Here is a 55,530-nt window from a genome sequence, read left to right on the forward strand (position 1 = left end):
GGCGTTGTCGGTCGGATCCTGCGGCCGCCGGATGAGCTGCTCGGCGTCGGCCGCCGTGTCGTACAACGACCCGGAGTCGGGGTCCACGAACCGGATCAGCACGTGGTCGAGCAGGAACCCGGCGAACTCCAGCCAGACGCCCTCCCCGGTGACGGAGGCCAGGGCGAGGAACCCTTCGGCGACGTCGGCGTAGTCCTCCAGGACGCCCGCGTTGGCCCCCGCCTGCCCGTCCTTGCTGGTGCGGAAGAGCCGGGCCTGCTCGTCGAGGTGCAGCCGGACCAGGAGATCGGCGGCGCCGACCGCGGCCTCGACGAGATCGGGACGGTCGAAGTAGGCGCCGGTCTCCGCGAGCGCGGCGACGGCCAGCCCGTTCCACGCGGCGACCACCTTGTCGTCCCGGCCGGGAGCCGGACGCTCACCGCGCCGGCTCAGCAGCCGCTCCTTGATGCCGGCGACCTTCTCGGCGTCGAAGAAGGCGTCCTGCTGCGGGAGCTGGAGGACCGAGGAGCCGTGCTCGAACGTGCCCTCCTCGGTGACGCCGAAATAGCGGGCGGCGAGCTCGGCGTCGTCGTCGCCCAGGACGTCCCTGAGCTGCTCGGGCGTCCACACGTAGTAGGCGCCCTCGACGTGCTTCCCGCTCCCGTCGTCGCTGTCGGCGTCCAGCGCGGAGGCGAACCCGCCCTCGGCCGTGCGCAGTTCCCGCACCATGAAGTCGGCGGTCTCCAGCGCGACCCGGCGGGCGAGCTCCGAGCCCGTGGCCCGCCAGAGATGGGCGTAGACGCGGCAGAGCAGCGCATTGTCGTACAGCATCTTCTCAAAATGCGGCACGACCCAGTCACGGTCGACGGAGTACCGGGCGAACCCGCCGCCGAGCTGGTCGTAGATCCCGCCCCGGGCCATCCGTTCACACGTGTCCTGGGCCATCTGCAGGGCTCCCTCGGCCCCCGTCCGCGCATGATGCCGCAGCAGGAACTCGACGACCATCGACGGCGGGAACTTCGGCGCCCCGCCGAACCCGCCCCGCTGCGCGTCGTACTCCCGGGTCAGCCCGAGCAGCGCCTGCGACAGCTCCTGCTCGCCGGGGGCCTGGCTGTCCCCGTAGGAGATCTCCCGCCCCGCCAGATCCCGGACGATCTTCCCGGCGACCTCGGCCACCTCGTCTCGCCGGTCCGTCCAGGCCTGCCGCACCCCCTCCAGCACCTGCCGGAAGGAGGGCATGCCGTGCCGGGGCGCGGGCGGGAAGTACGTACCGAAATAGAACGGCTCGGCGTCCGGCGTGAGAAACACGGTCATGGGCCACCCGCCCTGCCCGGTGGCCGCCTGCACGGCTTCCATGTAAACAGCATCGACATCGGGCCGCTCTTCGCGGTCCACCTTGATGGTGACGAAGTGCGCGTTGAGCTCGTCGGCGGTCTCCCGGTCCTCGAAGGACTCGTGAGCCATGACATGGCACCAGTGGCAGCTGCTGTATCCCACGCTCAGCAGCACCGGCACGCCCCGCCTGCGCGCCTCCTCGAAGGCCTCCGCCGACCAGGGCCACCAGTCGACCGGATTGTCGGCGTGCTGGAGCAGGTACGGGGACGTCTCATGAGCCAGTCGGTTCGGCATGGGGTCCATCCTGCCGCAGTACGCCGCCGGTCGGACGGCAGGCATGTCCCGGACGGTGACGTCGATGCCCGCCCAGCCCCGTCAGCCGACAGAAGCGGTCACGTCTGCCGCCCGGGCCGGCGGGCACGCACCCGCCACCGAGGGACCCCTGCGGCGGGCCTCGCAACGCCTGCCGGCTCCTGTCGCCCTCTCGCGCCCTCTCGCGCCCTCTCGCGCCGGGGAGCCGCCCGCAGCACACTTGACCAAGCACAGCTGGGACCGCCGGAGGGGGACGGGACATGCGGGACGGGCATCGGGCGGAAGCCGAGCGGTTGTTGGCGCGAGCCGTGGAGGAAGAGGTGCGGCGGTCCGGAGGGCGCACCGACCGGCAGGCGCTGATGACGCGGGCGCGCGGCGCGCTGGACGCCATGGCGCAGACGGCCGCGCAGGAGTACGAGGAGTACGCCCGTGCCCTGGAGGAGACGGAGGCCCGGCAGATCAGCTTCGGGCAGCGCTATGCGCGAGAGGGCGGGCGAACTCCCCTGCTGGTGGCGGGCGTTGCCGCGCTGACGACGGCGGTCGCCGACCTGGCGCTCGGCACGGGTCCCGGGACGGCCCTCGGGGCCGGGGTGACCGTCGGGGTCGTCGGGGCGGCCGCGACGGTCGTGAAGGTGGCGGGGTCGCATCTGCCGGCCGCGCATCACCGGGCCGGCGAGGCGGGACAGCCGGGCGGCGCCGAGCAGTTGCGGCTGCAGTGGCTCACAGCGCTGGAGGTGCGAGGCATCCGGCCGTTCCTGGACCAGCAGCGGGTGCTGAGCGCGACGACCAGCCCGAAGAAGACGGCGGGACCGCAGCTCAGGGGCGCGGACAAGAGCGCGGCGGCGCGCGGGCGGACCGTGCTCGGCCAGTCGTTCGCCCAACTGCCCGAAGCCGCCGGGCCGTTCGCCGGGCGACGCGCGGAGCTGGCGCGGATCCGGCAGTGGGTGCAGGCGGCGCGAGCCAGTACGGAGACCCGGCCGACGGTCGTCGTACTGCACGGAACCCCCGGCAGCGGCCGCACCGCCCTCGCGGTGCGGGCCGCGCACGATCTGCGGGACCAGTTCCGCGGCGCCTGCGTGGTGGACCTGCGCGGCGACAGCGGCGGGGAGGCGCCCCTGCCCACCCGGGACGCCCTGCTGCACCTGCTGAACCGGCTCGGCGCACCCCGCGAGCAGCTCCTCTTCCGGGAACGCTCCTCCGCCGACCAGCAGGTCAAACGCCTCAGCGAGCTGTACCACCAGCATCTGACCGGCCTGCCGGTCACGGTGATCCTGGACGACGCCTCGGACCCCGAGCAGGTCCGCGCGCTCGTCCCGGAACGCTCCGACAGCCTCGTCCTGGTCACCGCCCGCACCCCGCTGAGCCTCCCGGCCGAGCTGTCCGCATGGGTGCACGAGCTGGCGGTGCGGCCCCTGGAGGCGGCGGGCGCGGAGGAGCTGCTGGGCGCGACGGCGCAGGACGCCTCGGGTCCGTACGACGCCGAGTCCGCAGACCGGATCACGGAGTTGTGCGGCGGACTGCCCCTGGCGCTGCGGGTCGTGGGCTCCTCCCTGGGCCCGCGCTCGCCGCGCGCGCTCGCCTCGGACCTGGGGGCGTACGGCCCGGTCGAGCCGGTCGAGCGCGCGCTGTGGCTGCGCTACACCGACCAACCGGACGTGACGCGTCGACTGCTGCGTCGGCTCGCGCTGGCCGGCCGGGCCTCCCTCGGCGCGGCCGCGGCCGCCGCGCTGCTGGCCACCGACCGGGCGGAGGCGACCCGCCATCTCACGGCCCTCGCCGACGCCGGTCTGGTCGACCACGTCCGCGGTGACCGTTACCGCCTGCACGACCTGGTCCGCGCCTTCGCGCAGGCCCGCCTCCTGGACGAGGAGGAGCAGACCGAGCGCGCGGCGGCCCAGGAACGTCTGCTCGTCAGCTACGCCGAGCTCGCCGACTCCGTGCTGCGGCTGGTCGACGGCAACATGTCGACCCGCTCGGACCGGTTCACCCCGCACGGCTTCACCTCCCTGGACGAGGCGCTGCGCTGGCTGGACGACGAGTCGAGCTTCATCACGGCGACGCTGCGACACGCGGAGGGCGTCGACCAGAACGCCGTGCTGAGCCTGCTGGGCGCGCTGTGCGACTACTGCCTGCTGCGCGGCGACCTCTACCGGCTCGGCGAGATCAGCGAGCTGGCGCAGTCGGTCGGCCAGGACCTCCTGGTGCGGTCCGTGCAGTGGCGTACCGGTATCGCGGCCCGTCAGCTGGGCGAGCTCGACAAGGCGCGGACGACGCTCAGCTCGGTCGTCGACCTCTACCTCCAGGCCCACCACGACGCGGGCGCGGCGCGCGCCCTGTGTTCGCTGGGCATCACCCTGCACCACCAGGGCCAGCTGACCGAGGCGGCGGCGAAACTGCGGGAGGCGATGGACCTGCAGGCCGCGCCCGAGCTGGCCACGGACCGCGCCTGGACGATGCACGCGCTCGCGGCGGTGGAACGGGACCGGGCGCACCTGGCCGAGGCCCTGGACCTGCTCACCCGCTCCCTGGTCCTGCACCGCGAGGGCGGCTCCGTGCACGGGGAGGCCTGGGCCCACTTCCAGCTGGGCCAGCTGAACCTGCGCCGCGGCGACGCCGACCAGGCCGAGGCAGACCTGCGCCGCGCCCTCGACCTGTACGGCCGCACCCGCGACGCCCGCGGCGAGGCGTGGGCCCTGACCCAGCTGGCCCGAGCCCGGCTCATCGCCGGCGACCCCGGACCGGCGGCGGAGGACCTGCGCCGGGCGGCGGCCCGGCACCGGGACAACGAGGACGCGCGCGGCGAGGCGTGGACGGTCTACTACCTGGGCCTGGCCCTGGAGGAGACGGGCGACCTGGACCATGCCGTCCGGGAGCTGGAACGCTCCCGCTCGCTCTTCTCCCGCCTGCGGGACGTCTACGGACTGGCGTGCGCCCGCCACCACTCGGCACGCGTGACCCGCGACCAACGTGCCGCTCAGACCGGGTCGCTGCGCAACTCCGGTTTCGCCCGCCAGCTCCTGGTCGACGCCCGCGCCGACTTCCAGCGCATCGGCGTCGCCCACGGCGAGGCCTGGACCTGCCTGGAACTCGCGATCGTCGACGCGGGCAACGCCCGTACGCAGGCCGCGCTGACCCTGTGCGAGGAGGCGACGGTCCTCTTCGCGTCGTACGGCGACCGCCGTGGCGAGGACTGGGCCCGCTTCCTGCGCTGCACGCTCCTGCCGTACGCGGCCCCGGGCGGCGTCGAGGTCGGCACGGCGGTGGCCCAGGAGGAACTGTCCCAACTCGCCCGCGCCGCCCATCCGTCCCGGGACGGCCAACTGCAGGAGTGCACGACGGCCTACGCACTCCTGCTGGAACGGGGCGTGAACCTGGACACAGGCTGGCAGGCCTGGCGGCTCGGCATGGTCCCCGGCCGCCATGCACGCGAAGTGATGGGAGTGACCCTGACACCAGGCCCCGGAGGCCGGACGGAGGCCACCTGACCGACCCCGCCCTGCGGGACCCGGCGCGAGGTGGTTCATCGCGTTCGGCGTGGGTCGGTCACCGAATCTCGGCCGGTGCGCCTGCCCGCCCGCCTGCCGGTGTCGACGGCCGGCCGTCGGACACGCGCGGTGGCGTGGCCGACGGCGGCTGCCGGTGCCGTTGCCGTTGCCGGTGCGGTCACGTCACCGCCGGTCCGTGGGGCGCCACGGCCGTAGGGGCCGCCCTCGGCGCCGACGTCGGTCGTTCAGCCCTTGGCGGGGGAGGCGGGGGAGGTCTTCTCCGTCGCGCCCTTGCCGGAGGCCTCCTCCGGGTTCGCGGGCTCCTTGAAGTCGACCTTGCCCATGTGCTTGCTCATGGACTTCATCAGGCCCCACACCGCCACCGCCATCGCCGCGAAGACGATGAAGCCGAGGACGCCGGGAGTGACCTTGTTCTCGTCGACCTCCTTGGCGAGGGGGACGAGGTGCGTCATTGCCAGACTCACGCTTGCGCTCATGTCAGGCATTGTCGCGGACGCCCGCAAAGAGGTCGTCCTCGGGGAGGGAGATGTCCACGCGGGACTTCGCGAGCTCGTACTCCTCCGTGGGCCAGACCTCCTTCTGGATCTCCATCGGCACCCGGAACCAGCCGCCGTCGGGGTCGATCTGCGTGGCGTGGGCGATCAGCGCCTTGTCACGGATCTCGTAGAAGTCGGCGCAGGGAATGTGCGTGGTGAGGGTGCGCTCCTTCACCCCGAACTCCTCCCAGCGCTTGAGCCACTCCCCGTAAGGGGACTCCAGGCCCCGGTCGAGCATCGCCTGGTGCAGCGCCTCGGTGCGGGGGCGGTTGAAGCCCTGGTTGTAGTACAGCTTCAGCGGTCGGTAGGCGGGCCCGTACTCGCCCTCGGGGTACTTCTCCGCGTCGTCCGCGCCCTCGAAGGCCACCATCGAGATCTTGTGGGTCATGATGTGGTCGGGGTGCGGGTAGCCGCCGTTCTCGTCGTAGGTGGTGATCACCTGAGGGCGGAAGGAGCGGATCTGCTTCACCAGCTCGCCGGCCGCCTTGTCGACGTCCTCCAGGGCGAAGCAGCCCTCGGGCAGCGGCGGCAGCGGGTCGCCCTCGGGCAGGCCGGAGTCGACGAAGCCGAGCCACTCCTGCCGGACGCCGAGGATCTCGCGGGCCTCGTCCATCTCCTTCTGGCGTACCTCGTGGATGTGCTCCTCGAGGTACTTGTCGCCCTGCAGCTTGGGATTGAGGATGGAGCCGCGCTCCCCGCCCGTGCAGGTCACGACCAGCACGTCCACCCCCTCGGACACGTACTTCGCCATGGTGGCCGCGCCCTTGCTCGACTCGTCGTCGGGGTGGGCGTGCACGGCCATCAGTCGCAGCTGGTCAGTCAAGACTCAATCCTCGGTAAGTCGGCGCCCGGCGTGAACCGGCGCGATCGCAGGCTTCTATAGTGACCGAATCGGGGGGCGATTAATTCCGCGCCGGGAGGACGATCATGAGTACGGCGAGCACGCGACTGCCCGAGGGCCGCTACGGCCGTTCCTCGGACGAGCGCGCCGACCACAAGCTCAAGATCGCCGGCGCCGTGCTGGGCGCGTTGCTGTTGGCGCTGGTGGGGTACTTCGCCTACCACTACGTCGGCCAGAACAAGATCAGCGCCGAGGTGATCACCTTCAAGGCCACCTCGGACGAAGCGGTCGAACTCCACCTGGAGGTCCGCAAGGACTCGGGTGCGAGCGGTTACTGCACGGTCCGCTCGCAGGCCGCCGACGGCACCGAGGTGGGCCGGGCGGACTTCCGCTTCTCCGGTGCGGACACCCGCATCGACAAGGTGGTCACGCTGCGGACGACGGCGAAGGGCACGACCGCGGAGCTGCTCGGCTGTCACGCCGCGTGACCTCGCGCGGCCCGGCCGCGGGGCATCTGCCGCAATACGTACGCACTGACCTGCGCTGACGTAATTCTGATGGCTTATGTCCTCCCCCTTCGGCCACTGAATTGTTAGGCTCGTGGTTTCGCCTATCCCCTGAGGAACATGCTTCTGGGTAGGGCGATGCTTTGTATTCCCAGTACCGACGAGGAGCACCTGTGACCCAGACCAGCGAGTCCGTCACCTGGCTGACCCAGGAGGCGTACAACAAGCTCAAGGTCGAGCTTGAGTACCTTACTGGTCCTGCGCGCACGGAGATCGCCGCCAAGATCGCCGCCGCGCGCGAGGAGGGGGACCTGCGCGAGAACGGCGGGTACCACGCGGCCAAGGAGGAGCAGGGCAAGCAGGAGCTCCGTGTGCGCCAGCTGACCCAGCTTCTCGAGAACGCCAAGGTCGGCGAGGCCCCCGCTTCCGCGGATGGCGCGGTGGCGCCCGGCATGGTCGTGACGATCGCCTTCGACGGTGACGAGGACGACACCATGACGTTCCTGCTCGCCTCGCGCGAGTACGCGAGCTCCGACATCGAGACCTACTCGCCGCAGTCCCCCCTGGGCACCGGCGTGATCGGTCACAAGGTCGGCGAGGACGCGGACTACGAGCTGCCGAACGGCAAGAAGGCCTCCGTGCGCATCCTCAAGGCCGAGCCCTACAGCGGCTGAGCCCCCTTTCCTGGACTTTCCTGAACGTCCTGTTCCTGGAGTTCCTGTTCCCGGATTTCCGGACGAGCCCCCGGCGCCCCCGAGCGCCGGGGGTTTCGTCATGCGGTCGCCGAGCGGTACTTGCGGACCGCTAGCGTCCGGAAGATCAGGACGATCAGGACCGAGTAGATCAGCGAGGCCCAGACCGGGTGCTGCATGGGCCAGGCCTCGGACGGCGACTGGCCGGGGTTGGCGAAGAGCACCCTGGAGGCCTGGACGGTGGCGCTGAAGGGGTTCCATTCGGCGATGTGGCGCAGCCAGGGCGTCATGTTGCTGGTGTCGACGAAGGCGTTGGATATGAACGTCACCGGGAAGAGCCAGATCAGTCCGCCGGAGGTGGCCGCCTCGGGGGTGCGGACGGTGAGGCCTATCAGGGCGCCGATCCAGGTGAAGGCGTAGCCCAGCAGGAGCAGCAGGCCGAAGGCGGCCAGCACCCGGCCGATGTCGGTTTCGCCGTCGGAGCCGACCCGCCAGCCGACGAGCAGGGCGACGACCGCGAGGACGAGCAGGGTGAGCGCCGTCTGCACGAGGTCGGCGAGGGTGCGGCCGGTGAGCACCGCGCCACGCGCCATCGGCAGGGAGCGGAAGCGGTCGATGAGGCCCTTGTGCATGTCGTCGGCTATACCGGCGCCGGCGCCTGCGGTGGCGAAGGTGACGGTCTGCGCGAAGATGCCGGCCATGAGGAAGTTCTTGTAGTCGGTGGCGCTCGTACTGCCGCCGATCCGCATGGAACCGCCGAACACGTAGGTGAAGAGCACCACGAACATGATGGGCTGGATGAGACCGAAAATGACCATTTCCGGAATCCGGCTCATGCGGATCAAGTTGCGCTTTGCAACGACCAGCGAGTCGCGGACGGACTGGCCGAGTGGGTGGGCGGGCGCGGGCGCCGCGCCGCGTACGGCGTCGGTGGCGGCACTCATTTGGCGGTCTCCCTCTCACTCTGTCCGGTGCGGCTGTTCTCGTCGTTCGCCTCGGTCTTCGTCTCGGCGACGTGTCCCGTCAGGGAGAGGAAGACGTCGTCGAGCGTGGGGCGGCGCAGGCCTATGTCGTCTATCTCTATGCCGCGGGTGTCGAGCTCGCGGATGACCTCGGCGAGGAGCTTGGCGCCACCGGAGACGGGCACGGTGAGCTTGCGGGTGTGCTGCTCGACGGCCGTCTCGCCCTTGCCGAAGCCGGCCAGAACCTCTTCGGCTGTGGTGATGTGTTCGCGGTTGTGCACCACGACCTCCACGCGCTCGCCGCCCGTACGGGCCTTGAGCTGGTCGGAGGTGCCGCGGGCGATGACGCGGCCGTGGTCGACGACCGCGATGTCGTGCGCGAGGTGGTCGGCCTCTTCGAGGTACTGGGTGGTCAGCAGCAGCGTCGTCCCGCCGGAGACGAGTCGCTTGATGACGTCCCACAGGAGTTGGCGGTTGCGCGGGTCGAGGCCGGTCGTCGGCTCGTCCATGAACATCACGGGCGGTGAGACCACCAGTGCCGCCGCCAGGTCGAGGCGGCGGCGCATGCCTCCGGAGTAGGTCTTGGCAGTGCGGTCGGCGGCGTCCGCGAGGTCGAACTGGTCGAGCAGTTCGGCGGCCCGGGCCTTCGCCGCGCCGGCCTTCATCTGGTAGAGCTGTCCGACCATCTGGAGGTTCTCGCGGCCGGTGAGGTATTCGTCGACCGCCGCGAACTGGCCGGACAGGCCGATCGAGCGGCGCACCTCGTTGGGGTGCTTGAGCACGTCGAGGCCGGCGACCACGGCCCGGCCGCGGTCGGGGCGCAGGAGGGTGGTCAGGCAGCGGACCGCGGTGGTCTTGCCCGCGCCGTTCGGCCCGAGCAGGCCGAGGACGGTGCCCTCCGGGACGTCGAGGTCGACGCCGTCCAGAGCCTTTACGTCACCGAAGGTTTTCACCAGGCCTTCGGCGTAGATGGCGCCTGGCATATGAGTCTCCACGTCGTTGAGGATTCTTCGGAAAGCCTAGGTTTGTACTTTTCGTCCCGCCCGATAGGGCCGGAAGTGCACGGCGTGAGCGGCATGAGACACACCATAACGCGATGTATCGCGTCTCACAACGGACTTACTCGAATGAGTGACAAAAGGGCTCTGACCTCAGTCGATGACGGTGTAACCGGCGTCGCGCAGAGCCCGGCCGACCTCGGCGCAGTGCGCCGGCCCCTTCGTCTCCAGGTGCAGTTCGACCTCCGCCTCGGTCAGCCCGAGCCGGGGGTCGGTCCGCACATGGCTCACGTCGAGAACGTTAGCGTCGACCACTGACAACACCCCGAGAAGCGTGGCGAGGGCGCCCGGCCGGTCCGTCAGCCGCAGCCGTACGGCCAGGTAGCGGCCCTGCGCCGCCATGCCGTGCCGCAGCACCCGCTGCATCAGCACCGGATCGACGTTGCCGCCGGACAGCACCGCGACGACCGGCCCCTCGAAGGCGCCGGGGTCGCTCAGCAGCGCGGCCACCGGGCTCGCCCCGGCCGGTTCGACGACCAGCTTGGCCCGCTCCAGGCACAGCAGCAGCGCGGTGGACAACTCGTCCTCCGTCACCGTGCGCACCTCGTCCACCAGCTCGCCGATGATGCCGAACGGCACGTCACCGGGCCGGCCGACCTTGATGCCGTCGGCCATCGTCGCCGGGTTCCTGATCGACACCGGCCGCCCGGCCGCCAGCGAGGGCGGGTACGCCGCGGCCCCCGCCGCCTGCACGCCGACGATCCGCACGTCCGGCCTCAGCGCCTTCGCCGCGACCGCGATGCCCGCCGCCAGCCCGCCGCCGCCGATCCCGACGACGATCGTGCGCACCTCCGGGCACTGCTCCAGGATCTCCAGGCCGACCGTGCCCTGCCCCGCGATGATGTCGGGGTGGTCGAAGGGATGGATGAACACCGCGCCCGTCTCCGCCGCGTACTCCTGCGCCGCGTGCAGCGTCTCGTCCACCACGGTGCCGTGCAGGCGCACCTCGGCGCCGTACTCCCGGGTGGCGCTGATCTTCGGCAGCGGGGCGCCCTTGGGCATGAACACCGTGGACCGCACGCCCAGCACCCTCGACGCCAGCGCCACGCCCTGCGCGTGGTTGCCCGCGCTCGCCGCGACGACCCCGACGGCCCGCTCCTCCGGCAGCAGCCCGGCGATCCGGACGTACGCGCCGCGCAGCTTGAACGATCCCGTCCGCTGGAGGTTCTCGCACTTGAAGTGGACCGGCGCGCCGACGAGCTGGGACAGATGCCTGCTGCCCTCCATCGCGGTCACCCGCGCCACGCCCGACAGCATCTTCTGGGCGCCGCGCACATCGTCGAGGGTGATGCGGCGCAAGGAGTCAGCCGTGCTGTAGCTCATGACTCCAGCATCGCAGTTCACAGGCGGGAACGACCGCTGTGACCAACCTCCGAGACCGGTTTCCGCAGCGCCGGTACGACCCGCCTTCCAGCCGCGTACTCTGTCCCCCATTCCAGCAGCCCCTTCATGAAGTGAGCCCCCGGCCATGCCCACAACACCTGAAATGTCGATGGACATGACGACCGTCGGTGACACCGGTCTCCTCGACACGCTGCAGCACGAGGTCGCGGTGTTCGCCCGCCGTGCCGAACAGACCCGGCTCGGCGGCGTCGGGCAGGTGCGCAACTCCATGGACCGTGCCGCGTACCTGCTGCTCAACCGCCTCGACAACGAAGGCCCGATGGGCGTCAAGGCGCTCGCCGCGAGCATGGGCATCGACTCGTCCACGGTCACCCGGCAGGTGGCCCCGCTCGTCGACACCGGCCTGGTCAAGCGGACCTCGCACCCCGAGGACGGGCGCGCGGTGGTGCTCCAGCTGTCCCCGCGCGGGCAGTCGCGTCTCGAGGAAGTACGGTCCTCCCGGCGTCAGTTGATGGCCGAGCTGACGGAGGACTGGGCGCCGGAGGAGCGCGAGTCGTTCTGTGCGCTCCTCACCCGCTTCAACACCGCGCTGTCCTCCCGGATGGCGGCGCAGGGCCTACCGGGCGCGGAGCCGTCGCCGGCCGCTTCCTGAGCGTCGGCCCGACCGCGCGGCGACGCACGCGCGCGTGGCGGCTGTGCGATGGCGGTTCTGCAGCGGCTCTCCCCTCGCTCTCCCGTGACCTTCCGACGACTTTCCGGCGGGCGTGCGCGGCTCTTGACCGAAAGCCCGCCCCTGGCCTCATATGAGACCGGGCCATATGGCCCTCCAGGGGGACGCCGTCAGGCGGGAGGCTCGGTGTGCGAGAGACGCGTACGGCCCAGGAAGCCCGCCGGGCCAGGGAGTTCGAGACGTTCGTCGCGGGCGCGGGCGGGCGGCTGCTGCACGCCGCCACCCTGCTCACCGCGGAGGCTCCGCACGACAACCCGCGCGCGCGTCGTCTGCTGACGCTCGCCCTTGCGCGCACGTACGCGTGCTGGGACCGGCTCCACGGCGAGGACCCGTACAACCGGGCCCGCGAGTATCTGGCCACCCGCTTCGCGCACGAGGCGTGGCACCAGTACGCGTGGCAGCTGTACGACGCTCTGCCCCTGGCCCGTGCCCGCCCGCACTCCGCCTCGGGCGCGCTGGCGCGGCTCACTCCGCAGGAGCGCCTGATCCTGGTCCTGAGGCTCTACGAGGGCGTCGCCGAGGAACAGGTGGCGGCGCTGCTCGGGCTGCCGACGGAACGGGTCCGCACCGCCTGCGACCGGGCGACGGCGACGCTGTTGCATCCGCCGCGGGGACCCGCGCGCGCGGTGCGCCGGGCGAAGGCGGCGGCCTCGTGAACCGGGCCGAGCGGGAGGCCGCGGTACGCCAGATCATGGAGCGGACGGCGCCGCACGTGCCGACGGACCTCCACGCGGACGTCGTACGCCGCGGCACCCGTATCCTGCGCCGCCACACGCTCGCGCTGCGACTGCTGTGGCTGCTGCTGTTCGCGGCGACCGTGGCGTTCGTCGTCTGGGCGGCGGTGGCCGAGCCCTGGGTGGAGCCGCCGTCACAGACGACCCCACCGCTCACCGACTGGTAGCCCCCGAGACCGCCGCCGGACAGGCTCTAGCCGAGGGCCTGCTGCAGGTCCTCGAGGAGGTCGTCGACGTTCTCGATGCCCACGGAGAGACGGACGAGGTCGCCGGGCACCTCCAGCGCCGAACCGGCCACGGACGCGTGCGTCATGCGCCCCGGGTGCTCGATGAGGGACTCGACGCCGCCCAGGGACTCACCGAGGGTGAAGACCTTGGCGCGGTTGCAGACCTCGACGGCCGCCTCCTCGCCCCCGGTGACCCGGAAGGAGACCATGCCGCCGAACGCCCGCATCTGCTTGGCGGCGACCTCGTGACCGGGGTGCTCCGGCAGGCCCGGGTAGAGCACGTTCGTCACGCGCGCGTGCCGGGTCAGCATGTCGGCGACCTTGGCGGCGTTCTGACTGTGCCGGTCCATGCGCACCGACAGCGTCTTCGCGCCGCGCAGCACCAGCCAGGAGTCGAAGGGCCCGGCGACCGCGCCCATCGCGTTCTGGTGGTACGCCAGTTCCTCGCCGAGGGCCTCGTCGGCGGTGACCAGCGCGCCGCCGACGACGTCGGAGTGGCCGCCCATGTACTTCGTCAGGGAGTGCACGACGACGTCCGCGCCGAGCGACAGCGGCTGCTGCAGGTACGGCGTGGCGAAGGTGTTGTCGACGACGAGGCGGGCCCCCGCGTCCCGGGCGACCTGGGCGACGGCGGCGATGTCGGTGATGCCGAGGAGCGGGTTGGAGGGGGTCTCCACCCACACGGCCTTGGTCTTCGGGGTGATCGCGGCCCGTACGGCGGAGGCGTCGCCGGTGTCGGCGACCGACCACTCCACGCCCCAGCGGGCGACGACCTTCGCGAAGAGACGGAACGTGCCGCCATAGGCGTCGTTCGGGATGACCACGTGGTCGCCGGGGCTGAGCAGCGTGCGCAACAGGCAGTCCTCGGCCGCCAGTCCGGAAGCGAACGCGAGGCCTCGGCGGCCGCCCTCGAGGGCCGCGAGGTTCTCCTCCAGGGCGGTCCTGGTCGGGTTGGCGCTGCGGCTGTACTCGTAGCCGCCGCGCAGTCCGCCGACGCCGTCCTGCTTGTAGGTCGAGACCTGGTAGATCGGCGGGACGACCGCGCCGGTGAGGGGATCGGCGGTGTTGCCCGCGTGGATCGCGAGGGTCTCGAAGTGCTGACTGATGTGCCTGTCGCTCATGGGCACCGAGCGTAGTCCGCTCACGCGCCCGGCGTGGGACGGCCGCCGGACCGATCGCGGGACGGCTCCCCGGCCGGTCGCGGGGACGCCGGCCGGAACGGAGGTTTTCCACAGGTGCGGGGGCGGGTTGGCCAATTGTCGGCGCCGTCTGGTTCGCTTGTGGCATGGAGATTCTCTGGGTCCTGATGGCGGTGGTCCTGATCGGCTTCGTGCTGCTGCCGTTCCTGCGGCGCAGGCGCGGCCAGCTCGAGCTGGTTCCGGCTGATCACCCGGACGCCGCGGACCCGGCGACCTACGGTTTCGTGCGCACGGAGGAGCTGGACATCCGCATGCCCGGCCCCGACCAGGACCTGCTGGACGTCCTGGACGTGGTGCAGCACACGCAGGACTACCGGGCGGCCCAGCAGCTGCTGGCCGGCACGGAGACCGAGGGCGAGCTGCGCTGGCAGCGCGTGCAGGCCTTCGCGGGCGCGGCGGCGCTGGAGCTGCAGCAGCGGCCGGGCGGGGTCGGCGAGATACCGGGCGGGCAGTGGCTGCGGGTGTGGCGGACGGAGGCGCCGAAGGACGCGGGCGGTGCGGCCGTGCACGCCGAGTTCCTGGTGCAGCAGGCGTGGCGCACGTCCACGCCGGGCACGGACGACTTCCGGATCATCATGGAGGAGGCGAAGGACGCCTGCGGTCAGGCGGCGCTGCTGTCCCCCGGTGATCCGATCCCGTACATCGTCGAGCTGTCGGTGGCCCGCGGTCTGCGGTACTCGCAGGCCGACTTCGAGCAGCTCTGGCTGAAGATCCTGGACCGCGCCCCGGCGCACATGGGGGCGCATCTCGCGGCTCTGCACTACTGGTGCGAGAAATGGCACGGCTCGCGGGAACTGGCGTACTCGTTCGCGGAAGCAGCGGCGGCAAGAGCGCCCCAGGGCTCCCTCCTCGCGGCCATGCCCCTCTTCGCGGTCTTCGAGCACCTGCCCGAGGTGAACCTCGTCGGCAGCTTCTACCAGAGCGAGGTCGTGACGAAGGCGATGCACGGCGCGCTGTTCGCGGTGCACGCGGCCCGGGCCGACGACCCGATGCTGGCGCACGTCCGTCACCTGCTGGTCTTCTTCCTGGTGCGCGCCGAGCGCTGGTCGGAGGCGATGAACCAGCTCATCCACGTGGACGGGCATGTGGGCGCCCTCCCGTGGACCCTCTCCCCCGACCCGGCCGCGGAGTTCGCGGTCTACCGCGCGCTGGCGGTGGCGGGCTACGAGGCCAACGGCGGCAGCCCGGCGAGCCTGCCGCACTGAGGCGGGCCGGACGTCGGCCACGGGCTCGCGACGGGGGTCGGGCCCGGTCGGTTCGGCGCTGAGCCGCCGAGGGGTGACACCGCCTTCATCATGACAGGTCGGAGGCCGGTTTCGTAGGACGAAAGGCACAGCTCAGCAGCCTTGTCCGGCCGCTCCTGCGGCTCTCAGAATCGCCGTCATGGATCACACCGGCAAGGTCGATCAGGATGCGGTGCTGCGGGCCCGCACGATGTTGCTCGGATCAGCCAGACCGAGCGTCCGCCAACAAGTCGAGGCGTACCGAGTGCTTTCGGCGGTGAGTCCGCTGACGTACCTGCCGAAGCTGACCCGGGCACTGCTCTCGTACGGCTACGCGCCAGAGGTCCGGGACCGGCCGGAGGCGCGACTGGCGCGCCACGCCGAGGCCGCTGCCACGGCACGGCGCATCGACGCGGGCGAGCCCGACAGGACGGAGCTGCTCGTCCGTGCTCTGTCCGCGTACCGGTACGAGCTGTATGCCGCCGGACGCAGGGCCGAGGGCTTCGCCGTATGTGAGGAGATGGCCGAGGCCGGGCGATGGGGTTTCACGCACGGTCAAGTGCCAAGTCCGGTGTACGGGCACTGGCAGCTGGCTGCCGTGCTGGCCGAGGACGGCAATCACCGGGAGGCCGCGGAGCTCTGCGGACGACTGGTCCGGGCAGCTCGCTCGGAAGGCTCGGCGCAGGTCGATTTCTGGACCATGCTGGCGTGGACAGCCGAGCTGGACGCGGCCGGATGTCACGACACGGCTCTGACGGCCTTCGCGGACATCGTGGACGCCAGCCGTGCCGAGGTCGATGAGGGCGACTCGGCGCTGGCCATCCTGACGTGGCAACTGGTCCAACAGGCGGGGATGCTGGACGCCGCCGGCCGACGCGTGGAGGCGGGCAGGGCCCGACAGGACGCCTTGGCGCGCCTGTCCGAGCTGGACAGGACCGGGGAACGCAAGAGCTGGAGCAACATCCTGTCGTGGTGGACCACTCTGTACGCCCTGTCCGGTCGGCGGACGGAGCCCGTCGCGTCTCCGGGTGCGCCCGCGCCTGCGTTCGGCTTCCCGTTCCATGACTGGTCACCCGACGTCAAGCGGGCGTACTTCGACAGCCTGCCCGCCCTCGAAGAACAGGTCGCCGGTCTGAGAGAGGCGGCCAGGACCGACCCCCGCGAACACCTTCCCGCCCTGGTCGCCCTGCACCAGAGGCTCACCATTCGCTCAGCCCTTCACCGGGAGAACCACAGCTACCGCATCCTGAAGCCACTGCGCCCGATCTTCGACGAGAACGTGGCACTCGCGCGCCGCTCGGCCGGCATGGCAGCCACGGAGCAGAGCCTGGAGGCACTGGGACAGGCGTTGACCGGCCGTTCCATGTTCCTCCTCGCCGCCCACCAGTACGGCGAGGCCTACGACGGCTACCGCGAGGTCGTCGACCTGCTGGGTTGACCATCACGTGATCAGCGTGCGGCAAGGGCGTGATCGCGCGGCTCTTCAGGTGATTGCCGGACGTCTTGTGAGCCGGGCAGCCGCCACAGGGGTACGACGTCTCCGCAGAGGACGAACCCAGAACGCGATGAGGAGCTTGGTGATGTACGCAGCAGTCCGGCGGTACGAAGGGGTGACCGATTCAGCCGAGGCGGCACGTCTCGTGAACGAGGGGTTCGTGGCGCTCATGCGTCAGGTCCCCGGGTTCGTGGCCTACTACTGGATCGATGCCGGGGACGGAGTGATGGTCTCGACCAGCGTCTTCCAGGACCGGACCGGCGCCGACGAATCCATTTCGAGGGCTGCGGACTTCGTGCGGGACAACCTTGCGTCGCTCCTCCCCAACCCTCCGCAGGTCATGGCCGGCGAGGTGGTGGCTTCCGCATGACGGAGAGACAGCCCCGATGACCCGGTTCACCAGTCGTGCATGGTGCCGTCCCGCAGCCTGTTGACCGGCAGGTACGCCGGCTCGTAGGGGAAGCGGCGGGCCGCCTCGGGGTCCAGTTCGACTCCCAGGCCCGGGGTGTCGGACGGGTGCAGGAGTCCGTCCTCGAAGCGGAACGACGTGCGGAAGACCTCCAGCGTTCGCACGGAGTGCTGCATGTACTCCTGGATGCCGAAGTTGTGGACGGCCAGGTCCAGGTGGAGCGCGGCGGCCATGCCGACCGGGGAGATGTCGGTCGGGCCGTGCATCCCGGACTTGACGCCGTAGACGTCCGCGAGATCGAGCAGCTTCTTCATGGCGGTGACGCCACCGGTGTGGGTGACGGCGGAGCGCACGTAGTCGATCAGCCGCTCGCTGAGCAACGTGGTGTAGTCGTACACCGAGTTGAAGACCTCGCCGATCGCCAGGGGTGTCGTCGTGTGCTGCCGGATCAGGCGCAGGGCCGCCTGGTCCTCCGCGGGCGTGGCGTCCTCCAGCCAGAACAGGTCGTACGGCTCCAGCGCCTTGCCCAGCTGGGCGGCCTGGATCGGTGTCATCCGGTGGTGCCCGTCGTGCAGCAGGGGCAGCTCGGGACCGAACTCCGCCCGGACGGCCTCGAAGACGGACGGCATGTGCCGCAGATACGCGCGGGTATCCCAGGTCTCCACGAGCGGCAGGGGCCGCCCGCCGACGGCGGCTCGGCGCGCGGGCTCGTAGTCGTAGCGCTCGCCGCCCTCCGCGCCGGAGGCGGCCACGCCGTACACCGAGTCCAGGCCGGGTATGCCGCTCTGAATGCGGATGGCGCGGTAGCCCAGCTCCAGATGCTTGCGCACGGAGTCGAGCAGTTCGGGCACATCGCGGCCCGAGGCGTGGCCGTAGGCCAGGGCTCCGCTGCGGGAGGCGCCGCCGAGGAGCTGGTACAGGGGCATCCCGGCGCTCTTGGCCTTGATGTCCCACAGCGCGGTGTCGACCGCCGCGACGGCCGCCATGGTCACGGGGCCGCGCCGCCAGTACGCACCGCGGTAGAGGTACTGCCAGGTGTCCTCGATGCGGGAGGCGTCCGCTCCGACGATCAGGGGGATGACATGGCTGTCCAGGTAGGCCTGAACGGCGAGTTCCCGGCCGTTCAGCGTGGCGTCGCCGAGGCCGGTGAGGCCGTCCTCGGTGGTGATGCGCAGGGTGACGAAGTTCCGTCCCGGGCTGGTGACGATCACCTCGGCGGACACGATCCGCATGACGAGGTCCCCTCTCTTCGATCGGGTCAATTCTTCGATCGGGTCAATCGGTCGGGTGCCGCCGCGTGCGCCGGGCCAGTTCGGTCTGGACCTCGGCGACGATGCGTTCGACGGGCAGGGTCGCGTCGACGGTCATGCCGGCCTCGTCCTCCTGCAGTGGTTCGAGGTCCTCGAACTGTGAGGGCACCAGGGAGGCGGGCATGTAGTGCGACTGTCGGCCGGCCACGCGGGCGGTGGCCTCGTCCTGGTCGAGTTCCAGGTGCACGAAGAACGCGTCGGGGCGGGCCACGCGCAGCAGCTCGCGGTAGATGCGTCTGAGGGCCGAGCACGTGATCACCAGCCCTTCCTCCGAGCCCGCCGCCCGCATGCGGCCCGCGACGGCGGCCAGCCACGGACTGCGGCTGCGGTCGTCGAGACGGCCGCCGTGCTCCATCGACTCCACGTTGCGTCTGGGATGGAAGCGGTCGCCCTCTTCGAAGGGCGCCCCGAGCGACTCCGCCAGGTACCGGCCGACGGTGGTCTTGCCGCACCCGGTCACCCCCATGACGACGACGGGGGCGCGCCGCACCCGGATCAACGCGGCCATGGCGTCCCGGAAGCCGTCTCGACGGGCGCTCGGCAGGCCGTTCGGGTCGAACTCGTCCAGCCCCGCCCGAAGACGGTCGAGTACGGCGGGGTCCTGCAGTCGGCCGCCTCGGATCTCGGCGAGGATGGCCTCCGCGAAGGCCTCCGAGGCCGTCGGCAGTCCCTGGTCGACGGCGTAGGCCAGCCCCATGTGCAGCCACATGGCGATCGGCTCCGGCCGCGTGGGATAGCTCTGTACGGTGTCGGCGCCGACCGGGGCGCGCGCCGACGTGACCGTCGCCTCCTGGTGGCCGCCCGCCCAGTCCCGGTCGATCCGGTGGTTCAGGGCCATGACGACCGGGTGGGACAGACGCAGGAACAGCTCGTTGCGCGAGCCGGCCAGCAGGGTGTGGTGGAAGGCTGCGTCGACGTCCCGGAAGCGCTGCCGGATCGGGGCTCCTTCCCGCTGCCGCGCGAAGTCCGGTTCCTCGCTGAGGGCGAGCAGGGTGCGGGCCCGGCTGGTCAGGTCGTGACAGACCTCCGCGGATCTGCTCAGCGCCGCCAGCCTGGCCGCCCGGGGCTCGATCACCTCCCGCAGCTCGGTGAGCGACCGCATCTGGCTGTCGGGGGCCACCTCCAGACGCCACGCGATCACGTCGGGGTCCAGCAGGTCCCAACGTTCCAGCGCCTGAACGGTGGCTCCGATCCGCGGCTGCAGATTGATCAGGCCCTTCTGATGCAGCGTCTGCAGTGCCTCGCGCGCCATGGGCCGGGTGGTCCCGAACTCGTGCATGACGGCGTCCACGGTCAGGTGCTGGTCGCGCGGCTTGGCCCCTTCCACGATCTGACAGCCCAGTAGTTCCACCACCTTGGCGGTGGAACCCCGTGTCGCGTCCTCGGAATCCACGTGTGGGTCTGATTCAGCACCAGTCATGGCGAGAACGTTAGGTCACAGAGCAGCTCTGGTCAGCAGTCCGGACAATGCCTGAAGAAGCGCAGAGAGTCGTAAGGGCGCGCACCGGCGCGCACGCCTCCCCGTGGCCGCCCCCCTAAGCCCCCTCCCCCAGCGGTATGCCACATTAGAAGGCTTCTCTGGTACCGCTTACGTGGCTACGGTGGTCAGTCATCGGTCACACCCATTCGAGAGGTTCCGGTGGAGCCAATCCTGACGCAGTCGCAGGAGTGTCGTATGTCCGAACCGACCTCGCCCACGCCACCGCCGGAGCGGCTGTCCTTGCGCTGGGCTCTCATCTTCTTGGCCGCGGTGGTGGCGGGACTGCTGGCAGGGCTGCTGACGTACGCCCAGTCGGGCAACTGGCCCGGATCGCTCATGGCAGCGCTGGGCGCGAGCGGCGCGGCACTCGTGGGCCTGCCGCTGCTGCTCTGAGACGAGTCGCGGGGTTCCGGTCGGCGTGCGAGCCTGAAATCATGATCAGGAAAGCGTCCTCGCCTGTGCATATCGAGGCGGCTCTCGATCCTCGGTTGTCCAGATGGCTTTGGCTGGTGAAGTGGCTCCTCGCGATTCCGCACTACATCGTGCTGTGCTTCCTGTGGATCGCGTTCGTCCTCGTGACCGTCTTCGCGTTCTTCGCCATCCTTTTCACGGGCCGATATCCCCGGTCCCTCTTCGAATTCAACGTCGGCGTCATGCGCTGGAACTGGCGGGTCAGTTTCTACGCGCACACCGCGCTCGGCACCGACCGGTATCCGCCGTTCACCCTCGCGAAGGCGCCCGACTACCCGGCGCAGTTCGACGTCGACTATCCCGAGCGCCTCTCCCGTGGCCTGGTCCTGGTGAAGTGGTGGCTGCTGGCGATCCCGCAGTACATCGTCGTCGGGATGTTCGTCGGCGACTGGGCGTGGGGCTGGGGAGGCGAGGACGGCTGGCACGGCGGTGGCCTGATCCCCTTCCTCTCTCTGGTCGCCGTGGTCATCCTGGCGGTGACGGCCCGTTACCCGGTTCATCTGTTCGACCTGCTGCTCGGCCTGGCCCGCTGGGTCGCGCGGGTGGCCGCCTATGCCGCGCTGATGACCGATGAGTACCCGCCGTTCCGCCTCGACATGGGCGGACAGGCCTCCCCCCTGGCAGAGACCTCGGTGAGCGATTCCGGTCCCGGAGGGCCGTAGCGGCCGGGTGGCTCGCGGAAGTCGGCGCGCGTGGAATTCGGTTGCCTGCGGGGGGTCCGCGGGGGCTAGATGGCGGCATGGCTGACATTCAGGGCTCATACGACGGTCTGTTCACCGCGGTGCCCACGGCGCTGGGCGCCCTGCTGGACGGCGGGGACACCGGCGGTTCGGTGGCCGTCTTCGTGGACGGGGAGCCGGTGGTGGACGTCTGGGGCGGGTTCGCCGACGCGGATCGCACGGTGCCCTGGCAGCGCGACACGATCGTCAACGTCTATTCCGTCACCAAGACGATGACGGCCCTGTGCGCGCTGGTGCTGGCCGACCGCGGCGAGCTCGATCTCGACGCGCCGGTCGCCCGGTACTGGCCGGAGTTCGCCGCGGCGGGCAAGGAAGGCGTGCTGGTACGGCACGTGCTCGCGCACACCGCGGGCCTGCCCGACTGGGAGGGGTCGGTGGAGGAGGTCTACGACTGGCCGGCCGCCACGGCACGCCTCGCCGCCCAGGCGCCGCGGTGGGAGCCGGGCAGCGCGGCCGGGTACCACTCGCTCACCCAGGGGTTCCTGGTGGGCGAGGTCGTACGCCGGATCACGGGCCGGAGTCCGGGCGACTTCTTCGCCGCCGAGATCGCGGGACCGCTCGGCGCGGACTTCCGTATGGGGCTGCCGGCCGAGCACGACCACCGGGTGGCGCTGACGATCCCGCCCCCGTCCCGGGACGAGGACTACGTCGCGAGCGCGCCCGGCGGCGACCCGGCCCCGACTGCCGCGACCGCGTTCCGCGTCCGTGACGGCAACAGCGTGGCCTGGCGCCGGGCGCAGATCCCCGCGGCGAGCGGATTCGGCAACGCGCGCTCGGTGGCCCTCGTCCAGTCGGCGATGGCCTGCGGGGGTGCGGTGCGCGGGGTGCGGCTGCTGTCGCGGGCGGGCCGCGACCGTGCGTGGGAGGAACAGTTCAGCGGCCAGGACCGCGTTCTGGGCATGCCGATCAGCTGGGGCCTGGGCTACGGGCGGTTCGGCAACACCTACGGGTGGGGCGGCTGGGGCGGCTCGCTCGTCGTGATCGATCCCGAGGCGCGGATGACGGTGGCGTACGTGACGAACCAGATGCGCGAGCCCGCGGACGACACGCGGGGCATGGAGATCGCGATGTCCGTCTACGACGGCCTCAAGGGGCTTCAGGCCGGTGGCTGAGGCGGCGGAAGAACCCGTGGGCAGCGGCGATGGGAGCAGTCGGGTGTTCCTGATCGGCGGCGGGTGGGAGGAGACGGTCGCCGACGTCGTCCACGGACCGTTTCTGCGTGCCGTGGCGGCCGGTTCGATGAGGGCCGGCTCGGCGACCGGCTCGGGGGCCGGCTCGGGGGCCGGGGGCGGCTCCGGTCCGCGCGTCCTCTGTGTGCTCGTCGACGAGGGGGACGGCGCCGAGCAGTTCGCGCGGTACGACGTCGCCCTGCGGAAGGCCGGGCCGTGCACGCCCGTGCCCTTGCTGGTGCCGGTCGGGGAGCGGTTCGACGTCGGCGCGCTCTCCGGGGACGTGGACGGGGTGCTCGTCTGCGGTGGGCTGACGCCCGCGTATCAGGAGGCGTTCGCCGGAGAGCTCCGTTCCCTGCCTGCCCTGCTCGCCGAGCGACGTGTTCCCTACGCCGGATTCTCCGCGGGAGCCGCGGTCGCGGCGCGGGACGCGGTGGTCGGGGGGTGGCTGGTGGACGGGGTGGCCGTGTGTCCGCCGGACGCCGCCGAGGATCTCGAGGAGGTCGAGGTCCGGCCCGGGCTGGGGCTCGTGCCGTTCGGGGTGGACGTGCACGCCGCGCAGTGGGGAACGGTGGGGCGGCTGGCCGCCGTGGTGGCCGCCGGGCGGCTGGCGCACGGGGTGGCCATCGACGAGAACACCCTGGTGGAGGTCGGCGGCGGGGGCGCAGGCGGATCCGGGCGGGCGCGGGTGGCGGGGCTCGGGCGGGCCCACTCCCTGCGACCCGCTCCCGGGGGCGGCGTCGTCGTGCGGTCCTACGGCGACGGCGAGACGTTCCCCGTCGCCTGAGCCCTTGTCGGCGCCGCCCTCGGGTCGTCCGGGGCGCTCGTGCAGACGGTCACCCGGAACCCGCTGGCCAGTCCGCACGTGATCGGGGTGGGGCACGGCGCCGCCGCCGTGTCCGTGGCGGGCGGTCTCACGGCCGCCGCCCTCGTCTACGTCCTCGCCTGGCGGCGCGGGATGCAGCCGAACCGCTTGACCTGAACACCGGCGCGATCGCCGACGCCGCGGCCGAGGACGACCCCGAGGGCTGGGCCATCGCGTCCTGGTCCGTCGTACTGCTCGCGCTCGGGGTGCTGACGGCGTACGCGTTCAACGTGTTCGAGGACCGGCACGCCGGTGCGGAGCCGGCCGCGTGCCACGACGTGGCCAACACCTGGCCGATGTACGCGGCGGCGTACGCCGGGCTCCTCGCCACCCTCGCCGCCGTGACGCTCGCCGGCCGGCGGCTGCTGCGGCCGCTGCGCCCGCGCGGGCCGGTGCAGATGGCCGGGTTCGTGCTGCCGGCCGGGCTGCTGCTGCTCGGCCTCCAGGCGCTGATCGTGTGGTCGCTGTACCAGCCGTCCCCGGGCGGAACGATCAGTTGCGCGGGATGAGGCAGGGCCCCCGGCGTTCCTGCCGGGGGCCCTGCTCACCGTACGGTCCTCAGATCGTCGACGCGTCGATCACGAAGCGGTAGCGGACGTCGCTGCTGAGCACCCGCTCGTACGCCTCGTTGATCTCCTCGGCGCTGATCAGCTCGATCTCGGCGCCGAAGCCGTGCTCGGCGCAGAAGTCGAGCATCTCCTGGGTCTCCTGGATGCCGCCGATGCCGGAGCCCGCGAGGGTCTTGCGGCCGCCGATCACCGAGAACAGGTTGAGGTTGACGGGCTCCTCGGGCGCGCCGACGTTCACGAAGGCGCCGTCGGTGCGGAGCAGGGACAGGTAGGCGTCCAGGTTCAGCGGGGCCGAGACCGTGGACAGGATCAGGTCGAACGTGCCGGCCAGCTCCTTGAAGGTGTTCCCGTCGCTGGTGGCGTAGTAGTGGTCGGCGCCCAGCTTCAGGCCGTCCTCCTGCTTGCGCAGCGACTGGGACAGCACGGTCACCTCGGCGCCGAGCGCGTGCGCGATCTTGACGCCCATGTGGCCGAGGCCGCCCATGCCGAGGATCGCGACCTTCTTGCCGGGGCCGGCGTTCCAGTGCTTGAGCGGGGAGTACGTGGTGATGCCGGCGCAGAGCAGCGGCGCGGCCACGTCGAGGGAGAGGCCGTCGGGGATGCGGACGACGTAGTTCTCGTCCACGACGATCTTCTGCGAGTAGCCGCCGTAGGTGGGCTCGCCGTCCTTGCCGACGGCGTTGTACGTGCCGACGCCGCCGCCGGTGCAGTACTGCTCCAGACCGGCCTTGCAGTTGTCGCACTCACGGCAGGAGTCGACGAGGCAGCCGACGCCGACGCGGTCTCCGACGGCGTGCTTGGTGACGCCCGGGCCGACCTCGGAGACGACGCCCGCGATCTCGTGGCCCGGGACCATCGGGAAGATGGCCTCGCCCCAGCCCTCGCGGGCCTGGTGGATGTCGGAGTGGCAGATGCCGGCGAACTCGATGTCGATCAGGACGTCGAACTCGCCGACCGGACGGCGCTCGATCGTCGTGCGCTCCAGCGGAGCCTTGGCGGCGGGTGCGGCGTACGCGGCAACGGTGGTCATGCCGGGGGTCTCCTAGCGGGGGGTTGCGTAGTCCCGGCCTGCCTTTCGGGCCGGGGCTTGCGTCCAGCCTGCCTGACGGCACGGGAATCACCCAGGTCACACTTCTGCGTACGTCTGCTGTGCCTACCACTGGCGGGGTCAGGATCCTGTGCGTACGACCGGCGATACTGGACGGCATGGACGAACACCCCGAACCCGCCGGCGCCCCCCTTGACCGGCGGGCCGAGCTGAGCGAGTTCCTGCGCACCCGGCGGGCCCGGCTGAAGCCCGAGGACGTGGGGCTGCCGGACTTCGGACGGCACCGCAGGGTGCCGGGGCTGCGGCGCGAGGAGCTGGCGCAGCTGGCCGGGGTGTCCGTGGCGTACTACACGCGCCTGGAGCAGGGCAACGGGCGGAACGTGTCGGCGGAGGTGCTGGACTCGATCGCCCGGGCGCTGCGGCTGACGGACGCCGAGCACGCCCACCTCACCCACCTGGCGAAGCCGAAGCACAAGAAGAAGCAGACGGCACGGCCCCAGCAGGCGCGGGCGGCCCTGCGACAGCTGCTGGACACGATGGACGCGGTGCCGGCGTACATCATCGGGCGGCGCTCGGAGATCCTGGCGTGGAACCGGATGGCGGCGGCGCTCTTCGGCGACTGGGGGAAGCTGCCGGAGGCGGAGCGCAACTGGGCGCGGCTGACGTTCCTGCGCCCCGACTACCACGAGCTCTTCGTGGACTGGGAGCAGAAGGCGATCGACATCGTCTGCGCCCTGCGGATGGACGCAGGCTGCTATCCGGACGACCCACGGCTGTCGGCGCTGGTGGGCGAGCTGTCGGTGAAGAGCGAGGACTTCCGGCGGCTGTGGGCCACGCACGACGTCAAGGAGAAGAGCCACGGCGTGAAGCGGATGAGGCATCCGCTGGTCGGCGAACTCTCCCTGAACTTCGAGGGGTTCAGGCTTCTCGACGACGGCGAGCAGACGATGGTGACGTACCACGCGGAGCCGGATTCGGCCTCGGCGGAGGGGCTGCGGCTGCTGGCCAGCTGGGGCGCCGACGCTACTCGGGCGGGGTCCCAGGCGCCGTCCGCCTGAACGCACCGTCCGCCTGAACGCACCGTCCGCCTGAAGGCACCGTCGGCTGGCGCCGGGCCTGCCGGGGGCGGGGCCCGCCGCCCCCAGAGCCCCGCTTCGGCCCAGGTGACTCAGCCCTGGTAGGGCGGAGCCGCCCCCCAGCCCCACTTCGGCACCGGCTGCTCCGCCGGCGGCTTGGCGTCGGGGCCGGAGAAGTACACGGCCAGCCGAGTGCCCCATTCCACGTAGGCGAGGAACGCCGAACGGAACTCGGCGTCGGTCGGCAGCCCGGCCTCGTCGGCTGCGTCCTGGATGAGGTTGACCCAGCGGCGGCGCTGGGGCTCGCTGATGTCGCGGCCGAAATGTTTGGCCACCATGTGGCTGTGCCCGCCCTGGGTCGCCGAGTAGGTCTCCGGCCCGCCGAACACCTCCGCGAGCCACAGGGCGACATGCTCGGCGTGCTCGGGGGCGAGGCCCGCGAAGACCGGCGCGAGGAGGTCGTCGGCGAGCACCTTCGTGTAGAAGACCTCGGTCAGCCGGGCGAAGGCCTCCGCCCCGCCCGCCCACGCGTAGAGCGTGGGCACGGCGGAGCCCGCGCCGCGCACCGAAGTGGCCTTGTAGTGCCGCATCTCGTCGATGTCCTTGATGTACGGCCGGATCTCCGCGAGAAAGGCCGGGAACAGGTCCGAGGTGCGGAATCCCTGGAGATGGTCCTCGGTCGACGTCCAGGTGATCCGCAGGATGAAGTGCTCGAAGTCCTCCTCGCAGCGGGCGAGTTCGTAGTCGACGCAGTGCGGGGATTCGGCGAGCTGCCGCGCGGCGCGGCTGTACGCGGCGAGGAATTCCGCCGACCGGTCCGCGGGGATGCGGTACCGGATGTACTCGACTGTGGTGGGTGCGCTGGCTGTCTCGGCTGCCGTCATGGGCCCACGCAAACACGAAAGAGGCGGCGGAGGCTGCTGTTCCGGGGGCGTGTTCGCTCAGCGCACAGGAGACTCCCCCGGGCGCAGGGCGGGCGCTGGGGCGCGCGGGCGCGGCGCTTCCGTTTCCGCCCTCCCCAACTGGGCCGCCATGAGCCCCTGTTGAGAAGGATCCCACGCCCGACGGCTCGGAAATTCTTCGCTGTAGCGGGGTACGCCGGGCCCTCCGCGCCCCACTCCTCGGTCGACCGGGGAACTCCCCGGCCGGACCGAGGAGGAGCGAGGGTTCATGTTGTTCCGCATCGACCAGCGTCACCGTGCCGAGGACAGGGCGCTGGTCCAGCGCTTCAAGGCACATCCAGCACCGTCGCCGGAGCGCGACCGAGCGTTCGGTGAGCTTCTCACCCGCCACCGACGGCTGGTGCTCTCGTACTGCCGGCGCTGGGTCGACGATCCGGGCCTCGCCGAGGACGTCGCCCAGCAGGTGTTCCTGGCCCTGTGGAACGGGCTGGACCGCATGGAGAACCCGGACGGGCTGCACAGCTGGCTGCGGACGGTCACCCACCACCAGTGCACCGCGCAGTTCGCCGGTCCTGCGCAGGACCGCAGGCCCCACCGCAGGCTTCGTCCCCCGGAGGTCCTCGCGTCGCACGACCAGGCCCTGTTCGAGAACGCGGCGACGGTCGGCGAAGAGGAGGACAGCGTCCTGCTCGCCCTCCAGGTCGATCAGCTGGGCGCCGTCCTGGACCGGTTCGCGGGCGCCCTGCCTCCCCGGCTCCAGCCGGTCTACCGGCTGCATGTGCGCGAGGGCTGGGACGGCGAGGAACTGAAGCGGCGGCTCGGGGTTCCGGACGCCACGATGCGCCGGTTCAAGTCCGACCTGCTGACGGAGGAGTTGGCGCGGCTCCTCGTCACCAACCTCGTCGCGGCGGAGGCTTTGGACCGCGGCAGGGAGGCATCCTGCGGCCGGCTGCTCGACGTGCTGGGCGAGCGGAGGTCCGACGAACCGCTGACGCGCTCCCTCGTCCTGAAGGTCGACAAGCACCTGCGGCAGTGCACCGCCTGCGAAGTCCGCGAGGACCACTTCCGGCAGGAATGGCGTCGGACGCTGCCCCTGCTCATCAGCTCCGGCCTGCACGAGCCCGAGTCCGACCGCATCGAGCTCACGGCTGCCGCGCACGACCTCGCACACGACCTCGCCCGGGGCGGGCCACAGCCCCCTGCGGAGAGGGCGCGGCGTAAGGGACGCCTGCTCGCCGTCGCGCTGGTCGTCGTGCTGGGCGCGCTCGCGGGCGGCGTGGTCTGGCAGGCGGAGAGCAGGCGGTCCCCGGACACGGTCGTAACCGATCCCGACGCTCCCGGGTCGTCCGGCGGCCGACCGTCGTCGGAAAGCGCCCCGGACACCGGCTCCTGGTCACCCCACTCACCTGGCCCCGGCGACAGCGACGGCGACGGCGACGGCGACCGGGGCGCGGGGTCCAGCGCCAGGAAGAAGACGACTCCGGACGGGGGCAACCCCAGCAGCCACGGGAAGGGCGGGAAGGACGCGAAGGGCGGGGCCTACGGGAACGATGGGGACGCCGGCGGCTCGGGCGACCGCACCGGCACCGATCCCAGCGACGGGCCCAGCGACGGGCCCAGCCCCTCCGCCCCCGGCGAAACCGCCCCCTCCCCAGGCCCCGACCCCGCACCCGACCAGCCTCCCGCCGAGCCCGCGCCGCCTCCGTCCGCCCCAGCGCCTCCTTCGTCGGCCCCCGCACCGCCGCCGGCCAAGCTGGTCGTCCACCTCAACGCCCCTTCGGCCGGTGGTGTGACCGTAGCGGTCAACGGCGCCGGGGTCGGTACATGCTCCAAGGCCTACGAGGCGCCGGCGAAGGACTGCGCCTACACCGTCCACGTCGGTGACACCGTGCGGCTCGCGCCGCTCGACAGCCTCGTCACCTGGGGCGCTCCCTGCGCCGGCGGGGCCCCGGAGGCCGTGTGCGAATTCCCCGTCGCAGGGGACGTCACCACGAGCCTGACCACGAGTTACAACCCGGGCTGAGAAACATCCCCGAAGACGTGGGAAACGAGGGGACAAGTCCGCGGCTGCGCCCCACCACTCCGGTGCGCGGGACTCCTCCCGCGCACCGGATCCGCATCCGCATCCGCATCCGCATCCAGCCAAGGAGAGCAGCGATGCACAGCACCTCTGGAACCCCCTGGAAAGCCGGTCCCCCTACCTGGCGTAGTACGCGTCGTACACCGACACCGACCCGGTGTTCCCCTTCCGGTCCACTGCCGTCGCGCGGAAGGAGACCGACTCGCCCGCCGCCGGGTTCGTCACCGTGATCCGCCCGCCGGTCACCGGGCTCCTGGTCCAGGTCCTCCCGTGGTCGTACGACACCCACACCGTCAGCGAGCGGAGGTTCGTGCCGCGGGCCGCGCCCTCCACCGTCACCGATACCGGCGTCTTCCGGCCCGCCTCCGCCCTGCTGTCCGGACCCGTCGCCGCGCCGAAGCGGACCGTCGAGGCGGGGAGGGCCGTCACCGTGTCGCCCGTCGGGCGCTTCGAGCGGAACGTCCAGCTCGCCACGACCCGGGTCGTCGCCGTCGCGACCTGCACGCTCCGACTCACCGATGTCGTGAGGGTGTACCGGGCGTCGCCCGCCGGCACCTTGAACGCCTCCTCGCCGAACAACGGGTCCTTGTTCGTGCCGAGCCTGGCGCCGTCGCGGTAGAGGGTCGTCGCCACCTCCGTGAACCGGGACGAGCCCGCGTGGCCGGCGGAGTCGGCGAACAGGGGGAGGTAGCCGAAGAGGGTGTCGCCGTCCCGGAAGAGGCCGTGGCCGGCTGCCAGGTGCGGGCCTATGACGGCCCGGTTGAAGGTGTTCCTGTACGTTCTGCCGGGCTTCAGCGTGCGGGGGTCGCCCTGGGTGTAGTAGGCCTCGGCGATCGGCTGACCGTCCTCGTCCTTGGCGTCGCCGTACTGCTCGAAGTCGACCGTCCACTGGATCCTGTCGGACGTCGACACGTACAGGGTGCGGGCGGACGGGACGGGCTGGGCGACCGGGAGACCCAGGACCAGGTCCTCGGGAAGGCTGCCCCAGACTGTGAGGCCGCCGGTCTTGCCGGGCGCCGACGCGCCCAGCGTGTTCTGTACCGTCGCCAGTTCCGCCGCCTTGAAGTGGCGCACCCTCGCGCCCTGGATCGCGGGCGCCTTGGCCGTCGTCGCCACGTCGTACTCCGCCGTCGCGCCCTTGGCCCACTGTCCGCTCCAGGTCTGCGTCAGACCGTTCGTCGGCGGGCCCAGGTGGGCCATGCGCAGGTCGGCGAAGGAGCCCAGGCTCAGGCCCACGCCTGCGCCGGACGGACCGTGGAGGTAGGAGATCGTGGCCGACACAGGCTTCGCCCCGGCGTCCGGGACCGTGATGTCCGCGGTCCGTGTCCGCCGTGCGTCGATCGTCACCGTCGTGTCCCTGGTGACGTTCAGCTTCGGCTGGACCAGCCAGTCCACCCCGCCCTTGAAGCCGACCAGGTCCGCGGCGATCCACGCGTCCAGCAGGTAGCCGCCCTTGGGCAGGCGCAGGGTCGTCGTGCCGGAGGCCGCCGTCGGCGCCTGGTAGGCGCGGTCGGTCGCCAGGCCCGTGTAGCCGAGCAGGGCCGTGTCGTAGCCGGCCGCCGGGGCGCCGTCGCGGCCGATGTGCTTCAGCGTCACGTCGTACGACTGCACCTCGCGCTGCACGGCGGCGGCCGTACGCACGGACTGTCCGCCGCCCGTCGCCGTCACGTACGCGGAGTACGCGCCGTCGCGCGTCCCGCCCAGCCGGGTGTCGACCCGTACGCCGGCCTTCGCCTCGCCGCCGGCCGGGACGGTCACCGTGCGCGCCCCGAGCGTGAAGAAGCCTGCGGGGGCCACCCTGCCCCTGGGGTCGGTCGCCGTGACCGTCAGCTTCAGGGTGACGGCCTTCGGGCCCAGGTTGCGGTACGTCAGCTGCTGCGTCACCGGCTTGTCGTCGGTGTGCGGCCACCGCTGGACGCCGAAGCTCAGCGACACCGGGTCCGCGACGACCGTCTGCCCGATCGCCCTGTCGACGCGGATACGCCCCGATCCCTGCGCGTAGGGGGTGAGCCCGCCGGCGCCCTGCGCCGAGCCGACCAGCGCGCCCTTGAGCTGTGTGTACGTCCACGTCGGGTGCCGCTGCTTCAGGATCGCCGCCGCGCCCGCCACATGCGGGGCCGCCATCGACGTACCCGACAGGGTGAGGTAGCCCGGCGGCTTCTCGCCCTCCTCCCGTGCGAGGAAGCTGCCGTGCGCGGAGGCGGCCGTGATGTCGACTCCGGGTGCGGTGACGTCGGGTTTGATCGCGCCGTCGCCGACGCGCGGGCCGGTGCTGGAGAACTCCGCGAGCCGGTCCCTGCCGTCGACCGCGCCGACCGTCAGGGCCGCGTCGGCGGCGCCCGGTGAACCGAGCGACTCCGGGCCGGAGTTGCCTGCCGCGATGGTGAAGAGGATGCCCTTCTCGGCGGACAGCTTGTTCACCTCCGCCTCCATCGGGTCGGCGCCCGGGGCGTCCGGGCCGCCGAGGCTGACGTTGACGATGTCGGCGCCCTGCTGGGCCGCCCAGTCCATGCCGGCGATGATCGAGGAGTCCTCGCCCTCGCCCTCGTCGTTCAGCACCTTCGCGTTGAGGAGCTTGGCTCCCGGGGCGACGCCTTTGTACTTCCCCGCGGACTTCGCGCCGGTGCCGGCCGCCGTCGACGCCACGTGCGTGCCGTGTCCGAAGCGGTCCTTCGCGTCGGCGGCCGTGGAGAAGTTCTTCTCCTCGACGACCTGGCCCTTGAGGTCGGGGTGGGTGGTGTCGATGCCCGTGTCCAGGACGGCGATCCTCACGCCCTTCCCGTCGTAACCGGCCGCCCACGCCTTGGGGGCGCCGATCTGCGGGACCGATCTGTCGAGGCTCGCGCGCCGGATCCCGTCGAGCCACACGTGCGCGACGCCGACGGCCGCACGGTCGCCGTTCGTCACCGCCTCCCACAGCTCGGGCGTGTTCTGCTGCGGGGTCTGCACGGCGTCCGCGTTGAGGGACGTGAGGGTGCGGCGGACGGTGCCCGCGTCACGGACGTCGGCCCTCGCCGCCGTGGCGGCGCCCTGGTAGCCGACGATGACCTTCAACGCCGTACCGCCGCGCGCGGACCCGCTCAACTCGGTGACGTCGAAGAGCCGGCTGTCCAGCCTGCCCGCCGCGACCAGGGCGGCCGCGTCCGCCGGGATGACGAGGGTGTGGCCGGCCCGCCTGCGGATCTGCACGGGAATGTGGGCGCGCCCCGGAGCGCGGGAGAGGCCGACGACCCGCCCTCTGCCGTCGACGGTGACCCGGTCGCCGGTGATGAGGGTGAGGTGACGCTGCCGATCGATCCCTCTGGCAGCACCGCCACCGGCACCGGCACCGGCACTGGCACCGGCACTGGCATGGGTTGTGGGCTCGGCTGCCACCGGGCCGATCGAGCCCGCGAAGAGTAGGAGTACAGCGACGACAACCGCCGCTCGGACATGCGTCATTGCACGCTTCATGCGCAAACCCCCCGGAACACCTAGAAGTATGCCGGGGGGTGATCAGACGCATCAATACGCCAGAAGTACGCCAAACTTGAGGACTACCACGTCAGAGTTACCGCGTCGGAGTTACCGCGTCGGAGTCACCGCGTCAGACTTACCGCGTCAGGCCGACGCCGCGTTCTCCTTCACCGTGATCTTCCCCTTGCGGATCGTCGCCACGCGCGGGGCCTTCTTCGCGATCGAGGAGTCGTGAGTGACCATGATGAAGGTCAGCCCGTGCTCCTTCCACATGGTGTGCAGCACGTCCATGATCTCGTCGCGCATGCTCTCGTCGAGGTTGCCGGTCGGCTCGTCGGCGAGCAGCACCTTCGGCTTCTTCACCAGCGCGCGGGCGATGGCGACGCGCTGCTGCTGGCCGCCGGACATCTCGGACGGCAGGTGCCCGAGCCGCTCGCCGAGGCCGACCGACGTCAGCGCCTCGGCGGCTCGTTCGCGACGCTCTTTGGGCTTCACGCCGAGCGGGACGAGGGCGGTCTCGACGTTCTCCTGCGCGTTGAGCGTGGGGATGAGGTTGAAGGACTGGAAGACGAAGCCGATGTTCTCGCTGCGCACCTTCGTCAGCCTGGCCTCGGAGAGCTTGGCCAGGTCGACGCCGTCCAGGACGACCTCGCCCTCGGAGGGCCGGTCGAGCGCGCCGATCATCTGCAGCAGCGTGGACTTGCCGCCGCCGGTGGGGCCCTGGATGACGAGCCGGTCGCCGTCCGGGATGGTCAGGTCGACGCCGTCCAGGGCGTGGACCGTCTCCTTGCCCCGGGTGTAGCGCTTGGTGACGCCTCTGAGTTCGTACATGGGGACAACAACTCCTGGAGCTGGTAGGTGGGTTGGCTACTCGACGCGGCGCAGCGCGTCCGCCGGACGCAGTCGCGAGGCCCGCCAGCCGCCGAACGCGCCCGCGATCAGACCGCCGGCCACGGCGAGAGCCACCGCGATGGCCACCGTGGTGACGCTCACCGGCGCGGTCAGCGCGACGTCGAGGGTCTTGGCCGCCGCCCGGCGCCCGGGACCGCCGAAGCCGGCGCCACCGGGACCGCCCTGGCCGCCGCCCCCGCCGCCCAACTGGGCCTGCAGCGTGGGGCTGACGGCGGTCACGGCGTAGGCGCCCGCCAGGCCGAGCGCGATGCCCAGGGCGCCGCCCAGCAGGCCGTTGACCATGGCCTCGCCGACGACCTGCCGGGTGACCCGGCCGGACTTCCAGCCCAGCGCCTTGAGCGTGCCGAACTCGCGGACGCGGCGGGAGACCGCCGAGGAGGTGAGCAGACCGGCGACCAGGAAGGCGGCGATCAGGACGGCGATGGACAGCCACTTGCCGACGTTGCCGGCCAGGGAGGAGGCCGTGGAGAGGGAGCCGGAGACGGTGTCGGCGAGGTCGGCGGAGGTCGTCACCGTCGTACCCGAGACGTTCTTCTGGATCGTCGACTTGACGTTGTCGATCTTCTGGGAGTCGGTCGCCTTGACGTAGATCGTGGTGACCTTGTTCTTCGAGTCGCTCAGCGTCTGGGCCTGGGCCAGCGGGATGTAGACGTTGGCGGCGGCGTCGCCGCTGTCGGCCGTGGCGATGCCGATCACCGAGAACGTGACCTTGCCGATGGTGAGCGTGGAGCCGACCTTGAGCGACTTCTCCTTGGCGTACGCGGAGTCGAGGACGGCGACCTTGCCGGTGGTCTCGGTGGTCTTGAAGGTGCGGCCGCTGGTGATCGTGGAGGAGGTCAGCGGGCCGAGTGCGGGCTGGGTGACGTCGGCGCCGTAGACGGAGTAGTTGTTGACGTCGAAGTCGGCGCCGCCGCCCTGCACTTCACCCTGCGGCCGGCCGCTGCCCTGACCGCGGTCGGGACCGCCCTGGCCGCCGCCGTCGGCGCTGCCGTTGCCGCTGCCGTTCTGCTGGAACTGGCCGCGGGTGAACTGGCCGTTGATCTTGATGACCTGAAGGCTCAGCCCGCCGACCGCGTCGGAGACGCCGCTCTGCTTGCCGACCTTGGCGACGGTCGCGGTGGACAGGGTCTGGAAGCCCTGCACCAGGACGCGGTCGGTGCTCTGCTCGGCGTCGGAGTCGTTGTCCTGCGCGTCGAACTGGAAGCGCGGCCGGTCCGAGGCGTTCGCGGTGGGCGCCGCCGCCTTGGTGACCGTCATGTCCGTACCCAGGCCGTACAGCGACTGCAGGACCTTGTCCTGCGCCTTCCCCATGCCGGAGGACACGGAGGTGACCACGATGACCAGCGCGATGCCCAGCGCGAGGCCGGAGGCGACGACGAGGGCCGCTTTTCTGCGGCGGCGCAGTTCGCGCCTCAGGTAGGTGAAGAACATGGCCGCAAGGTAGGTACGGCGCGTGATGAAGCCATAAGGCCGACATAAGAGAACGATGAGAAGGCTGTGGCCGCCCCCGGAAACACCGATGCCGCCCCTGGGGGCGGCATCGGGAGTCTGTGCGTCAGCTGTGCGGACCGGCCGTCAGGATCCCTCTCAGACGGCCGAACCCGCCTTCCACTGCGCCCAGTCCATGTTCCAGCCGTTGAGGCCGTTGTCCGGCGCGACCGTCTTGTCGCCGGTGTTGGAGACGACCACGACGTCACCGACGATCGAGTTGGTGTAGAACCAGTAGCCCGACGTGCCCGTGTCGTTGGCGCCCTTGGTGTCGGACAGGCCCACGCAGCCGTGGCTGGTGTTCACCGAGCCGAAGATGGACTTCGCGCCCCAGTAGTTGCCGTGCACGAAGGTGCCGGAGTTGGTGAGGCGGATGGCGTGCGGCACGTCCTTGATGTCGTACTCGCCCTTGCCGTCGTCGTCGGTGAAGCCCACGGTCGCGCCGTTCATGCGCGTCTCCTTGAACTTCTCCGACATCACCATCTTGCCCTCGTATGTCTTGTTGTCGGGCGAGCCGGCGGAGATCGGGATGGTCTTGATGACCGCGCCGTTGTGCGTGACCTTCATCTGCTTGGTCTTCGCGTCGACGTAGGAGACCTGGTTGCGGCCGATCTTGAAGGTGACCGTCTTCTGCTGGACGCCGAAGACACCGTTGGCGCCCTCCACACCGTCGAGCGCGAGCTTCAGCGTGACGGTGGAGTTCTCCTTCCAGTAGTCGTCGGGCCGGCAGTCCATGCGCTGGGCGGAGAACCAGTGGCAGACGACTTCCTGACCGCTGGTGGAAGTGACCGTGACGCCCTTCTGGACGGCGGCCTTGTTGGTGATCGCCTTGTTGAAGTTGATCGACACCGGCATGCCCACGCCGACGGTCGAGCCGTCCTCGGGGGTGAAGTTGCCTATGAAGCTGTTGTTCGGGGAGACCGTGGTGAACGAGGCGTTCTCGTGGGCCGCGAGACCCGCGGAGTCCTTCGCGCTGGCCGCCACCTTGTAGGTGGTGGAGCGCTCCAGCTGGCTGTTCGGCTTCCAGCTGGTCTTGTCGGCGGAGAGCGTGCCCTGGACGGCGGTCCCCTCGGCGGTGGTCATCGTCACCTCGGTGAGCGTGCCCTTGCTCACGGTGACGGCCGCCGAGTTGTTGATGGAGGCGTTGTCCGAGCCGTCCGCAGGTGTGATCTTGATCTGGGCCTCGGACGACTTCTTGGCCGCCGCCTCGTCGGCCTTGGCCTGCGAGGAGCTGCCTCCGCCGTCGGAGGCGTCGCTGTCGCCGCCGGAACACGCAGAGAGCACCAGAACACCGCCGAGCAGTGCGGACGCGGCCATGAGACCCCGACGCCGCCTACTGTCCGTCATCACACGCTTCTCCATCGTTGCCGATTACAGAACCCCGGGAGTCCCCGTCAGGAAACATCAACGCCACGACCGGTTCGGCCCGTTCCACATTTCCCGAAGGTGTGGGGCACGCCACGTTCATGGCGCGGTTGGTGCGGGTGTCGGTTCGTGCGCCTGCTGAGACGAAGAAACCCCGGAAGGCGGTTGCCGTCCGGGGTCACGGTTTCCCCAAGACGCTCAGCCGATGCCGACCTCTTCGTCGTCCGACTCGTCGTCGGACTCCCCATCATGGTCGACATCATCGTCGTCGAGGTCCCACTCCGGCGAATCCGGGTCGTAGTCGATCCGCTCGCTGGACCAGGAGGCCTGCTGGAGCTCCACCCCGGGAACCTGACTGACCAGGTCGAACGGGTCGACGAGATAGGCGAGGGCCTCGGCGGTGTCTTCCGTCACAGCGCCTTCGGCGTGCGCGCGCTCGTCGTCCGGCAGCTCCGCGTCCGCGGCCAGCCGCCGCAGGGCCGCCGCGCCCACGGCGTCGTCGTCGTGAATTTCGAGCACGAGCTCCACCCGAAGCCGTACAAAACGTGATGTCTCTGCAGTGTTCATGGCCGGAGCGTACGGCTCACAGCTCCGGCAACTTTCCCGCGACCCGCGCCTTTCATTAGCATCGGGCCACACGGCCAATTCGCCAGCGTCACAAGGGGATCGATATTCCGTGTCATCCGTTCGCCGTCCGTTGCTGACCGCCACCGCCGCGGGGACCCTGCTGGGCGCCCTGTGGTTCGTCCCGTCCGCCAACGCGTCCCAGGACGCCCCGGCCAGAGCGGAAACGGCGACGCAGGTCACGACCCAGGCACGGGCCGCCTCATCGACGACGACGTCCGAGACGTCGGCCGGGACGTCGGCCGGGACGTCGGCCCGAACCACGGCCGACGACGGCGCCCGGCTCGCCGACACCGGAAGCTTCGACACGACCCCGTACGTCGTCGGCGGGACCACGCTCCTCGCCCTCGGCGCAGGCTTCGTCGTCTATTCGGTTCGCCGGGAACGCCTGGGTTTTTGAATTAACTTGACGATTCTTTGACGGGCTCTTCATAGTTCGCTCATGAAGAGATCATCGGGGGCGCGGCTGTGCGCCACTGCCGTAATAGGCACACTGTCGCTCTCCCTCCTCACCGCCTGTTCCGACGACGGGTCGAAGGACACCGCGGACTCCAAGTCGTCCGCCTCCGCATCGGCGTCCACCTCCTCGTCGGCCCCGGCGGCGAAGGCGCTCACCACGGCCGGGCTGGAGAAGCTGCTGCTCGCCCAGGGCGACGTCAAGGGTTACAAGGTCGGCCCGAAGGACCCGTCCGCCACAACCTCCAAGTCCGCGTTGAAGGTCGACAAGGCGGCGTGCAACCCGATCGCCTGGGCCACGAACGGGCTCGCTCCGGGCGACACGGACGCGAACGCCACCAACAGCCTCACGGAGGAGAAGCCGACGGCCGCCACCGCGCAGCCCAAGGACCTCGAGGAAGCCTTCAGCATCAAGATGACGTACGTCGGCCTCTCGTCCTACGAGGCCGACGGCGCCGAAAAGACAATGAAGGCCCTGTCCGACGGGGTGGCGGCCTGCGCCGGCGGGTACGGCTTCAACGTCGACGGTGAAGCCTCGAAGGTCGTCAAGGTCGCCGCGGAGAAGGGCTCCGGGAAGGGCGAGGAGTCGGTGGCGTTCCTCCAGGAGACAACGGTGGAGGGCCAGAAGATCACCGCCCACACCGAGGTGGTGCGCAAGGGCGGCACCCTCGCCACGTTCTTCACGATGGACGTCGGCAAGCTCGTGCAGGGCGGGGACATGGGCCCCGTCCCGGTCGCCGTGATCGACGCACAGGTCGCCAAGCTCAAGTAGCCCACTGGACCCGTGCAGGGGCCCCGCCGTCGCGTTCACCGCGTGCGTACGGCGGGGCCCCGACTGCCTTACCGCAGCGGCCCGGTGACGGTCTCCACCGCCGCGACGAGCCGTCCGTCGCGCACGAACGCGTCCGCCGCCGCGAGGTCGGGCGCGAGGAACCGGTCCGGGCCGGGGCCCTGGACGCCCGCCTTGCGCACGGCGTCGATGACCGCCCGGGTCGCGGGCGCCGGGGTCAGCCCCTCGCGCAGCTCCACGCCGCGTGTGGCGGCGTACAGCTCGACGGCGATGACGCGCGTGAGGTCGTCGATGGCGGTGCGCAGCTTGCGGGCGGCGGACCAGCCCATGGACACGTGGTCCTCCTGCATCGCGGAGGACGGGATCGAGTCGGCGGACGCCGGGACGGCCAGTCGCTTCAACTCGCTGACCAGCGCGGCCTGCGTGTACTGGGCGATCATCAGGCCGGAGTCGACGCCGGCGTCGTCCGCGAGGAACGGCGGCAGGCCGTGGCTGCGGTTCTTGTCCAGCAGCCGGTCGGTGCGCCGTTCGGCGATGGAGGCGAGGTCGGCGACGGCGATGGCGAGGAAGTCCAGGACGTAGGCGACCGGGGCGCCGTGGAAGTTGCCGTTGGACTCGACGCGGCCGTCGGGGAGGACGACCGGATTGTCGACGGCCGAGGCCAGCTCGCGTTCGGCGACGAGCCGGGCGTGCGCCATGGTGTCGCGGCCGGCGCCGGCGACCTGCGGGGCGCAGCGCACCGAGTAGGCGTCCTGGACGCGGGGCGCGTCGTCCTGGTGGTGGCCGGTGAGCTCCGAACCCGCGAGGACCGCCAGCATGTTGGCGGCGCTGGCGCCCTGACCCGGGTGCGGGCGGATGGCGTGCAGCTCGGGGGCGAGGACCTTGTCGGTGCCGAGGAGGGCCTCCAGCGACAGGGCGGCCGTGACGTCGGCGGACTTGTAGAGGAGGTCCAGGTCGGCGAGGGCCATGACCAGCATGCCGAGCATGCCGTCGGTGCCGTTGAGGAGCGCCAGGCCCTCCTTCTCGCGCAGCTCGACGGGGGCGATGCCGTGCTCGGCGAGGAGTTCGGCGGCGGGGCGCACGGCCCCGTCCGGCCCCTCGGCGTCGCCCTCGCCCATCAGCGTGAGGGCGCAGTGCGAGAGCGGGGCCAGGTCGCCGGAGCAGCCGAGGGAGCCGTACTCGTGGACGACGGGGGTGATGCCGGCGTTGAGGATGTCGGCCATGGTCTGCGCGACCTCGGGCCGGACGCCGGTGTGTCCGGAGCAGACGGTCTTCAGCCGCAGGAACATCAGCGCCCGGACGACCTCCCGCTCGACGCGCGGGCCCATGCCGGCGGCGTGCGAGCGGACGATGTTGCGCTGCAGCTGGGTGCGGAGTTCCTGGCTGATGTGCCGGGTGGCGAGCGCGCCGAAACCGGTGGAGACGCCATAGACGGGCTCGGGCTTGGCCGCCAGCGCGTCCACGATCTCGCGGGCCGCGGCGAGAGCCGCCACCGCCTCCGCGGAGAGCTCGATGCGGGCGCCGTCGCGCGCCACGGCGAGCACGTCGGACGCGGTCACCCCGGACGTCCCCACCACCACAGTGTGCATATCCATATTCAGGAGCGTACGCAGTGAAGACGAGGATGTCACCAGTGGGGGCCGGGTTCGCCCCTTACCGAATACGTCACAGTCGCCTTACGCCCACAGTCGCCTTACGTCACAGTCGCGTGACGTCACAGTCACCGCGTCAGGGCCGCCCCCTGAACCGCCGCCGCTCGGCGGGCCGCTCCGGCGCCCCCGACGGCGGCTCGTCGGCCAGGCGGACGACGGGGTCGTCGGGCCCCTCCCGCCCGGCCACCACCGGACGGGCGGCCCGTACGGCCTTGGCACGGTACTGGGCTGCGTCGGCGAGCCGGAAGAGCCGGCGGGCGGAGCGCACGGGACCGATGGGATCCCCGGTGGAGGCCACCCCGCAGGCCACGCCCTCGCCGAGCTCCAGCTCACCGGCCCGGCGGCAGAGGTCGTCGGCGACCTTGACGACGTCGTCGGCGGTCGGCCCGACGGCCAGCAGACAGAACTCGTCCCCGCCTAGCCGGGCGGCCAGCGCGCCGGGCAGCATCGCCCCGCACAGCGACAGCACCGACCCGAACCGCTCCAGCAACCGGTCGCCGACGGCGTGCCCGAGGGTGTCGTTGACCCGCTTCAGCCCGTTGAGGTCGCAGACGACGAGGCTGACGACGACTCCCTCCGTCCGGTGCCGCTCGACCGCCTCCTCAAGGCGTACGTCGACGGCGCGGCGGTTGGCCAGACCGGTGAGCGCGTCGGTGAAGGCGAGCCGGCGGGCCTCCTCCAGCCGCTCCGTCTGGGCGAGCCCGGCGGCGACGACGGCGGCGAGGACGGTCGCGAAGTCGGCGTCGGCCCGTTCGAAGACCGGGGTGCCGGCGGAGCGGGCGACATACAACTCGCCCCAGGCCCGGCCGTGCAGCACGATCGGCGCGACCACGCAGGAGCCGCGGTTGCGGCGGCGCAGGGCGGCGACCCGTTGGTGACAGTAGCCGGGGCGTCCCGCGGCGAGCCCCTGGGCCGTCTCGACCCAGGCGTTGGGCTCGCCGCCGGCCACCCAGCGCTCGTGCAGGAACTCGGTGATCTCGGGGAACTGGTGCACCGGGTAGGCCTCGTCCTCCGGGAACTCGTCCTCGTCGGCGGCCCGGTCGCCCACGTTCGCCAGGACGCGCAGCCGCCCGAAATCCCGCTCCCACACCGAGAGCGCGGCGAAGCCTCCGGACAGCGCCCGGCAGGCCCCGAGGGCGGCCGCTCGCCACGACTCGCGGGGGGTGTGCGCGGCCGCCATCCCCTGCGCGAGCGCCACCACGGCCACCAGGCGTCTGTCCTCACCCATCTCCCCAGGCTAGGGATATTTAGGTGAAAAAGAGACACAGAGGACCACATAGAGTGACACGACCGGCGGACGGGGCCCCGAAAAGCGGTCACTCACCCGGCCACTGCGGCTTCACTCACCTGGCCACTGCGGCTTCCGCTTCTCATTGAAGGCCGCCACGCCCTCCGCCCGGTCCCCGGAGAACGCCACCGACCGCCACGCCGCGTCCTCCACCTCCAGCCCGGCCCGCAGGTCCAGCCCCTGCCCCAGCCGCAGCGCCCGCTTCGCCGCCCGCAGACCCACCGGCGAGTTCGCGCCGATCCGCGCGGCCAGCGCCAGCGCGTCCTCCCGGTCCCGCCCCTCCTCCACCAGGACGTCCACCAGGCCCAGTTCCCGCGCCTCGGCCGCCTCCACCCGACGCGCCGTGAAGATCAGCTCGGCCGCGCGGGCCGCCCCCACCCGGCGCGGCAGCAACTGCGTCCCGCCGCCCCCGGGGATCACGCCCACCGACACCTCGGGCAGTCCCACCACCGCCGTGCCGTCGGCCACGATCACGTCGCAGGCCAGGGCCAGTTCGAAGCCGCCGCCCAGCGCGAAGCCGTGCACCGCCGCGACCGTGGGGACCGGCAGCTCCAGCACGCCGGTGTACGCCCCGCGCGTGAGCGGCCGCTGCCGGACCAGCTCGGCGTCGCTGAAGGAGTTCCGCTCCTTCAGGTCGGCGCCGACGCAGAACGCCCGCTCGTGCGTCGAGGTCAGCACGACCGCCCGGACGTCCCGGTCCTCGCCCAGCGCCGCGCACGCCCCGGCGATCGACCGGGCCATGTCGGTGGAGACGGCGTTCATGGCCTTCGGCCGGTCGAGGGCCAGCTCCGCGACGTGCCCGCCGTCCCCGTGCCGCCGCACCAGCACGAACTCCCCGAACCGCTCCTCGTCCACCACACCGCCCATGACACCGCTCACGACACCCTCCGGTTAACGCGGGTTAACATTCTTCGCTCGCCCGATCATCGCAGCCGGGCTCCACGGGCGAAAGAGCGGAATCGTCGCCCGACGCGGCCCCGCCCACCCGTTCGGGTGACATCCCGCCCAACTCCCCCCGCACCGCCCACGGGAGCGCATACCGTGCGTCCGCCCCGGCGCATCGGGGGCGCGACCGCATCGGGAGGGAACGCGCGATGACGAGCACGCGGACCGGGCTGGACGATCCGGCACGTCAGGACGCGACGGCGGCTTGGGACGGGGCGCCTGCCGAGGAGGCCGGCCCGCTGTGGGCCCCGCGCGCCCGCGGCAGGCACCGCCGCCCCCGCCCCCGCAAGGTGCTGTTCGCCGCGGGCGGCCTCGCGCTGGCCGCCGGCATGCTGAGCCTCGTCCGGCTGACTCCCCACTCGGGCGACGTCACCGGCCTGGGCGCGGCGGAGGCCGAATCCCAGCCCGACCCGGTCACGGACGCGGACACGGACACGGACACGGACCCCGGTACGGGTACGAGTGCGGGTACGGGGAGCGGCATCGGCGCTGGCGCCGGCACGGGAACGGGACCCGGCAAGGGCACAGGCCGCTCGGCCGACGGGGCCGCCCCCGTCGCCGCCACCCCGACCGCGCCCAGCGCCATGGGAGGAGCGAGCGCGAGCCCCGCTCCCGAGGTCGGCCTGGTCCCCGGCACCCCGGGCTCGCCCACGTCCGTCGCCCTCACCCCCGGCGCCACCTACACTCCGGTCGCGCCCCACGCCCCGGCGCCCGCGCCCGCGAGGACGGCCGCCCCGCGGCCCACGGCGACACCGACGCCACCGGCCGCCCCGACGGCGGCGACGCCCGCGCCCCAGCCGGAGAAGCCGGGACAGCCGGGCGTCTGCGTCCCGGTCGTCGGCCTCTGCGTGGACCCGCTGGGCGCACCGGTGCCGAAGCTCTAGCCGGCGGCTACAGCTCCGGCCCGGCGGCGGTTCAGACGTCCTCGCTGTTGCGACGGGTGAGCAGCCAGGGCTCGACCACGCCGAGACCGCGCACCGGCCGCTGCCACATGGGTTGCAGCGCGAAGCGGTAGGTGGGCGGCTCCTCGCCCTCCTTCTCGGCGGCGGCCGCCTCTTCCGCGGCCTCCGCCTCCGAGGCCGGGGCGTCGCCGGTGCGGATCAGCTCCTCGGCGAACGCGCTGTCGACGAGGACGGCGTCCCGTGGCGCTATCGACGTCAGCCGCGAGGCCAGGTTGACGGTCGTGCCGAAGACATCGCCCATCCGGGTGGTGACCGTGCCGAACGCCATGCCGACGCGCAGTTCGGGCATCGTCTCGTCGTTGCTCATCGTCTCGACGAGCAGCAGCGCGATGTCGGCGGCGGTGCCCGCGTCATCGGCGGCGTAGAGCACCTCGTCGCCGAGGGTCTTGATCAGGCGTCCGCCGCGGGCGGCGACCAGGTCGGCGGAGGTGGTCTCGAAGGCCTCGACGAGTTCGCCGAGTTCCTCCTCCTCCATGCGGCGGGTCAGCCGGGTGAAGCCGACGAGGTCGGCGAAACAGACGGCGAGCCGCCGGTCGACCATCTCCTCGTCGTCCGCGGCCTGCACGACCCGGCCGGCCGAGGCCGCGAGCTGGCGCCGCCAGACGTAGACGAGGAACTCCTCCAGTTCGGGCAGCAGCAGCTCGACGATGGGATACGTGACCTCGGTGCGGGTCATGCCCGGCTCGGGCGGCTCGGTCAGGCCCTCCAGGAAGGAGTCGATCTGCCATTCCGCCAGCCGGGCGGTGGTCTGCCCGGTGGACCGCGCCACCTGCACGGCCATCGCCTCGCTCAGCAGCCCCGCCTCGACGAGACCCGCCAGTCGCCGCAGGGCGAGGACGTCGGCCTCGGTGAGCGCCTTGGCCTGCCCGATGTCGGCGAAGCCCATGGCCCGCCAGAAGCGCGACGCCAGCTCCATGGAGACGCCGGCGCTGCGGGCGGCCTGAAAGGGGGTGTAGCGCCGCTCGGCGCCGAGGATGAGCTGTTCGAGGCGCAGCGCGAGAGGATGCGGGTCCTCACCGGGGTCGCCCGGCTCGCCGGGTTCGGCGGCCGGCAGGTTTACCCGGCCGTCCGCGCCCGCGCCGGAGCCCGTGTCGTCGACGGTCACGCCTGCTGCCCTTCCGATCTTCCGCGGTCAGGTATCGACCGGCCTCAACTCTACGGCAGGTGTGCCCCAGCTCACTCCGTTCCGTTCGGCAGGGAGCATGGCGCCCGGCGTTCCCGTCGACGGTTCCGGTCGCCGGTTGCCGTCAACCGGGGAACGACGGCCTCACGCCGGTCGCAGGTGGACGATGTCTCCCGCGCCCACCGGCTCCTGCACCCCTTCCTTCGTGGCGATCACGAGCCGTCCGTCGCCGTCGACCGCGACCGCCTCGCCGACGATCGTCCGGTCCCCCGGCAGCTCGGCCCGTACCGTTCGTCCCAGGGTCGCGCACCCTGCCGCGTACGTCTCCTGCAGGCCACTGGCCGCCGGGTCGCCGCCGGCCGCCCGCCAGCGCCCGTACCACTCCTCGAGCGACCGCAGGACGGCCCGCAGCAGCGGGTCCCGGTCCGTGTTCAGCGCGCCCGCGAGCGCGAGCGAGCCCGCCTGGGGGACGGGGAGTTCGTCCGCGCGCAGGCTGACGTTGACGCCGACGCCGACGACCACCGCGTCCTGGCCGGCCCGCTCCGCGAGGATGCCGCCGGCCTTGCGTTCCTCGCCCCCGACGGTCACCAGGAGGTCGTTGGGCCACTTGAGTGCCGTGTCCACGCCCGCCACCCGGGACAGTCCCGTCGCGACGGCGACGCCGGTGAGCAGCGGCAGCCAGCCCCAGCGGGACACCGGCACCTCGCTCGGGGCGAGCAGCACGGAGAAGAACAGGCCGGACCGCGGGGGCGCCGACCACCGGCGGTCCAGGCGGCCCCGGCCCGCCGTCTGCTCCTCGGCGACGAGGATCGCGCCCTCGCCGGCCTGGCCCGCGCTCGCCGCCGCCACCAGGTCGGAGTTGGTGGAGCCGGTGCTCTGCACCACCTCCACCCCCGTCCACAGCCCGTCCCGCCGGAGCAGCGCGCGGCGCAGGGCCAGGACGTCGAGGGGCGGACGGTCCAGATCGGACCACCGGCTGCTGCCTGCGTCTGCTGCATCTCGCGGTGTCATGCAAGCCACCCTAGGTGTGTTGAACGCCGCACTGCCGATCGGTAAGGGCAGCACTACTCTACGGATGAGTAACCGTCCCCCCTTTTGAGCAGGCAGGGAGCCACATCCCGATGTCCGAGCCGGAAGAGCGCCCAGAGATCCCAGGGATCGACATCCACACCACCGCGGGCAAGCTCGCGGATCTCCAGCGCCGCATCCAGGAAGCGACGCACGCCGGTTCGGAACGCGCCGTGGAGAAGCAGCACGCCAAGGGCAAGTTGACGGCCCGTGAGCGGATCGAGCTGCTCCTCGACGAGGGTTCCTTCGTCGAGTTGGACGAGTTCGCCCGGCACCGCTCCACCAACTTCGGCCTGGAGAAGAACCGCCCGTACGGAGACGGCGTGGTCACCGGTTACGGCACGGTCGACGGCCGTCCCGTCGCCGTCTTCTCCCAGGATTTCACCGTCTTCGGCGGCGCGCTCGGCGAGGTCTACGGCCAGAAGATCGTCAAGGTGATGGACTTCGCGCTGAAGACCGGCTGCCCGGTCATCGGCATCAACGACTCCGGCGGCGCCCGCATCCAGGAGGGCGTGGCCTCGCTGGGCGCGTACGGCGAGATCTTCCGCCGCAACACCCATGCGTCCGGCGTGATCCCGCAGATCAGCCTGGTCGTCGGGCCCTGCGCGGGCGGCGCGGTCTACTCCCCCGCGATCACCGACTTCACGGTGATGGTCGACCAGACCTCGCACATGTTCATCACCGGCCCCGACGTCATCAAGACGGTGACCGGCGAGGACGTCGGCTTCGAGGAGCTGGGCGGCGCCCGCACCCACAACTCCACCTCGGGCGTGGCGCACCACATGGCCGGCGACGAGAAGGACGCCGTCGAGTACGTCAAGCAGCTGCTGTCGTACCTGCCGTCCAACAACCTCAGCGAGCCCCCGGTGTTCCCGGAGGAGGCGGACCTCGCCGTCACCGACGAGGACCTGGAGCTGGACTCCATCGTCCCGGACAGCGCGAACCAGCCGTACGACATGCACACGGTGATCGAACACGTCCTGGACGACGCCGAGTTCTTCGAGACCCAGGCGCTGTTCGCGCCGAACATCCTCACCGGCTACGGCCGGGTCGAGGGTCACCCGGTCGGCATCGTCGCCAACCAGCCGATGCAGTTCGCCGGCTGCCTGGACATCACGGCGTCCGAGAAGGCGGCCCGCTTCGTGCGCACCTGCGACGCCTTCAACATCCCGGTCCTGACCTTCGTGGACGTCCCCGGCTTCCTGCCCGGCGTCGACCAGGAGCATGACGGCATCATCCGCCGCGGCGCCAAGCTGATCTACGCCTACGCCGAGGCCACGGTCCCGCTCATCACGGTGATCACCCGCAAGGCCTTCGGCGGCGCCTACGACGTCATGGGCTCCAAGCACCTGGGCGCCGACCTCAACCTGGCCTGGCCGACCGCCCAGATCGCGGTGATGGGCGCGCAGGGCGCGGTCAACATCCTGCACCGCCGCACGATCGCGGAGGCGGAGGCGAACGGGGAGGACCTGGAGGCGGTGCGGGCCCGCCTGATCCGCGAGTACGAGGACACCCTCCTCAACCCCTACATCGCGGCCGAGCGCGGCTACGTCGACTCGGTGATCATGCCGTCCGACACCCGCCGCCACATCGTCCGCGGCCTGCGTCAACTGCGCACCAAGCGGGAATCCCTGCCCCCGAAGAAGCACGGCAACATCCCCCTCTAGGCCTGCTGGGAGCGTCATGAACATCAAGGTCGTACGGGGTAACCCGACCCCCGAGGAGCTCGCCGCCGCCCTGGCGGTGGTCCGAGCCCGCGCCGCGGCGGCGACAGCCGAGCCGCCCGGCGCGACCGGCCCGAGGGACGCGTGGTCCGACCCGTCGCGCATAGCGGCCCGGCGCGTCCCCCACCCGGGCCAGGCGTCCTGGACCCGCACGTACTGGCCAAGCTGAGGACAGCTTCGTTCAGGAGCGCGGGACCGTGCACGGGAGGACGACACCGGGCGCCGAGTTTTGAGTACCCGTACTCAGGCGCCCGGACCCGGCCAGGGCCCACGCTGGTGGCATGCTGTGGTCCGACCCTGAGAACGAGCCCCCGAAGGAACTCCGCGACATGCAGGAGACCCTGCGGAGACTCGGCCTCTTCCTCGCCCTGGCCATGGTGCTGGCGATGATCGTGCTCGGCCTCAGATGACCGGCGATACGCTGACCGCATGACAGCTCAGCCGCGGCGACGTCTCGTCCTCGCCTCCCAGTCCCCGGCCCGACTGAACCTGCTCCGCCAGGCCGGCCTGACCCCCGAGGTCATCGTCAGCGGGGTCGACGAGGACGCCGTCACCGCCCCGACCCCCGCCGAGCTGGCTCTCGCCCTCGCCGAGGCGAAGGCGTCCGTGGTGGCCGCGAAGCCCGAGGTGAAGGGCGCCCTGGTGATCGGCTGCGACTCCGTGCTGGACCTGGACGGCCAGGCGCTGGGCAAACCCGCGGACGCCGAGGAGGCCACCGCCCGCTGGAAGGCGATGCGCGGGCGCGCCGGCACGCTCCAGACCGGTCACTGCGTCTACGACACCCTCAGCGGGCGCTACACCTCCGCGACCGCCTCCACCGTCGTCCGCTTCGGCGAGCCGACGGACGAGGAGATCGCGGCGTACGTCGCCTCGGGCGAACCCCTCTACGTCGCCGGGGCGTTCACCCTCGACGGCCGTTCGGCCCCGTTCATCGAGGGCATCGACGGCGACCACGGCAACGTCATCGGCATCAGCCTGCCCCTCGTGCGCCGACTGCTGGCGCAACTGGGCGTCGGCATCACGGAGTTGTGGGCGCCGCCGGAGGCGTGACCGGCCCGGGCGCGACCGGCGAGCCTCCGTCGCCCTTGGTCCCGCCGTCCTCCGGCGCCTGGGCGGCGGGCCGCTGCTGGGCGTCGTACGTCATCAGGAGCAGCACGATCAGGGCGAGCACGACCACCATGAACAGGAACTGCGGCACGCCCAGCAGGCCCCACGCGAAGGCGCCCAGCAGGCCGTGCACGACGGCGACGCTGATCAGCAGGACGCGGCCGAGGCCCGCGGGCGCGCGGTCGCGCACGGCCACCAGCAGGGCGACCACGCCGCACCCGGCGAAGTAGAGGCCGAAGACGATCCCGCCGACCTTCGAGGACGTCGCCATGACGTTCGGGTCCAGGCCGGCCAGGGACATGTCCTGCCGGTCCACCACGACGCCCATGAACCAGTTCAGCGCGGCGATGCCGAGCGCCTCCGCGAAGAGCACGACCGCCACGATCCACGCCACCGGTCTGCGTACCACCGGTCCCCACCCACTTTCGACCCCGACCCGAGCCAGCCCGAGCAAGGTAGCTGTTACCTCAAGTACGCCCGCCCGTCCCCGACCACCACCCCTCAACGGGGCCCTGCGGGCCACAGGCCTTCTTCAGCATCCTGAACGCTACTAACGGGTAAACCGCGGGACAAGGGTTCTGCGGGCGGCAAAGAATCGTTGGGCCATTCGTAGGGACTCCACAAAGAAACCGAGTGGGCCGCAGCACGCTCTCACAGAGACCTTGACCACATGAGAGGGCTAGGGTTTGCCGGAGGAGTGCTGCGTACGGCGGTACTGCAAGGGATTTCGCGGTCGAGTGAGCCTCGTATCACGCTCCGTGTGGGCAAGCTCACCGTTGGGGACGGGTCGATGAGCCGTGTCGGCAGTCCCTAAACTCGGCTTGTTTCAAGGAGGGAGCCTCAATCGTGCGCAAGGTGCTCATCGCCAACCGTGGCGAAATCGCAGTCCGCGTGGCCCGGGCGTGCCGGGATGCCGGTATCGCGAGCGTGGCCGTGTACGCCGACCCGGACCGGGACGCTCTGCATGTCCGCGCTGCGGATGAGGCGTTCGCCCTGGGCGGTGACACTCCTGGGACCAGTTATCTCGACATCGAGAAGGTGCTGAACGCGGCGAAGGAGTCGGGCGCCGACGCCGTCCACCCCGGCTACGGCTTCCTGTCGGAGAACGCCGACTTCGCCCAGGCCGTCCTGGACGCGGACCTGATCTGGATCGGCCCGCCCCCGCAGGCCATCCGCGACCTCGGCGACAAGGTCGCCGCCCGGCACATCGCCCAGCGTGCCGGCGCGCCCCTGGTCGCCGGCACGCCCGACCCGGTGTCCGGGGCCGACGAGGTCGTCGCCTTCGCCGAGGAGCACGGGCTGCCGATCGCGATCAAGGCCGCCTTCGGCGGTGGCGGCCGCGGTCTGAAGGTCGCCCGCACCCTCGAAGAGGTCCCCGAGCTGTACGACTCCGCGGTCCGCGAGGCGGTCGCCGCGTTCGGCCGGGGCGAGTGCTTCGTCGAGCGCTACCTCGACAAGCCCCGCCACGTGGAGACGCAGTGCCTGGCCGACACCCACGGCAACGTGGTCGTCGTCTCCACCCGTGACTGCTCCCTCCAGCGCCGCCACCAGAAGCTGGTCGAGGAGGCCCCCGCGCCGTTCCTCTCCGAGGCGCAGACGGCCGAGCTGTACTCCTCCTCGAAGGCCATCCTGAAGGAGGCCGGTTACGTCGGCGCCGGGACCGTCGAGTTCCTGGTCGGCGTCGACGGCACGATCTCCTTCCTGGAGGTCAACACCCGCCTCCAGGTCGAGCACCCGGTCACCGAGGAGGTCGCCGGCATCGACCTCGTCCGCGAGATGTTCCGCATCGCCGACGGCGAGGCGCTCGGCTACGGCGACCCGGAGCTGCGCGGTCACTCCTTCGAGTTCCGCATCAACGGCGAGGACCCGGGGCGCGGCTTCCTCCCGGCGCCCGGCACGGTCACCACGTTCGCCCCGCCGTCCGGCCCGGGCGTGCGTCTGGACGCGGGCGTGGAGTCCGGTTCGGTCATCGGCCCGGCGTGGGACTCGCTGCTGGCCAAGCTGATCGTCACCGGCGCGACCCGCGAGCAGGCGCTCCAGCGGGCCGCCCGCGCGCTGGCGGAGTTCCAGGTGGAGGGCATGGCCACGGCGATCCCGTTCCACCGCGCGGTGGTGCGGGACCCGGCGTTCGCCCCCGAACTCACCGGTTCCGCCGACCCGTTCACGGTGCACACCCGCTGGATCGAGACCGAGTTCGTCAACGAGATCCCCGCCTTCGCGGCCCCGGCCGACACCGAGGCCGAGGACGAGACGGACCGCGAGACGATCGTCGTCGAGGTCGGCGGCAAGCGCCTGGAGGTCTCCCTCCCGTCCTCGCTCGGCATGTCCCTGGCCCGCACGGGCCTCGCGGCGGGCGCCAAGCCCAAGCGCCGTGCGGCCAAGAAGTCCGGCCCCGTCGCCTCCGGCGACACCCTCGCCTCCCCGATGCAGGGCACCATCGTCAAGGTGGCCGTCGAGGAGGGCCAGGAGGTCAAGGAGGGCGACCTGGTCGTCGTCCTCGAAGCGATGAAGATGGAGCAGCCGCTGAACGCGCACCGCTCCGGCACCGTCAAGGGCCTCGCGGCCGAGGTCGGCGCGTCCGTCACGTCCGGCGCCGCGATCTGCGAGATCAAGGACTGACCCCACGCTCCAAGCGCCGGCGGGCATGACACAGCCCGTCCGGCGCGACCATCTGCGAGATCAAGAACTGACGCCGCGTTCCAAGCGCCGGCCGGCAGCATCCAGCCCGTCCGGCGCTTGAGGACGAGGCCCCTTGAGGGCCGACAGCGGGGGTCTGGGGGCGGCAGCCCCCAGAGGCGGCCCCGCGACGTCACCGACGACGCAGGTCCGCGACCCTGGCCCGCTCCGCACCGGAGGTCGCATCCCCCAACGCGGCGGTCGCCCGCAGGGGGGCGCCGCCGGGAACCTGCCCCCGGCGCGGAGCCGGCAGCGGCACGTCCCGACGCTGCTGCTGATGGCGCGCCGGGACCGCATCACCCCCCTGGCTTCCCGACGCCCCGGCCACGGCGATCTGCACCCCCTGGTCCGCCAGGGCCTGCAGTTCGGTGGCGGCGCGGTCGTCGTGCGGCGGCGGCTCGTCGGTGACCAGGCGCGTGACGAGGTCCGTGGGCACGGTCTGGAACATGGTGTCGGTGCCGAGCTTGGTGTGGTCGGCGAGGACGACGACCTCGGCGGCCGCCTGCACCAGCGCGCGGTCCACGGACGCCGACAGCATGTTGGACGTGGACAGCCCGCGCTCGGCGGTGAGGCCGCTCCCGGAGAGGAAGGCCCTGGACACCCGCAGCCCCTGCAGGGACTGCTCGGCGCCCGAGCCCACCAGGGCGTAGTTGGAGCCTCGCAGAGTCCCGCCGGTCATCACGACCTCGACCCGGTTGGCATGGGCCAATGCCTGGGCGACGAGGAGGGAGTTGGTGACGACCGTCAGGCCGGGGACACGGGCGAGCCGACGGGCCAGCTCCTGGGTGGTGGTACCCGCCCCGACCACGATGGCCTCGCCCTCTTCGACGAAGCCCGCGGCAAGGTCCGCGATGGCGGTCTTTTCGGCGGTCGCGAGATGGGATTTCTGCGGAAAGCCGGACTCCCGCGTGAAACCGCCCGGCAATACCGCACCGCCGTGTCGGCGGTCGAGGAGTCCTTCTGCCTCCAGCGCGCGCACGTCCCGCCGTACGGTCACTTCGGAGGTCTGGACGACGCGGGCGAGTTCACGGAGCGACACGGCCCCGTTCGCTCGCACCATTTCGAGGATCAATTGACGACGTTCTGCAGCGAACACGAAACTGACAGTAACGCGGACGACCGTCTGCTTTCAGCTCTTTGCGCCGAATAGTAGAAGTTGTTCGCACAGAGGGACGGGAGGTGGTATAGGGCCCAGTTCCGGCGCCTATGCCGCCCGCATGTCCGGTATCAGGCCTCGCCTGCCGCTTTGCGGGTGTGCAGCTGTCGTGCGACCTCCGCGATCGACCCCGAAAGCGACGGGTACACGGTGAACGCGTTCGCGATCTGTTCGACCGTCAGATTGTTGTCGACGGCGATCGAGATGGGGTGGATCAGTTCCGAGGCGCGCGGCGCCACGACCACACCGCCGACGACGATCCCGGTGCCGGGCCGGCAGAAGATCTTGACGAAGCCGTCGCGGATGCCCTGCATCTTGGCGCGCGGGTTGCGCAGCAGCGGCAGCTTGACGACGCGGGCGTCGATCTTGCCGCCGTCGACGTCGGCCTGGCTGTAGCCGACGGTGGCGATCTCGGGGTCGGTGAAGACGTTGGAGGAGACCGTCTTGAGGTTGAGCGGGGCCACCGCGTCGCCGAGGAAGTGGTACATGGCGATCCGGCCCTGCATGGCGGCGACGGACGCCAGGGCGAAGATCCCGGTCACGTCGCCGGCGGCGTAGACGCCCGGGGCGGTGGTGCGGCTGACCTTGTCGGTCCAGATGTGCCCGGACTCGCGGACCTTGACGCCCGCCTCCTCCAGCCCGAGCCCCTCGCTGTTGGGGATGGCGCCGACCGCCATCAGACAGTGCGAGCCGCTGATGACCCGGCCGTCGGACAGGGTGACCTCGACCCGGTCGCCGACCCGCTTGGCGGACTCGGCGCGGGAGCGGGCCATGACGTTCATGCCGCGGCGGCGGAAGACGTCCTCCAGGACGGCGGCGGCGTCCGGGTCCTCGCCGGGCAGCACGCGGTCGCGGGACGACACGAGGGTGACCTTGGAGCCGAGGGCCTGGTAGGCGCCGGCGAACTCGGCGCCGGTGACGCCGGAGCCGACCACGATGAGCTCCTCGGGAAGCTCGGCGAGGTCGTAGACCTGGGTCCAGTTCAGGATGCGCTCGCCGTCGGGCTGGGCGTCCGGCAGCTCGCGGGGGTGGGCGCCGGTGGCGAGCAGGACGGCGTCGGCGGTGAGGGTCTCCTCGGCGCCGTCGGCGGCGGTGACGACCACCTTGCGGGAGCCGTCCAGGGCCTGCATGCCCTCCAGGCGGCCACGGCCGCGCAGCACGCGGGCGCCGGCGCGGGTGACGGAGGCGGTGATGTCGTGCGACTGGGCGAGCGCGAGGCGCTTCACCCGTCGGTTGACCTTGCCGAGGTCCACCCCGACGACCCGGGCCGCCTGCTCCAGCGGCGGGGTGTCGTCGGCGACGATGATCCCGAGCTCCTCGTACGAGGAGTCGAAGGTGGTCATCACCTCGGCCGTGGCGATCAGGGTCTTCGACGGCACGCAGTCGGTCAGCACCGACGCTCCGCCCAGACCGTCGCAGTCGACGACGGTCACCTCCGCGCCGAGCTGCGCGGCCACCAGCGCCGCTTCATAGCCGCCGGGTCCGCCACCGATGATCACGATCCGAGTCACGTACTCCATTGTCCCGCACAGGCGGCGCCGGCACTGCCCCGGGGGCCGTCAGGGTCGCCATTGTGATGAGAGTGACGCGTGCGCCCACTGACGTACTCTCCTTCCATGTCGCTCTACGCCGCGTACGCCGGCAACCTCGACGCGCGGCTGATGACCCGCCGCGCTCCCCACTCGCCGATGCGCGCCACCGGCTGGCTGAGCGGCTGGCGGCTGACGTTCGGCGGCGAGCAGCTGGGCTGGGAGGGCGCGCTCGCGACGGTCGTCGAGGACACCGCGGACCCCGGCGCGCAGGTCTTCGTCGCGCTGTACGACCTCGCGCCCATGGACGAGGAGTCCCTGGACCGCTGGGAGGGCGTCGGCCTCGGCATCTACCGGCGCGCCCGGGTGCGGGTGCACACGCTGGAGGGCGAGGAGTCCGCCTGGATGTACGTCCTCAACGGCTACGAGGGCGGCCTGCCGTCGGCGCGCTACCTGGGCGAGATCGCCGACGCGGCGGAGTCGGCGGGCGCACCACACGATTACGTGATGGAGCTGCGCAAGCGTCCCTGCTGAGCACCGTCGCCCTCTAGCCTCACGAGATGCCTCCTCTCACCTACGAGGTCCACTGCACGGAGCAGGCCGCCGCCGTTCGCGACCGGCTCGACCGCCGACAGCGCACGGCGTTCGACCAGGGCGTCGCCGCGCTGGCCCAGGACCCGTTCCCTTCCGTGTCGCGGCCCGCCGGGTCCTCCGACGAGGACCGCACGATCCGGCTCACGCGGAACATCCATGTGGCGTACACGGCCCGCCGTGGTCGCCTGCTGGTCTTCGGCGTCGCTGTCTTCGAGGACGCGGACATCCTTGTCGCGGATGGCTGAGCGCCTCCGGCGGCCCCCTCGTTGGAAACGACAAGGCAACGATCGCCATCAGGTGGGCTCCGTCATCTACGCGCGTAGGCCTGAACGGGCTACCCTCAGTCGCGTGAACGCATCTCTTCTCCCGGACGACATCCAGGGCGACCCCCACGCCGCCGCCGACGCCGCGGCGGCGCGCCTGCGCGAACTGACCGGCGCCGAGACCCACGACGTCGCCCTCGTGATGGGCTCCGGCTGGGCGCCGGCCGTGGACGCCCTCGGCGCTCCCGACGCCGAGTTCCAGGTGACCGAGCTGCCCGGGTTCCCGCCGCCCGCGGTCGAGGGCCACGGCGGCAAGGTCCGCTCGTACAAGATCGGCGAGAAGCGGGCGCTGGTCTTCCTGGGCCGCACCCACTACTACGAGGGCCGCGGCGTCGCCGCCGTCGCGCACGGTGTCCGTACGGCGGTGGCGGCCGGCTGCAAGACCATCGTGCTGACCAACGGCTGCGGCGGTCTGCGCGAGGGCATGCGCCCGGGGCAGCCGGTGCTGATCAGCGACCACATCAACCTGACGGCGACGTCGCCGATCGTGGGCGCGAACTTCGTCGACCTCACCGACCTGTACTCGCCGCGGCTGCGCGCCCTGTGCAAGGAGATCGACGCCACGCTGGAGGAGGGCGTCTACGCGCAGTTCCCCGGCCCGCACTACGAGACGCCGGCGGAGATCCGCATGGCGCGCGTGATCGGGGCGGACCTGGTGGGCATGTCCACGGTGCTGGAAGCCATCGCGGCGCGCGAGGCGGGCGCGGAGGTGCTGGGCATCTCCCTGGTGACCAACCTCGCCGCGGGCATGACGGGCGAGCCGCTGAACCACGAGGAGGTCCTGCAGGCCGGGCGGGACAGCGCCACGCGGATGGGCGCCCTGCTGGCCCAGGTCCTCGGCCGTCTGTAGGTCCGGCGCCGCCCGGGCCCATCGCGCGCCCGCACCCCCACTCGGTAAGTCGAAAAGGCACACGAGAGGTTGACCCCACCGTGCACGACGTCATCGCCCGCGCCACCGCCTGGCTCGCCGAGGACCCCGACCCGGAGACCCGCGACGAGCTCGCCGGGCTCATCGAGGCCGAGGCCCTCGCCGAGCTCGCCGACCGGTTCAGCGGCACCCTCCAGTTCGGCACCGCAGGCCTGCGGGGCGAACTCGGCGCCGGGCCCATGCGCATGAACCGCTCGGTCGTCATCCGCGCCGCCGCCGGTCTCGCCGCGTACCTCCACAAGAGCGGCCAGGCCGGCGGGGTCGTCGTCATCGGCTACGACGCCCGCCACAAGTCGGAGGACTTCGCCCGGGACACCGCCGCGGTGATGACGGGCGCGGGCTTCCGGGCGGCCGTCCTGCCCCGCCCGCTGCCCACCCCCGTCCTGGCGTACGCCATCAGGCACCTCGGCGCGGTCGCCGGGGTCGAGGTCACCGCCAGTCACAACCCGCCCCGCGACAACGGCTACAAGGTGTACCTGGGCGACGGTTCACAGATCGTGCCGCCCGCCGACTCCGGGATCGCGGCCGAGATCGACGCCATCGCGGCCCTGAAGGACGTTCGCCGT

General features: G+C 71.5%; 52 protein-coding genes and 1 pseudogene (2 of these 53 running past the window's edge). 29 read left to right on the top strand and 24 right to left on the bottom strand.

Going from position 1 to position 55,530, the window contains the following annotated elements:
* A protein-coding gene (locus ACIBAF_RS07655) for a thioredoxin domain-containing protein (protein ID WP_399462218.1) crosses the window boundary here: on the bottom strand, positions 1–1,608 show its 5' portion. Its footprint begins 426 nt before the window's first position; the window shows 1,608 of its 2,034 coding nt (coding positions 1–1,608); it begins with the start codon at positions 1,606–1,608; the stop codon falls past the left edge of the window.
* Between the two features lie 278 nt (positions 1,609–1,886).
* On the opposite strand from ACIBAF_RS07655, the gene ACIBAF_RS07660 reads away from it, so the two are divergent.
* Positions 1,887–5,111: a tetratricopeptide repeat protein gene (locus ACIBAF_RS07660; protein WP_399462219.1), complete on the top strand. Its 3,225-nt coding sequence runs from the start codon at positions 1,887–1,889 to the stop codon at positions 5,109–5,111.
* A 245-nt stretch (positions 5,112–5,356) separates the two neighbouring features.
* Here the strand turns inward: ACIBAF_RS07660 and ACIBAF_RS07665 are convergent, their stop codons facing one another.
* Positions 5,357–5,617 carry a hypothetical protein gene (locus tag ACIBAF_RS07665; RefSeq protein ID WP_399462220.1) on the bottom strand — a complete coding sequence of 87 codons (261 nt, stop codon included), beginning with the start codon at positions 5,615–5,617 and terminating at the stop codon, positions 5,357–5,359.
* Complete coding sequence (gene mca, locus ACIBAF_RS07670) at positions 5,610–6,470, bottom strand: mycothiol conjugate amidase Mca (protein ID WP_399462383.1); 861 nt, start codon at positions 6,468–6,470, stop codon at positions 5,610–5,612. Before mca ends, ACIBAF_RS07665 begins: the two co-directional genes overlap by 8 nt.
* Positions 6,471–6,595: 125 nt before the next feature.
* Here mca and ACIBAF_RS07675 point away from each other — a divergent pair, with 125 nt between their 5' ends.
* Complete coding sequence (locus tag ACIBAF_RS07675; protein ID WP_399462221.1) at positions 6,596–6,997, top strand: DUF4307 domain-containing protein; 402 nt, start codon at positions 6,596–6,598, stop codon at positions 6,995–6,997.
* A 191-nt stretch (positions 6,998–7,188) separates the two neighbouring features.
* Entirely contained in the window at positions 7,189–7,689 is a 501-nt protein-coding gene (gene greA / locus ACIBAF_RS07680) for a transcription elongation factor GreA (protein ID WP_399462222.1), read from the top strand.
* Between the two features lie 98 nt (positions 7,690–7,787).
* On the opposite strand, the gene ACIBAF_RS07685 is transcribed toward greA, so the two are convergent.
* From ACIBAF_RS07685 to ilvA, 3 genes are all read right to left on the bottom strand, one after another.
* Positions 7,788–8,651 carry an ABC transporter permease gene (locus ACIBAF_RS07685; protein WP_399462223.1) on the bottom strand — a complete coding sequence of 288 codons (864 nt, stop codon included), beginning with the start codon at positions 8,649–8,651 and terminating at the stop codon, positions 7,788–7,790.
* The gene (locus ACIBAF_RS07690; RefSeq protein ID WP_399462225.1) at positions 8,648–9,652 is read right to left on the bottom strand and encodes an ATP-binding cassette domain-containing protein; all 1,005 of its coding nucleotides are present in this window, start codon (positions 9,650–9,652) and stop codon (positions 8,648–8,650) included. The genes ACIBAF_RS07685 and ACIBAF_RS07690 overlap by 4 nt, the downstream gene beginning before the upstream one ends.
* 168 nt (positions 9,653–9,820) lie before the next feature.
* Positions 9,821–11,050: a threonine ammonia-lyase gene (gene ilvA / locus ACIBAF_RS07695; protein ID WP_399462226.1), complete on the bottom strand. Its 1,230-nt coding sequence runs from the start codon at positions 11,048–11,050 to the stop codon at positions 9,821–9,823.
* Between the two features lie 163 nt (positions 11,051–11,213).
* Here ilvA and ACIBAF_RS07700 point away from each other — a divergent pair, with 163 nt between their 5' ends.
* The 3 genes from ACIBAF_RS07700 (at position 11,214) to ACIBAF_RS07710 (ending at position 12,702) form a co-directional block, all read left to right on the top strand.
* Positions 11,214–11,723 carry a MarR family winged helix-turn-helix transcriptional regulator gene (locus ACIBAF_RS07700; protein WP_399462384.1) on the top strand — a complete coding sequence of 170 codons (510 nt, stop codon included), beginning with the start codon at positions 11,214–11,216 and terminating at the stop codon, positions 11,721–11,723.
* A 206-nt stretch (positions 11,724–11,929) separates the two neighbouring features.
* Positions 11,930–12,457, top strand: a complete 528-nt coding sequence (locus tag ACIBAF_RS07705; protein WP_399462228.1) for a sigma factor-like helix-turn-helix DNA-binding protein — start codon at positions 11,930–11,932, stop codon at positions 12,455–12,457.
* Entirely contained in the window at positions 12,454–12,702 is a 249-nt protein-coding gene (locus tag ACIBAF_RS07710; protein ID WP_399462229.1) for a hypothetical protein, read from the top strand. The genes ACIBAF_RS07705 and ACIBAF_RS07710 overlap by 4 nt, the downstream gene beginning before the upstream one ends.
* Positions 12,703–12,728: 26 nt before the next feature.
* Here the strand turns inward: ACIBAF_RS07710 and ACIBAF_RS07715 are convergent, their stop codons facing one another.
* Positions 12,729–13,883 (bottom strand): cystathionine gamma-synthase, encoded by a 1,155-nt coding sequence (locus ACIBAF_RS07715; RefSeq protein WP_399462230.1) that lies wholly within the window; start codon positions 13,881–13,883, stop codon positions 12,729–12,731.
* Between the two features lie 164 nt (positions 13,884–14,047).
* Here ACIBAF_RS07715 and ACIBAF_RS07720 point away from each other — a divergent pair, with 164 nt between their 5' ends.
* The 3 genes from ACIBAF_RS07720 to ACIBAF_RS07730 all read left to right on the top strand — a co-directional run bounded on the left by ACIBAF_RS07720 (position 14,048) and on the right by ACIBAF_RS07730 (position 17,049).
* On the top strand, positions 14,048–15,166 hold the full coding sequence (locus ACIBAF_RS07720) for a hypothetical protein (protein WP_399462231.1): 1,119 nt from the start codon (positions 14,048–14,050) through the stop codon (positions 15,164–15,166).
* 178 nt (positions 15,167–15,344) lie between these two features.
* A complete protein-coding gene (locus ACIBAF_RS07725) occupies positions 15,345–16,622 on the top strand; it encodes a hypothetical protein (RefSeq protein WP_399462232.1) in 1,278 nt (425 codons plus the stop codon).
* Between the two features lie 142 nt (positions 16,623–16,764).
* A complete protein-coding gene (locus ACIBAF_RS07730) occupies positions 16,765–17,049 on the top strand; it encodes a hypothetical protein (RefSeq protein WP_399462233.1) in 285 nt (94 codons plus the stop codon).
* Positions 17,050–17,075: 26 nt separating this feature from the next.
* Here ACIBAF_RS07730 and manD read toward each other — a convergent pair whose 3' ends face one another.
* The gene (gene manD / locus ACIBAF_RS07735; protein WP_399462234.1) at positions 17,076–18,320 is read right to left on the bottom strand and encodes a D-mannonate dehydratase ManD; all 1,245 of its coding nucleotides are present in this window, start codon (positions 18,318–18,320) and stop codon (positions 17,076–17,078) included.
* A gap of 43 nt (positions 18,321–18,363) precedes the next feature.
* Entirely contained in the window at positions 18,364–19,791 is a 1,428-nt protein-coding gene (locus tag ACIBAF_RS07740; RefSeq protein ID WP_399462235.1) for a gluconokinase, GntK/IdnK-type, read from the bottom strand.
* Between the two features lie 282 nt (positions 19,792–20,073).
* Between ACIBAF_RS07740 and ACIBAF_RS07745 the strand changes: the two genes are divergently transcribed.
* From ACIBAF_RS07745 to ACIBAF_RS07770, 6 genes and pseudogenes are all read left to right on the top strand, one after another.
* The gene (locus ACIBAF_RS07745; protein ID WP_079660116.1) at positions 20,074–20,271 is read left to right on the top strand and encodes a hypothetical protein; all 198 of its coding nucleotides are present in this window, start codon (positions 20,074–20,076) and stop codon (positions 20,269–20,271) included.
* A 41-nt stretch (positions 20,272–20,312) separates the two neighbouring features.
* Entirely contained in the window at positions 20,313–21,011 is a 699-nt protein-coding gene (locus tag ACIBAF_RS07750) for a DUF4389 domain-containing protein (RefSeq protein ID WP_399462236.1), read from the top strand.
* A 77-nt stretch (positions 21,012–21,088) separates the two neighbouring features.
* Positions 21,089–22,201, top strand: a complete 1,113-nt coding sequence (locus tag ACIBAF_RS07755) for a serine hydrolase domain-containing protein (protein WP_399462237.1) — start codon at positions 21,089–21,091, stop codon at positions 22,199–22,201.
* Positions 22,194–23,045, top strand: coding sequence for a hypothetical protein (locus ACIBAF_RS07760; protein WP_399462238.1), 852 nt, complete (start codon positions 22,194–22,196; stop codon positions 23,043–23,045). Before ACIBAF_RS07755 ends, ACIBAF_RS07760 begins: the two co-directional genes overlap by 8 nt.
* Positions 23,046–23,060: 15 nt before the next feature.
* Positions 23,061–23,240: pseudogene (locus tag ACIBAF_RS07765) on the top strand (iron chelate uptake ABC transporter family permease subunit); the annotation flags it as partial.
* Between the two features lie 89 nt (positions 23,241–23,329).
* Positions 23,330–23,632 (top strand): hypothetical protein, encoded by a 303-nt coding sequence (locus ACIBAF_RS07770; RefSeq protein ID WP_399462239.1) that lies wholly within the window; start codon positions 23,330–23,332, stop codon positions 23,630–23,632.
* A gap of 49 nt (positions 23,633–23,681) precedes the next feature.
* Here the strand turns inward: ACIBAF_RS07770 and ACIBAF_RS07775 are convergent, their stop codons facing one another.
* A complete protein-coding gene (locus ACIBAF_RS07775) occupies positions 23,682–24,722 on the bottom strand; it encodes an NAD(P)-dependent alcohol dehydrogenase (protein ID WP_399462240.1) in 1,041 nt (346 codons plus the stop codon).
* Positions 24,723–24,898: 176 nt separating this feature from the next.
* Here ACIBAF_RS07775 and ACIBAF_RS07780 point away from each other — a divergent pair, with 176 nt between their 5' ends.
* Entirely contained in the window at positions 24,899–25,798 is a 900-nt protein-coding gene (locus ACIBAF_RS07780) for a helix-turn-helix domain-containing protein (RefSeq protein WP_399462241.1), read from the top strand.
* Between the two features lie 110 nt (positions 25,799–25,908).
* On the opposite strand, the gene ACIBAF_RS07785 is transcribed toward ACIBAF_RS07780, so the two are convergent.
* Positions 25,909–26,700, bottom strand: coding sequence for a group II truncated hemoglobin (locus ACIBAF_RS07785; protein ID WP_399462242.1), 792 nt, complete (start codon positions 26,698–26,700; stop codon positions 25,909–25,911).
* Between the two features lie 286 nt (positions 26,701–26,986).
* On the opposite strand from ACIBAF_RS07785, the gene ACIBAF_RS07790 reads away from it, so the two are divergent.
* A complete protein-coding gene (locus ACIBAF_RS07790; protein WP_399462243.1) occupies positions 26,987–28,741 on the top strand; it encodes an RNA polymerase sigma factor in 1,755 nt (584 codons plus the stop codon).
* A gap of 174 nt (positions 28,742–28,915) precedes the next feature.
* On the opposite strand, the gene ACIBAF_RS07795 is transcribed toward ACIBAF_RS07790, so the two are convergent.
* From ACIBAF_RS07795 to ACIBAF_RS07815, 5 genes are all read right to left on the bottom strand, one after another.
* On the bottom strand, positions 28,916–32,251 hold the full coding sequence (locus ACIBAF_RS07795) for a S8 family serine peptidase (RefSeq protein ID WP_399462244.1): 3,336 nt from the start codon (positions 32,249–32,251) through the stop codon (positions 28,916–28,918).
* Positions 32,252–32,398: 147 nt separating this feature from the next.
* A complete protein-coding gene (locus ACIBAF_RS07800) occupies positions 32,399–33,085 on the bottom strand; it encodes an ABC transporter ATP-binding protein (RefSeq protein WP_399462245.1) in 687 nt (228 codons plus the stop codon).
* Positions 33,086–33,121: 36 nt separating this feature from the next.
* Positions 33,122–34,597 carry an ABC transporter permease gene (locus tag ACIBAF_RS07805; protein ID WP_399462246.1) on the bottom strand — a complete coding sequence of 492 codons (1,476 nt, stop codon included), beginning with the start codon at positions 34,595–34,597 and terminating at the stop codon, positions 33,122–33,124.
* 156 nt (positions 34,598–34,753) lie between these two features.
* Positions 34,754–36,016 (bottom strand): Ig-like domain-containing protein, encoded by a 1,263-nt coding sequence (locus ACIBAF_RS07810; protein WP_399462247.1) that lies wholly within the window; start codon positions 36,014–36,016, stop codon positions 34,754–34,756.
* A 201-nt stretch (positions 36,017–36,217) separates the two neighbouring features.
* Positions 36,218–36,586, bottom strand: coding sequence for a hypothetical protein (locus tag ACIBAF_RS07815; protein ID WP_399462248.1), 369 nt, complete (start codon positions 36,584–36,586; stop codon positions 36,218–36,220).
* Positions 36,587–36,695: 109 nt separating this feature from the next.
* Between ACIBAF_RS07815 and ACIBAF_RS07820 the strand changes: the two genes are divergently transcribed.
* Complete coding sequence (locus tag ACIBAF_RS07820; protein WP_399462249.1) at positions 36,696–37,043, top strand: LPXTG cell wall anchor domain-containing protein; 348 nt, start codon at positions 36,696–36,698, stop codon at positions 37,041–37,043.
* Between the two features lie 42 nt (positions 37,044–37,085).
* A complete protein-coding gene (locus ACIBAF_RS07825; protein ID WP_399462250.1) occupies positions 37,086–37,871 on the top strand; it encodes a hypothetical protein in 786 nt (261 codons plus the stop codon).
* A gap of 68 nt (positions 37,872–37,939) precedes the next feature.
* On the opposite strand, the gene hutH is transcribed toward ACIBAF_RS07825, so the two are convergent.
* The 3 genes from hutH to ACIBAF_RS07840 form a co-directional block, all read right to left on the bottom strand.
* Positions 37,940–39,478: a histidine ammonia-lyase gene (gene hutH, locus ACIBAF_RS07830; protein WP_399462385.1), complete on the bottom strand. Its 1,539-nt coding sequence runs from the start codon at positions 39,476–39,478 to the stop codon at positions 37,940–37,942.
* 139 nt (positions 39,479–39,617) lie between these two features.
* Positions 39,618–40,769 carry a diguanylate cyclase domain-containing protein gene (locus tag ACIBAF_RS07835; protein ID WP_399462251.1) on the bottom strand — a complete coding sequence of 384 codons (1,152 nt, stop codon included), beginning with the start codon at positions 40,767–40,769 and terminating at the stop codon, positions 39,618–39,620.
* A gap of 111 nt (positions 40,770–40,880) precedes the next feature.
* Positions 40,881–41,684, bottom strand: coding sequence for an enoyl-CoA hydratase/isomerase family protein (locus ACIBAF_RS07840; RefSeq protein ID WP_399462387.1), 804 nt, complete (start codon positions 41,682–41,684; stop codon positions 40,881–40,883).
* 239 nt (positions 41,685–41,923) lie between these two features.
* Here ACIBAF_RS07840 and ACIBAF_RS07845 point away from each other — a divergent pair, with 239 nt between their 5' ends.
* The gene (locus ACIBAF_RS07845; protein ID WP_399462252.1) at positions 41,924–42,658 is read left to right on the top strand and encodes a hypothetical protein; all 735 of its coding nucleotides are present in this window, start codon (positions 41,924–41,926) and stop codon (positions 42,656–42,658) included.
* 31 nt (positions 42,659–42,689) lie between these two features.
* Here the strand turns inward: ACIBAF_RS07845 and ACIBAF_RS07850 are convergent, their stop codons facing one another.
* Entirely contained in the window at positions 42,690–43,841 is a 1,152-nt protein-coding gene (locus ACIBAF_RS07850; protein WP_399462253.1) for an adenylate/guanylate cyclase domain-containing protein, read from the bottom strand.
* 162 nt (positions 43,842–44,003) lie between these two features.
* A complete protein-coding gene (locus tag ACIBAF_RS07855; protein ID WP_399462254.1) occupies positions 44,004–44,870 on the bottom strand; it encodes a biotin--[acetyl-CoA-carboxylase] ligase in 867 nt (288 codons plus the stop codon).
* 110 nt (positions 44,871–44,980) lie between these two features.
* On the opposite strand from ACIBAF_RS07855, the gene ACIBAF_RS07860 reads away from it, so the two are divergent.
* From ACIBAF_RS07860 to ACIBAF_RS07875, 4 genes are all read left to right on the top strand, one after another.
* Positions 44,981–46,594 carry an acyl-CoA carboxylase subunit beta gene (locus tag ACIBAF_RS07860; RefSeq protein ID WP_399462255.1) on the top strand — a complete coding sequence of 538 codons (1,614 nt, stop codon included), beginning with the start codon at positions 44,981–44,983 and terminating at the stop codon, positions 46,592–46,594.
* A 16-nt stretch (positions 46,595–46,610) separates the two neighbouring features.
* The gene (locus ACIBAF_RS07865; RefSeq protein ID WP_399462256.1) at positions 46,611–46,820 is read left to right on the top strand and encodes an acyl-CoA carboxylase epsilon subunit; all 210 of its coding nucleotides are present in this window, start codon (positions 46,611–46,613) and stop codon (positions 46,818–46,820) included.
* Positions 46,821–46,932: 112 nt separating this feature from the next.
* Positions 46,933–47,061 carry a morphogenic membrane protein MmpB gene (gene mmpB, locus ACIBAF_RS07870; protein WP_099936065.1) on the top strand — a complete coding sequence of 43 codons (129 nt, stop codon included), beginning with the start codon at positions 46,933–46,935 and terminating at the stop codon, positions 47,059–47,061.
* A 19-nt stretch (positions 47,062–47,080) separates the two neighbouring features.
* Entirely contained in the window at positions 47,081–47,701 is a 621-nt protein-coding gene (locus ACIBAF_RS07875) for a Maf family protein (RefSeq protein ID WP_399462257.1), read from the top strand.
* Here the strand turns inward: ACIBAF_RS07875 and ACIBAF_RS07880 are convergent.
* Positions 47,670–48,167 (bottom strand): hypothetical protein, encoded by a 498-nt coding sequence (locus ACIBAF_RS07880; protein WP_399462258.1) that lies wholly within the window; start codon positions 48,165–48,167, stop codon positions 47,670–47,672. The genes ACIBAF_RS07875 and ACIBAF_RS07880 overlap by 32 nt on opposite strands.
* A 437-nt stretch (positions 48,168–48,604) precedes the next feature.
* On the opposite strand from ACIBAF_RS07880, the gene ACIBAF_RS07885 reads away from it, so the two are divergent.
* A complete protein-coding gene (locus ACIBAF_RS07885) occupies positions 48,605–50,377 on the top strand; it encodes an acetyl/propionyl/methylcrotonyl-CoA carboxylase subunit alpha (RefSeq protein WP_399462260.1) in 1,773 nt (590 codons plus the stop codon).
* Positions 50,378–50,567: 190 nt separating this feature from the next.
* Here the strand turns inward: ACIBAF_RS07885 and ACIBAF_RS07890 are convergent, their stop codons facing one another.
* Together ACIBAF_RS07890 and ACIBAF_RS07895 are read right to left on the bottom strand one after the other, a co-directional pair.
* Positions 50,568–51,530, bottom strand: coding sequence for a DeoR/GlpR family DNA-binding transcription regulator (locus tag ACIBAF_RS07890; protein ID WP_399462261.1), 963 nt, complete (start codon positions 51,528–51,530; stop codon positions 50,568–50,570).
* A gap of 131 nt (positions 51,531–51,661) precedes the next feature.
* Positions 51,662–53,110, bottom strand: coding sequence for an NAD(P)H-quinone dehydrogenase (locus ACIBAF_RS07895; protein WP_399462262.1), 1,449 nt, complete (start codon positions 53,108–53,110; stop codon positions 51,662–51,664).
* Between the two features lie 96 nt (positions 53,111–53,206).
* Here ACIBAF_RS07895 and ACIBAF_RS07900 point away from each other — a divergent pair, with 96 nt between their 5' ends.
* From ACIBAF_RS07900 to ACIBAF_RS07915, 4 genes are all read left to right on the top strand, one after another.
* Complete coding sequence (locus ACIBAF_RS07900; protein ID WP_399462263.1) at positions 53,207–53,653, top strand: gamma-glutamylcyclotransferase; 447 nt, start codon at positions 53,207–53,209, stop codon at positions 53,651–53,653.
* Positions 53,654–53,679: 26 nt separating this feature from the next.
* A complete protein-coding gene (locus tag ACIBAF_RS07905) occupies positions 53,680–53,958 on the top strand; it encodes a hypothetical protein (protein WP_399462264.1) in 279 nt (92 codons plus the stop codon).
* A gap of 103 nt (positions 53,959–54,061) precedes the next feature.
* A complete protein-coding gene (locus tag ACIBAF_RS07910; RefSeq protein ID WP_399462265.1) occupies positions 54,062–54,886 on the top strand; it encodes a purine-nucleoside phosphorylase in 825 nt (274 codons plus the stop codon).
* Positions 54,887–54,966: 80 nt separating this feature from the next.
* Positions 54,967–55,530 carry the start of a phospho-sugar mutase gene (locus ACIBAF_RS07915; RefSeq protein ID WP_399462266.1) on the top strand. Its footprint extends 1,065 nt past the window's final position, so 564 of the gene's 1,629 nt are visible here — the first part of the coding sequence; it begins with the start codon at positions 54,967–54,969; the stop codon falls past the right edge of the window.

The sequence above is a fragment of the Streptomyces sp. NPDC051677 genome, assembly GCF_044453465.1.
GTDB lineage: Bacteria > Actinomycetota > Actinomycetes > Streptomycetales > Streptomycetaceae > Streptomyces.

Coding starts and splice junctions, on each gene's coding strand:
- ACIBAF_RS07660 (WP_399462219.1), top strand. CDS start 1,887: ATGCGGGACGGGCATCGGGCGGAAGCCGAGCGGTTGTTGGCGCGAGCC.
- ACIBAF_RS07665 (WP_399462220.1), bottom strand. CDS start 5,617: ATGCCTGACATGAGCGCAAGCGTGAGTCTGGCAATGACGCACCTCGTC.
- mca (WP_399462383.1), bottom strand. CDS start 6,470: ATGGCCGTGCACGCCCACCCCGACGACGAGTCGAGCAAGGGCGCGGCC.
- ACIBAF_RS07675 (WP_399462221.1), top strand. CDS start 6,596: ATGAGTACGGCGAGCACGCGACTGCCCGAGGGCCGCTACGGCCGTTCC.
- ACIBAF_RS07685 (WP_399462223.1), bottom strand. CDS start 8,651: ATGAGTGCCGCCACCGACGCCGTACGCGGCGCGGCGCCCGCGCCCGCC.
- ACIBAF_RS07690 (WP_399462225.1), bottom strand. CDS start 9,652: ATGCCAGGCGCCATCTACGCCGAAGGCCTGGTGAAAACCTTCGGTGAC.
- ilvA (WP_399462226.1), bottom strand. CDS start 11,050: ATGAGCTACAGCACGGCTGACTCCTTGCGCCGCATCACCCTCGACGAT.
- ACIBAF_RS07700 (WP_399462384.1), top strand. CDS start 11,214: ATGTCGATGGACATGACGACCGTCGGTGACACCGGTCTCCTCGACACG.
- ACIBAF_RS07715 (WP_399462230.1), bottom strand. CDS start 13,883: ATGAGCGACAGGCACATCAGTCAGCACTTCGAGACCCTCGCGATCCAC.
- ACIBAF_RS07720 (WP_399462231.1), top strand. CDS start 14,048: ATGGAGATTCTCTGGGTCCTGATGGCGGTGGTCCTGATCGGCTTCGTG.
- ACIBAF_RS07725 (WP_399462232.1), top strand. CDS start 15,345: ATGGATCACACCGGCAAGGTCGATCAGGATGCGGTGCTGCGGGCCCGC.
- ACIBAF_RS07730 (WP_399462233.1), top strand. CDS start 16,765: ATGTACGCAGCAGTCCGGCGGTACGAAGGGGTGACCGATTCAGCCGAG.
- manD (WP_399462234.1), bottom strand. CDS start 18,320: ATGCGGATCGTGTCCGCCGAGGTGATCGTCACCAGCCCGGGACGGAAC.
- ACIBAF_RS07745 (WP_079660116.1), top strand. CDS start 20,074: ATGTCCGAACCGACCTCGCCCACGCCACCGCCGGAGCGGCTGTCCTTG.
- ACIBAF_RS07750 (WP_399462236.1), top strand. CDS start 20,313: ATGATCAGGAAAGCGTCCTCGCCTGTGCATATCGAGGCGGCTCTCGAT.
- ACIBAF_RS07755 (WP_399462237.1), top strand. CDS start 21,089: ATGGCTGACATTCAGGGCTCATACGACGGTCTGTTCACCGCGGTGCCC.
- ACIBAF_RS07775 (WP_399462240.1), bottom strand. CDS start 24,722: ATGACCACCGTTGCCGCGTACGCCGCACCCGCCGCCAAGGCTCCGCTG.
- ACIBAF_RS07780 (WP_399462241.1), top strand. CDS start 24,899: ATGGACGAACACCCCGAACCCGCCGGCGCCCCCCTTGACCGGCGGGCC.
- ACIBAF_RS07785 (WP_399462242.1), bottom strand. CDS start 26,700: ATGACGGCAGCCGAGACAGCCAGCGCACCCACCACAGTCGAGTACATC.
- ACIBAF_RS07790 (WP_399462243.1), top strand. CDS start 26,987: ATGTTGTTCCGCATCGACCAGCGTCACCGTGCCGAGGACAGGGCGCTG.
- ACIBAF_RS07795 (WP_399462244.1), bottom strand. CDS start 32,251: ATGAAGCGTGCAATGACGCATGTCCGAGCGGCGGTTGTCGTCGCTGTA.
- ACIBAF_RS07800 (WP_399462245.1), bottom strand. CDS start 33,085: ATGTACGAACTCAGAGGCGTCACCAAGCGCTACACCCGGGGCAAGGAG.
- ACIBAF_RS07805 (WP_399462246.1), bottom strand. CDS start 34,597: ATGTTCTTCACCTACCTGAGGCGCGAACTGCGCCGCCGCAGAAAAGCG.
- ACIBAF_RS07810 (WP_399462247.1), bottom strand. CDS start 36,016: ATGGAGAAGCGTGTGATGACGGACAGTAGGCGGCGTCGGGGTCTCATG.
- ACIBAF_RS07815 (WP_399462248.1), bottom strand. CDS start 36,586: ATGAACACTGCAGAGACATCACGTTTTGTACGGCTTCGGGTGGAGCTC.
- ACIBAF_RS07825 (WP_399462250.1), top strand. CDS start 37,086: ATGAAGAGATCATCGGGGGCGCGGCTGTGCGCCACTGCCGTAATAGGC.
- hutH (WP_399462385.1), bottom strand. CDS start 39,478: ATGCACACTGTGGTGGTGGGGACGTCCGGGGTGACCGCGTCCGACGTG.
- ACIBAF_RS07835 (WP_399462251.1), bottom strand. CDS start 40,769: ATGGGTGAGGACAGACGCCTGGTGGCCGTGGTGGCGCTCGCGCAGGGG.
- ACIBAF_RS07845 (WP_399462252.1), top strand. CDS start 41,924: ATGACGAGCACGCGGACCGGGCTGGACGATCCGGCACGTCAGGACGCG.
- ACIBAF_RS07855 (WP_399462254.1), bottom strand. CDS start 44,870: ATGACACCGCGAGATGCAGCAGACGCAGGCAGCAGCCGGTGGTCCGAT.
- ACIBAF_RS07860 (WP_399462255.1), top strand. CDS start 44,981: ATGTCCGAGCCGGAAGAGCGCCCAGAGATCCCAGGGATCGACATCCAC.
- ACIBAF_RS07865 (WP_399462256.1), top strand. CDS start 46,611: ATGAACATCAAGGTCGTACGGGGTAACCCGACCCCCGAGGAGCTCGCC.
- mmpB (WP_099936065.1), top strand. CDS start 46,933: ATGCTGTGGTCCGACCCTGAGAACGAGCCCCCGAAGGAACTCCGCGAC.
- ACIBAF_RS07875 (WP_399462257.1), top strand. CDS start 47,081: ATGACAGCTCAGCCGCGGCGACGTCTCGTCCTCGCCTCCCAGTCCCCG.
- ACIBAF_RS07895 (WP_399462262.1), bottom strand. CDS start 53,110: ATGGAGTACGTGACTCGGATCGTGATCATCGGTGGCGGACCCGGCGGC.
- ACIBAF_RS07900 (WP_399462263.1), top strand. CDS start 53,207: ATGTCGCTCTACGCCGCGTACGCCGGCAACCTCGACGCGCGGCTGATG.
- ACIBAF_RS07905 (WP_399462264.1), top strand. CDS start 53,680: ATGCCTCCTCTCACCTACGAGGTCCACTGCACGGAGCAGGCCGCCGCC.